At 61.5% G+C, this 56,954-nt stretch carries 56 protein-coding genes and 1 pseudogene (2 of these 57 only partly in view); 40 read left to right on the top strand and 17 right to left on the bottom strand.

Going from position 1 to position 56,954, the window contains the following annotated elements:
- On the bottom strand, window positions 1–1,855 hold the 5' portion of the coding sequence (locus G7068_RS00845) for an ATP-binding protein (protein ID WP_166287551.1). Its footprint begins 1,358 nt before the window's first position; the window shows 1,855 of its 3,213 coding nt (coding positions 1–1,855); the start codon lies at window positions 1,853–1,855; the stop codon falls past the left edge of the window.
- An 87-nt stretch (window positions 1,856–1,942) separates the two neighbouring features.
- Between G7068_RS00845 and uvrB the strand changes: the two genes are divergently transcribed.
- A complete protein-coding gene (uvrB, locus tag G7068_RS00840; RefSeq protein WP_166287548.1) occupies window positions 1,943–4,030 on the top strand; it encodes an excinuclease ABC subunit UvrB in 2,088 nt (695 codons plus the stop codon).
- Window positions 4,031–4,062: 32 nt separating this feature from the next.
- On the opposite strand, the gene G7068_RS00835 is transcribed toward uvrB, so the two are convergent.
- Complete coding sequence (locus G7068_RS00835; protein ID WP_166287545.1) at window positions 4,063–4,458, bottom strand: VOC family protein; 396 nt, start codon at window positions 4,456–4,458, stop codon at window positions 4,063–4,065.
- Between the two features lie 60 nt (window positions 4,459–4,518).
- Between G7068_RS00835 and uvrA the strand changes: the two genes are divergently transcribed.
- The 9 genes from uvrA to G7068_RS00790 all read left to right on the top strand — a co-directional run bounded on the left by uvrA (window position 4,519) and on the right by G7068_RS00790 (window position 14,951).
- On the top strand, window positions 4,519–7,503 hold the full coding sequence (gene uvrA, locus G7068_RS00830; protein WP_425280487.1) for an excinuclease ABC subunit UvrA: 2,985 nt from the start codon (window positions 4,519–4,521) through the stop codon (window positions 7,501–7,503).
- A complete protein-coding gene (uvrC, locus tag G7068_RS00825) occupies window positions 7,500–9,428 on the top strand; it encodes an excinuclease ABC subunit UvrC (protein ID WP_166287542.1) in 1,929 nt (642 codons plus the stop codon). The genes uvrA and uvrC overlap by 4 nt, the downstream gene beginning before the upstream one ends.
- Window positions 9,425–10,303, top strand: a complete 879-nt coding sequence (gene rapZ, locus G7068_RS00820; protein ID WP_166287539.1) for an RNase adapter RapZ — start codon at window positions 9,425–9,427, stop codon at window positions 10,301–10,303. Before uvrC ends, rapZ begins: the two co-directional genes overlap by 4 nt.
- Before the next feature lie 63 nt (window positions 10,304–10,366).
- A complete protein-coding gene (whiA, locus tag G7068_RS00815) occupies window positions 10,367–11,341 on the top strand; it encodes a DNA-binding protein WhiA (protein ID WP_166287536.1) in 975 nt (324 codons plus the stop codon).
- 110 nt (window positions 11,342–11,451) lie between these two features.
- A complete protein-coding gene (locus tag G7068_RS00810) occupies window positions 11,452–12,069 on the top strand; it encodes a superoxide dismutase (protein WP_166287533.1) in 618 nt (205 codons plus the stop codon).
- An 89-nt stretch (window positions 12,070–12,158) separates the two neighbouring features.
- On the top strand, window positions 12,159–13,361 hold the full coding sequence (locus G7068_RS00805) for a phosphoglycerate kinase (protein ID WP_166287530.1): 1,203 nt from the start codon (window positions 12,159–12,161) through the stop codon (window positions 13,359–13,361).
- 62 nt (window positions 13,362–13,423) lie between these two features.
- Window positions 13,424–14,227 (top strand): triose-phosphate isomerase, encoded by an 804-nt coding sequence (gene tpiA, locus G7068_RS00800; RefSeq protein ID WP_280116228.1) that lies wholly within the window; start codon window positions 13,424–13,426, stop codon window positions 14,225–14,227.
- Window positions 14,228–14,309: 82 nt separating this feature from the next.
- Complete coding sequence (gene secG, locus G7068_RS00795; protein WP_166287527.1) at window positions 14,310–14,558, top strand: preprotein translocase subunit SecG; 249 nt, start codon at window positions 14,310–14,312, stop codon at window positions 14,556–14,558.
- Between the two features lie 27 nt (window positions 14,559–14,585).
- Entirely contained in the window at window positions 14,586–14,951 is a 366-nt protein-coding gene (locus G7068_RS00790) for an RNA polymerase-binding protein RbpA (RefSeq protein ID WP_166287524.1), read from the top strand.
- A 308-nt stretch (window positions 14,952–15,259) separates the two neighbouring features.
- Here the strand turns inward: G7068_RS00790 and G7068_RS00785 are convergent, their stop codons facing one another.
- From G7068_RS00785 to tkt, 3 genes and pseudogenes are all read right to left on the bottom strand, one after another.
- Window positions 15,260–16,843: a glucose-6-phosphate isomerase gene (locus G7068_RS00785; RefSeq protein WP_166287521.1), complete on the bottom strand. Its 1,584-nt coding sequence runs from the start codon at window positions 16,841–16,843 to the stop codon at window positions 15,260–15,262.
- Between the two features lies 1 nt (window position 16,844).
- Complete coding sequence (gene tal / locus G7068_RS00780) at window positions 16,845–17,945, bottom strand: transaldolase (RefSeq protein WP_166287518.1); 1,101 nt, start codon at window positions 17,943–17,945, stop codon at window positions 16,845–16,847.
- Window positions 17,942–20,019, bottom strand: a pseudogene (gene tkt / locus G7068_RS00775) (transketolase). Before tkt ends, tal begins: the two are co-directional and overlap by 4 nt.
- 84 nt (window positions 20,020–20,103) lie before the next feature.
- Here tkt and G7068_RS00770 point away from each other — a divergent pair.
- Together G7068_RS00770 and G7068_RS00765 are read left to right on the top strand one after the other, a co-directional pair.
- The gene (locus tag G7068_RS00770; protein ID WP_166292916.1) at window positions 20,104–21,036 is read left to right on the top strand and encodes a heme o synthase; all 933 of its coding nucleotides are present in this window, start codon (window positions 20,104–20,106) and stop codon (window positions 21,034–21,036) included.
- 129 nt (window positions 21,037–21,165) lie between these two features.
- A complete protein-coding gene (locus G7068_RS00765) occupies window positions 21,166–21,966 on the top strand; it encodes a methyltransferase domain-containing protein (RefSeq protein WP_166287515.1) in 801 nt (266 codons plus the stop codon).
- 24 nt (window positions 21,967–21,990) lie between these two features.
- Here the strand turns inward: G7068_RS00765 and G7068_RS00760 are convergent, their stop codons facing one another.
- The gene (locus G7068_RS00760; protein ID WP_244304577.1) at window positions 21,991–22,932 is read right to left on the bottom strand and encodes a COX15/CtaA family protein; all 942 of its coding nucleotides are present in this window, start codon (window positions 22,930–22,932) and stop codon (window positions 21,991–21,993) included.
- A 244-nt stretch (window positions 22,933–23,176) separates the two neighbouring features.
- Here G7068_RS00760 and sufB point away from each other — a divergent pair, with 244 nt between their 5' ends.
- The 5 genes from sufB to G7068_RS00735 are packed head-to-tail and all read left to right on the top strand — an operon-like array spanning window position 23,177 to window position 27,237.
- Window positions 23,177–24,595 carry a Fe-S cluster assembly protein SufB gene (gene sufB, locus G7068_RS00755; protein WP_166287512.1) on the top strand — a complete coding sequence of 473 codons (1,419 nt, stop codon included), beginning with the start codon at window positions 23,177–23,179 and terminating at the stop codon, window positions 24,593–24,595.
- Window positions 24,595–25,782, top strand: a complete 1,188-nt coding sequence (gene sufD, locus G7068_RS00750; protein ID WP_166287509.1) for a Fe-S cluster assembly protein SufD — start codon at window positions 24,595–24,597, stop codon at window positions 25,780–25,782. The genes sufB and sufD overlap by 1 nt, the downstream gene beginning before the upstream one ends.
- Window positions 25,783–26,115, top strand: a complete 333-nt coding sequence (locus G7068_RS00745; protein WP_166287506.1) for a non-heme iron oxygenase ferredoxin subunit — start codon at window positions 25,783–25,785, stop codon at window positions 26,113–26,115.
- Window positions 26,112–26,870: a Fe-S cluster assembly ATPase SufC gene (gene sufC / locus G7068_RS00740; RefSeq protein ID WP_166287503.1), complete on the top strand. Its 759-nt coding sequence runs from the start codon at window positions 26,112–26,114 to the stop codon at window positions 26,868–26,870. Before G7068_RS00745 ends, sufC begins: the two co-directional genes overlap by 4 nt.
- A 16-nt stretch (window positions 26,871–26,886) precedes the next feature.
- Window positions 26,887–27,237, top strand: a complete 351-nt coding sequence (locus G7068_RS00735; protein ID WP_244304575.1) for a metal-sulfur cluster assembly factor — start codon at window positions 26,887–26,889, stop codon at window positions 27,235–27,237.
- A 53-nt stretch (window positions 27,238–27,290) separates the two neighbouring features.
- Here the strand turns inward: G7068_RS00735 and G7068_RS00730 are convergent, their stop codons facing one another.
- Window positions 27,291–27,482 (bottom strand): DUF5302 domain-containing protein, encoded by a 192-nt coding sequence (locus G7068_RS00730; RefSeq protein WP_166287500.1) that lies wholly within the window; start codon window positions 27,480–27,482, stop codon window positions 27,291–27,293.
- Window positions 27,483–27,630: 148 nt separating this feature from the next.
- Here G7068_RS00730 and G7068_RS00725 point away from each other — a divergent pair, with 148 nt between their 5' ends.
- On the top strand, window positions 27,631–29,229 hold the full coding sequence (locus tag G7068_RS00725; protein ID WP_166287497.1) for an ABC-F family ATP-binding cassette domain-containing protein: 1,599 nt from the start codon (window positions 27,631–27,633) through the stop codon (window positions 29,227–29,229).
- Here G7068_RS00725 and G7068_RS00720 read toward each other — a convergent pair.
- From G7068_RS00720 to G7068_RS00705, 4 genes are read right to left on the bottom strand one after another with little or no spacing between them, the layout of a single operon-like run.
- Window positions 29,213–30,070 carry a cutinase family protein gene (locus tag G7068_RS00720; RefSeq protein ID WP_166287494.1) on the bottom strand — a complete coding sequence of 286 codons (858 nt, stop codon included), beginning with the start codon at window positions 30,068–30,070 and terminating at the stop codon, window positions 29,213–29,215. The genes G7068_RS00725 and G7068_RS00720 overlap by 17 nt on opposite strands.
- Window positions 30,063–30,926: an SURF1 family cytochrome oxidase biogenesis protein gene (locus G7068_RS00715; protein WP_166287491.1), complete on the bottom strand. Its 864-nt coding sequence runs from the start codon at window positions 30,924–30,926 to the stop codon at window positions 30,063–30,065. The genes G7068_RS00720 and G7068_RS00715 overlap by 8 nt, the downstream gene beginning before the upstream one ends.
- The gene (locus G7068_RS00710) at window positions 30,919–31,164 is read right to left on the bottom strand and encodes a hypothetical protein (protein ID WP_166287488.1); all 246 of its coding nucleotides are present in this window, start codon (window positions 31,162–31,164) and stop codon (window positions 30,919–30,921) included. The genes G7068_RS00715 and G7068_RS00710 overlap by 8 nt, the downstream gene beginning before the upstream one ends.
- Complete coding sequence (locus tag G7068_RS00705; RefSeq protein ID WP_166287485.1) at window positions 31,161–31,577, bottom strand: DUF3099 domain-containing protein; 417 nt, start codon at window positions 31,575–31,577, stop codon at window positions 31,161–31,163. The genes G7068_RS00710 and G7068_RS00705 overlap by 4 nt, the downstream gene beginning before the upstream one ends.
- A gap of 136 nt (window positions 31,578–31,713) precedes the next feature.
- Between G7068_RS00705 and fabG the strand changes: the two genes are divergently transcribed.
- Complete coding sequence (gene fabG / locus G7068_RS00700; RefSeq protein ID WP_166287482.1) at window positions 31,714–32,424, top strand: 3-oxoacyl-ACP reductase FabG; 711 nt, start codon at window positions 31,714–31,716, stop codon at window positions 32,422–32,424.
- Window positions 32,425–32,471: 47 nt separating this feature from the next.
- Window positions 32,472–33,281: an isocitrate lyase/PEP mutase family protein gene (locus G7068_RS00695; protein ID WP_166287479.1), complete on the top strand. Its 810-nt coding sequence runs from the start codon at window positions 32,472–32,474 to the stop codon at window positions 33,279–33,281.
- Here the strand turns inward: G7068_RS00695 and serB are convergent.
- Window positions 33,278–33,916 (bottom strand): phosphoserine phosphatase SerB, encoded by a 639-nt coding sequence (gene serB / locus G7068_RS00690; protein WP_166287476.1) that lies wholly within the window; start codon window positions 33,914–33,916, stop codon window positions 33,278–33,280. The genes G7068_RS00695 and serB overlap by 4 nt on opposite strands.
- 68 nt (window positions 33,917–33,984) lie before the next feature.
- Between serB and G7068_RS00685 the strand changes: the two genes are divergently transcribed.
- Together G7068_RS00685 and G7068_RS00680 are read left to right on the top strand one after the other, a co-directional pair.
- Window positions 33,985–34,770: an ABC transporter ATP-binding protein gene (locus G7068_RS00685; RefSeq protein WP_166287473.1), complete on the top strand. Its 786-nt coding sequence runs from the start codon at window positions 33,985–33,987 to the stop codon at window positions 34,768–34,770.
- Between the two features lie 127 nt (window positions 34,771–34,897).
- Window positions 34,898–35,146 (top strand): type B 50S ribosomal protein L31, encoded by a 249-nt coding sequence (locus G7068_RS00680; RefSeq protein WP_166287470.1) that lies wholly within the window; start codon window positions 34,898–34,900, stop codon window positions 35,144–35,146.
- An 85-nt stretch (window positions 35,147–35,231) separates the two neighbouring features.
- Here G7068_RS00680 and G7068_RS00675 read toward each other — a convergent pair whose 3' ends face one another.
- Window positions 35,232–35,930, bottom strand: a complete 699-nt coding sequence (locus tag G7068_RS00675; RefSeq protein WP_166287468.1) for an exonuclease domain-containing protein — start codon at window positions 35,928–35,930, stop codon at window positions 35,232–35,234.
- Between the two features lie 281 nt (window positions 35,931–36,211).
- Between G7068_RS00675 and G7068_RS00670 the strand changes: the two genes are divergently transcribed.
- From G7068_RS00670 to G7068_RS00615, 12 genes are all read left to right on the top strand, one after another.
- A complete protein-coding gene (locus G7068_RS00670; RefSeq protein ID WP_244304573.1) occupies window positions 36,212–36,937 on the top strand; it encodes an alpha/beta fold hydrolase in 726 nt (241 codons plus the stop codon).
- The gene (locus G7068_RS00665) at window positions 36,934–37,749 is read left to right on the top strand and encodes a TrmH family RNA methyltransferase (protein ID WP_166287465.1); all 816 of its coding nucleotides are present in this window, start codon (window positions 36,934–36,936) and stop codon (window positions 37,747–37,749) included. Before G7068_RS00670 ends, G7068_RS00665 begins: the two co-directional genes overlap by 4 nt.
- A 92-nt stretch (window positions 37,750–37,841) precedes the next feature.
- Complete coding sequence (locus G7068_RS00660; protein ID WP_244304837.1) at window positions 37,842–39,221, top strand: F390 synthetase-related protein; 1,380 nt, start codon at window positions 37,842–37,844, stop codon at window positions 39,219–39,221.
- Window positions 39,218–40,165 carry an NAD-dependent epimerase/dehydratase family protein gene (locus G7068_RS00655; protein ID WP_166287459.1) on the top strand — a complete coding sequence of 316 codons (948 nt, stop codon included), beginning with the start codon at window positions 39,218–39,220 and terminating at the stop codon, window positions 40,163–40,165. Before G7068_RS00660 ends, G7068_RS00655 begins: the two co-directional genes overlap by 4 nt.
- Before the next feature lies 1 nt (window position 40,166).
- A complete protein-coding gene (locus G7068_RS00650) occupies window positions 40,167–41,345 on the top strand; it encodes a glycosyltransferase (protein ID WP_166287456.1) in 1,179 nt (392 codons plus the stop codon).
- Window positions 41,342–41,956, top strand: coding sequence for a hypothetical protein (locus G7068_RS00645; RefSeq protein WP_166287453.1), 615 nt, complete (start codon window positions 41,342–41,344; stop codon window positions 41,954–41,956). The genes G7068_RS00650 and G7068_RS00645 overlap by 4 nt, the downstream gene beginning before the upstream one ends.
- Complete coding sequence (locus G7068_RS00640; RefSeq protein ID WP_166287450.1) at window positions 41,953–43,254, top strand: glycosyltransferase; 1,302 nt, start codon at window positions 41,953–41,955, stop codon at window positions 43,252–43,254. Before G7068_RS00645 ends, G7068_RS00640 begins: the two co-directional genes overlap by 4 nt.
- A gap of 88 nt (window positions 43,255–43,342) precedes the next feature.
- A complete protein-coding gene (locus tag G7068_RS00635) occupies window positions 43,343–44,359 on the top strand; it encodes a 3-oxoacyl-ACP synthase III family protein (RefSeq protein WP_166287447.1) in 1,017 nt (338 codons plus the stop codon).
- Window positions 44,360–44,370: 11 nt separating this feature from the next.
- Window positions 44,371–45,528, top strand: a complete 1,158-nt coding sequence (locus G7068_RS00630) for a cytochrome P450 (protein ID WP_166287444.1) — start codon at window positions 44,371–44,373, stop codon at window positions 45,526–45,528.
- A gap of 165 nt (window positions 45,529–45,693) precedes the next feature.
- Window positions 45,694–46,479 (top strand): phosphatase PAP2 family protein, encoded by a 786-nt coding sequence (locus tag G7068_RS00625; RefSeq protein ID WP_166287442.1) that lies wholly within the window; start codon window positions 45,694–45,696, stop codon window positions 46,477–46,479.
- 112 nt (window positions 46,480–46,591) lie between these two features.
- Window positions 46,592–47,923: a peptidoglycan DD-metalloendopeptidase family protein gene (locus G7068_RS00620; RefSeq protein WP_166287439.1), complete on the top strand. Its 1,332-nt coding sequence runs from the start codon at window positions 46,592–46,594 to the stop codon at window positions 47,921–47,923.
- Between the two features lie 423 nt (window positions 47,924–48,346).
- On the top strand, window positions 48,347–49,123 hold the full coding sequence (locus tag G7068_RS00615; protein WP_166287436.1) for a CPBP family intramembrane glutamic endopeptidase: 777 nt from the start codon (window positions 48,347–48,349) through the stop codon (window positions 49,121–49,123).
- 3 nt (window positions 49,124–49,126) lie between these two features.
- Here the strand turns inward: G7068_RS00615 and G7068_RS00610 are convergent, their stop codons facing one another.
- Genes G7068_RS00610 through G7068_RS00600 form a run of 3 tightly spaced genes read right to left on the bottom strand, consistent with a single transcriptional unit; the run spans window position 49,127 to window position 51,061 of the window.
- Complete coding sequence (locus tag G7068_RS00610) at window positions 49,127–49,855, bottom strand: potassium channel family protein (protein WP_166287433.1); 729 nt, start codon at window positions 49,853–49,855, stop codon at window positions 49,127–49,129.
- 47 nt (window positions 49,856–49,902) lie between these two features.
- A complete protein-coding gene (locus tag G7068_RS00605) occupies window positions 49,903–50,544 on the bottom strand; it encodes a class I SAM-dependent methyltransferase (protein ID WP_244304572.1) in 642 nt (213 codons plus the stop codon).
- Between the two features lie 4 nt (window positions 50,545–50,548).
- Window positions 50,549–51,061 carry an MFS transporter permease gene (locus tag G7068_RS00600; RefSeq protein ID WP_166287427.1) on the bottom strand — a complete coding sequence of 171 codons (513 nt, stop codon included), beginning with the start codon at window positions 51,059–51,061 and terminating at the stop codon, window positions 50,549–50,551.
- Between the two features lie 114 nt (window positions 51,062–51,175).
- On the opposite strand from G7068_RS00600, the gene G7068_RS00595 reads away from it, so the two are divergent.
- Both G7068_RS00595 and G7068_RS00590 read left to right on the top strand, forming a co-directional pair.
- Entirely contained in the window at window positions 51,176–51,790 is a 615-nt protein-coding gene (locus G7068_RS00595; protein WP_166287424.1) for a phosphoribosylanthranilate isomerase, read from the top strand.
- Between the two features lie 407 nt (window positions 51,791–52,197).
- Entirely contained in the window at window positions 52,198–52,824 is a 627-nt protein-coding gene (locus tag G7068_RS00590) for a M23 family metallopeptidase (protein WP_244304570.1), read from the top strand.
- Between the two features lie 253 nt (window positions 52,825–53,077).
- On the opposite strand, the gene trpD is transcribed toward G7068_RS00590, so the two are convergent.
- A complete protein-coding gene (gene trpD / locus G7068_RS00585) occupies window positions 53,078–54,145 on the bottom strand; it encodes an anthranilate phosphoribosyltransferase (protein WP_166287418.1) in 1,068 nt (355 codons plus the stop codon).
- A gap of 160 nt (window positions 54,146–54,305) precedes the next feature.
- Here trpD and ctaE point away from each other — a divergent pair, with 160 nt between their 5' ends.
- The 4 genes in view from ctaE to qcrB are tightly spaced (at most 45 nt apart) and all read left to right on the top strand, a layout consistent with a single transcriptional unit that may run on beyond the window.
- Complete coding sequence (gene ctaE, locus G7068_RS00580; protein ID WP_166292913.1) at window positions 54,306–54,920, top strand: aa3-type cytochrome oxidase subunit III; 615 nt, start codon at window positions 54,306–54,308, stop codon at window positions 54,918–54,920.
- Between the two features lie 21 nt (window positions 54,921–54,941).
- Window positions 54,942–55,742 (top strand): cytochrome bc1 complex diheme cytochrome c subunit, encoded by an 801-nt coding sequence (gene qcrC / locus G7068_RS00575; protein ID WP_166287415.1) that lies wholly within the window; start codon window positions 54,942–54,944, stop codon window positions 55,740–55,742.
- Window positions 55,743–55,787: 45 nt separating this feature from the next.
- On the top strand, window positions 55,788–56,903 hold the full coding sequence (qcrA, locus tag G7068_RS00570; protein WP_166287412.1) for a cytochrome bc1 complex Rieske iron-sulfur subunit: 1,116 nt from the start codon (window positions 55,788–55,790) through the stop codon (window positions 56,901–56,903).
- Window positions 56,900–56,954 carry the beginning of a cytochrome bc1 complex cytochrome b subunit gene (qcrB, locus tag G7068_RS00565; RefSeq protein WP_166287409.1) on the top strand. It continues 1,556 nt past the right edge of the window, so only the first 55 of its 1,611 coding nucleotides appear in the window; the start codon lies at window positions 56,900–56,902; its stop codon lies off the right edge, out of view. The genes qcrA and qcrB overlap by 4 nt, the downstream gene beginning before the upstream one ends.

Below are 56,954 nucleotides of genomic sequence, written 5' to 3'. Positions count from 1 at the left end.
CAAATGCACGCGCCCATCTATTGACGGCCTCCCAGGCTTCGGGATCGTCGCCCCCTCCCGCCAGTTGCGCGAGTCCGAACTCGCGCACGGTTTCGAGCATGCGGAAGCGCACCCCTCCCGTGCGGGGGTCATCAGAGACCACCAGTAGGGATTGCGCGACCAGGCTATCGAGGAGATCATCGGCGTCGATCTCGGTAGTGTCGAGCACTCCCGCAGCGGTATCCGATGAGAACCCACCGGGCAACAGGGAGAGTGTGGCGAGGGCGTTACGGGCTGTGTTGTCCAGCAGCTCCCAACTCCAGTCGATGACGGCCTGAAGAGTACGGTGCCGTTCCGGAGCGCTGCGATCCCCACTCTTGAGCAGTGCGAAACGATCCTGAAGCTTGTCTTCGATCTGCTCCGGTGACATTGTTCGAATGCGCGCCGCTGCGAGCTCGATTGCGAGCGGCAGACCATCGAGGTGTTCGCAGAGCCTTGCCACGACCACCGGATCGAGCACGGCCGATGGACGCACTGCCTGCGCGCGTTCAACAAAGAGCCTCACTGCCGATCCTTCTCGGCCAGCCTCGTGTTCAGTTGTGAGCGGCGCGAGCGGAAACACCTGTTCCCCGAGAAGCCCCAGGGGGGTGCGACTTGTCGCGAGAACACGAAAGCTCGGCACGGAGGCGAGCATGTCGGCCGCCCAGGTGGCCACGCCCTCGATCACCTGTTCACAGTTGTCGAGCACCAGAAGAACCGGTCGCTCACCGAGCAGGCCGATCACTCGCTTGCGAAGGTCGGGGCGGGCAGCGGGGTCGGTGAGTTTGTTACTGGCCGTTGCCTCGCTGATTCCCAGTGTCGCTGCAATTGCAAGGGGCACGTCGGTGTTGTCCCGCACACTCGCGAGCGGAACAAAAATGACGGTGGGGGCATGATCCTCAGCCGCAGCCGCCTGAGACAACCTCGTTTTGCCGAGACCACCGGGGCCGAGGATGGTGACGAGACGTTCCTTCTGCAGGAGACCCGAAACCGCGGCGAGGTCGTCACTGCGGCCAATGAGTCGGCCCAGGCTCGCTGGAAGCCCAATGCGTTGCTGGGATTCGGCGACGACAGGCACTGCGGTCTCAGATACAGCCTCGGCCTCACGCTGTTGGAGCAACTTGGCATTGATGCTGCCGATTGCGCTTCCTGGGGAGGTGCCAAGTTCATCCCGAAGCCTCTCGCGCAGAGCGGCGTAGACGTTCAGCGCCTCGGGGATCCGATCCTGCGCGGCAAGCTGCTGCATCAGGGTCGCGTGCAGCGCTTCGTCAAAGGGTCGCGTCACCGCGAGTTGGCGCAGGGCGATGATGGCTTCGCTCACCTGTTGCGTGGTGATCAGGGTCTGGATATTGAGTTGCTCGAGTTCCGCACGCAGAACCACCGAAGCTTCCGACAGATCTTGCGCGATCGGGGAGTCACCAATATCCATGCCGGGATCGCCGCGCCAGAACGACAGTGCCTCGTCAAGCAGGGGCCTACGTTTGAGGTCGTCGGGGCTGAGCGCCTCGGCCTCCCGGGCTAAGTGCCGTGCCAGCCCAAGATCACTCGGCACTCCAAGTGCGTACCCGGCCGGCCCGCTCACAATAAGTTCGCGTCCACCGACCGCACGCAGCCTCGACACCAGGCTCTGCAGTGAGGCACGCGGGTTCTGCGGGGGAGTGTCTCCCCACAGATCGCCGGCAATGGCTTCAGCGGATCGCGGTTTCTTCGCGGTTTCCTTGCCTGTGTCTTCGTGCGCCAGTGCAACAAGCAGTGCTCGCATCAGGGTGCCACCGGGATCACGCCCGTCTACCGTTACCGGTCCGAGCACGGCAACACGGACGGGGGTAAATGGCATAGGGATGATTTTACTGGGTTCAGCAGTTCCGGTATTCAAACCGCGCTCACGGCGTGAATGTCAGTGGTCCCGAGTAGGCTCGAAACCATGGAACCAACGCGCAGCGTACGCCCATTCGAGGTGATTAGCGAGTACGAGCCCAGCGGCGATCAACCGCAGGCAATCGAACAGCTCGCAAACCGCATTAACGCGGGCGAAACCGACATCGTTCTGATGGGTGCAACCGGCACCGGCAAATCGGCGACCACCGCCTGGTTGGTCGAGGCCGTGCAGCGTCCGACGCTGATCCTCGCCCACAATAAGACCCTTGCCGCGCAGCTAGCGAGCGAGTTTCGTGAACTCATGCCCAACAACTCGGTTGAGTACTTTGTGTCGTATTACGACTATTACCAGCCCGAAGCCTATGTGCCGCAGACCGACACGTTTATTGAGAAAGACTCGTCGGTGAACGCTGAGGTCGAGCGACTCCGGCACTCAACCACCAACGCACTGCTTAGCCGCCGAGACGTCGTCGTTGTTTCGACCGTGTCGTGCATCTACGGCCTCGGCAAGCCCGAGGAGTACTACGAGGCAATGGTGCCGCTGCAGGTTGGCGACATCCTGGATCGCGACGTGCTGCTGCGCCGCTTCGTCGATATGCAGTACCAGCGCAACGACATCGAGTTTGTGCGCGGCAATTTTCGCGTGCGCGGCGACACGGTCGAGATCATCCCGATGTACGAGGAGCTCGCGATTCGTGTCGAGTTCTTTGGCGACGAGATCGAGGCCCTGTACTACCTTCACCCCGTGACGGGCGACGTCATCAAACAGGTGGAAACCGTGTCCATCTTCCCCGGGTCACACTACGTTGCGAGCCGCAGCGTCATGAATCGCGCGATGGGGCAGATCGCCGACGAGCTCGATGGGCGCTCGAAAGAGTTGAAGCAGCAGAACAAGCTTGTCGAAGAGCAGCGACTGCGCATGCGCACCACCTTCGATCTCGAGATGATGGAGCAGATTGGCTTCTGCTCGGGCATTGAGAACTACTCCCGCCACATTGATGGGCGCCAACCGGGTGAGGCCCCACACTGCCTTCTCGACTATTTTCCCGACGACTTCCTCGTGGTCATCGACGAGTCTCACGTCACCGTGCCGCAGATTGGCGCGATGTACGAGGGGGACTCCTCGCGTAAACGCACGCTTGTCGACCACGGCTTCCGTTTGCCCAGCGCCCTCGACAACAGACCCCTGAAGTTCAAGGAGTTCAAAGAGCGGGTGGGGCAGACCGTCTACCTCTCTGCGACACCGGGCAAGTACGAGATGGAGCTCGCCGACGGTGTGGTCCAGCAGATCATCCGCCCGACCGGCCTTATCGATCCCGAGATCATCGTGAAGCCGAGTGAGGGACAGATCGACGACCTACTCGAAGAGGTAAGGATCAGGGCCGAGCGAGACGAGCGGGTGCTCGTCACCACACTCACCAAGAAGATGGCCGAGCAGCTCACCACCTTCATGGAAGAGGCGGGCGTGCGCGTGCGCTACCTGCACTCCGACGTCGACACCCTGCGCCGTGTTGAGCTGCTGAGCGAACTGCGCGCCGGCGTATATGACGTACTCGTGGGCATCAACCTGCTGCGTGAGGGCCTCGACCTCCCAGAGGTTTCCCTCGTTTCGATTCTCGACGCAGACAAAGAGGGCTTCCTGCGGTCCAGCACCTCTCTCATCCAGACCATCGGCCGTGCCGCCCGTAACGTATCGGGTGAGGTGCACATGTACGCCGACAAGATCACCCGATCGATGCGTGAGGCCATCGACGAGACCAACCGCCGCCGCGAGATCCAGGTCGAATACAACACCAAACACGGCATCGACCCGCAGCCGCTGCGCAAGAAGATCAACGACATCACCGCGATGCTTGCCCGCGAGGCCGCCGACACCGAAGAGGTGCTGAACTCACGCGCTAGTGCACACTCCCAAAAGGGATCGCCGCAGCGCGCCAAGGGCAAGAGTGCGGCGCGTGCGGGCGCCATCGCCGGGGAGGGCGCGGCAAAACTCGAAGAGATCATCACAGATCTCAACGAACAGATGCTCGCCGCTGCCGAAGAGCTCAAGTTCGAGCTCGCAGCTCGCCTGCGCGACGAGGTGGCCGAACTCAAGCGAGAGCTGCGAAGCATGGACGCGGCCGGGCACCTCTAGAGCAGCCCTGCCGCGCGCCGCGGCAATGGCGACTAAGAAGCGAGCGGCGCGTAGATGTCGATCGCGTTGCCGTCAGGATCGAGCACCGTTGAGTAGCGTTGGCCCCAGGGAGCATCCCAGGGGTCAACGCGGCTCGCATGACCCGCAGCCACGAGTCGAGCGTGCACTTCGTTGACCTCGGCGGGGCTGGCTGCCTGGAACGCGAACGCCACGCGGTGATCGCCCGTCGGAAACTCGTACCCCGGGTCAAAGCTGTGGATGGTCTCGATCGGATCCCACCCGATCCTGACTCCGCTCGGCAGCGTCACCTCGACATGAGGCTCCTGCTCTTGCCCCTCACCAATGTCGAGTCCAAGGGCACGATAGAAATCCAGAGATGCAGCAAGATCGCGGGTCACAATTCCGATGAAGTCAAATGTCAGGCTCATGACCACAGCGTACGCCGCATCAATCAGAGATTCACACAAAACCCCACACCAATCGCACATATGTTCGAATTTTCAGTCAAGACCCCATACAATAAGACAGTGACTTCGCAGCTCTCAACACCGATCCGTTCCTCCGCCACACACGCACACATCAGCGTGCAGGGCGCCCGGGTTCACAACCTTCAGAACGTCGATCTTTCGATCCCGCGCGACTCGATGGTGGTGTTCACCGGCCTTTCCGGCAGCGGCAAGTCGAGCCTCGCGTTTGACACCATCTTTGCCGAGGGCCAGCGACGCTACGTCGAGAGCCTGAGCGCCTACGCTCGCCAGTTTCTCGGCCAGGTGGATCGCCCCGACGTTGACTTCATCGAGGGCTTGAGCCCGGCGGTCTCGATCGATCAGAAGTCGACCAACCGCAACCCGCGCTCAACGGTCGGCACGATCACTGAGATCTACGACTACATGCGTCTACTGTGGGCCCGCATCGGCATTCCACACTGTGCCATCTGTGGTGAGCGCATTGCCTCACAGACCGTGCAGCAGATCGCGGATCAGCTCATCACTCTTCCCGAGCGCACGCGCTTTCAGGTACTTGCCCCCGTCGTCAGCAAAAAGAAGGGGGAGTTCGTTGAGCTCTTCCAAGACCTTGCAGCGAGCGGCTATTCGCGCGCGGTTGTCGACGGCAAGCTGATCCAGCTTTCCGAACCGCCAACGCTCAAGAAGCAGATCAAGCACGATATTTCCGTCGTTGTGGATCGCCTCGTGGCGAGCCCGGAAGGCCTCGGCCGCCTCACCGACTCTCTAGAGACCGCACTCAAGCTTGCCGGTGGCATCGTGTGCATCGATTTCATCGATCGCGACGAAAAGGCCGAGGATCGCACTCAGCTCTTCTCCGAGCATCTCTCATGCCCGAACCAGCACCCGGTGCAGCTCACTGAGATCGAGCCGCGCACGTTCTCGTTCAACGCTCCGTTTGGCGCCTGCAGCACCTGTTCAGGGCTCGGCACCAGCATGTCGGTTGATGAAGATCTGGTGCTCGGTGATCCTCAACTCTCCATCACCGAGGGTGTCATTGTGCCCTGGACCAGCCAGGGCAAGAGCCTCTACCAGTACTACGAAAAGCTGCTGCGCGGTCTTTCGCAAGACCTCGACTTCTCGCTCGACGCCTCCTGGGATTCGCTCGGCGAAGAGGTGCAGCAGGCCGTGCTGTACGGCAACAACTTCAAGGTCAACGTTCGGTGGAAGAACCGCTTCGGCCGCGAGGTCAAGTATTCGTCAGGCTTCGAGGGCGTCATCCCGTTTATCGAGCGCCAGTACGCCGAGGCCGAGTCTGATGCCAAGCGTGACCGCTGGTCGGAGTTCTTGCGCGAGGTGCCCTGCCACGCCTGCAACGGTCAGCGCCTCAAGCCCGAGGTATTGGCGGTCACCGTCAATGCAGAGTCGATCGCAGCGGTCGGCGACTTCAGTCTGCTCGACGCGAAGCGCTTCTTCGACGAGGTATCACTCACCGAGCGCGAAGCAAAGATCGCCGCGCAGGTGCTGCGGGAGATCCGTCTGCGCTTCGACTTCCTCATCGAGGTTGGGCTCGGGTACCTCACCCTTGCCCGCGCCTCCGGCACACTGTCCGGCGGCGAGGCCCAGCGCATCCGTCTGGCAACCCAGATCGGCTCGGGTCTCACCGGTGTGCTCTACGTGCTCGACGAGCCCAGCATTGGTCTGCACCAGCGTGATAACCGCCGTCTCATCGAAACCCTCATTAAACTGCGGGATCTCGGCAACACCCTCATTGTTGTGGAGCACGACGAAGAGACAATCGAGTCCGCTGACTGGATCGTCGACATCGGCCCCGGCGCTGGCGTTGAGGGTGGCACCGTCGTGCACTCCGGTGAATACGCCGAACTGCTCGCAAACACCGAGTCCGTCACGGGAGATTACCTCGCGGGGCGTCGCTCCATCGAGACACCAAAGAAGCGTCGCAAGCGCGACCGCAAGCGCGAGCTAAAGGTGCAGGGCGCCCGCTCCAACAACCTGCAGAACGTCGACGTGACGTTCCCGCTCGGCGTGATGACCGCGGTTACCGGTGTAAGCGGCTCGGGCAAGTCCACCCTGGTCAACGACATCCTGTACCGGGTGCTCGCCAACCAGCTCAACGGTGCCCGCCTCGTGCCGGGCAAACACACCCGCGTCACGGGTCTCGAGCACCTCGACAAGGTTGTGCACGTCGACCAGGCACCCATTGGCCGCACCCCACGCTCGAACCCGGCGACCTATACCGGCGTATTCGACAAGATCCGCACACTCTTCGCGGAGACCCCCGAGGCCAAGATCCGCGGCTACCTGCCCGGTCGCTTCAGCTTCAACGTCAAGGGCGGCCGCTGTGAGGCCTGCTCGGGCGATGGCACCCTGAAGATCGAGATGAACTTCTTGCCCGACGTCTACGTTGCCTGCGAGGCCTGCGGCGGCAAGCGGTACAACCGCGAGACCCTGCAGGTGCGCTACAAGGGCAAAAACATCTCCGAGGTTCTCGAGATGCCCATCGCCGAGGCAGAGAAGTTCTTCGAGCCGATCAGCTCGATCCACCGCTACATGAAGACACTCGTCGACGTTGGACTCGGCTACGTGCGACTCGGGCAGAGCGCGACCACCCTCTCCGGCGGCGAGGCGCAGCGCGTCAAGCTTGCGACCGAGCTGCAGAAGCGCTCAAACGGCCGCAGCATCTACGTGCTCGACGAGCCCACCACGGGCCTCCACTTCGAAGACGTGCGCAAGCTCCTGCTTGTGCTGAACGGGCTCGTCGACAAGGGCAACACCGTCATCACGATCGAGCACAACCTTGACGTGATCCGCAGCGCGGACTGGGTCATCGACCTCGGCCCAGAGGGCGGCTCCGGTGGCGGCACCATTCTCGCCGAGGGCACCCCCGAGCAACTCGCAAAGGTCGAGGGAAGCTACACCGGGCTTTTCCTCGCTGAAGTGCTGGGCGGCTGGGCCGAAAAGACCGCGCGCGCCCTGACAGAGAAGCAGCCGGTGAAGGTGGGGGCTTGATCCAGGGAGTTGATAATCGCGGATCGTTTCGCCCCGCCCAGGGCGAGATTCCGACGAGCCCCGGCGTCTATCGCTTCAGCGACCGGCACGGGCGAGTGCTGTACATCGGCAAGGCAAAGGTTCTCCGTTCCCGCCTAGCCAACTACTTCCAACCGCTCCACTCACTCCAGCCGCGCACGCAGCGCATGCTGGCGCTGGCTGCGAAGGTCGACTGGACGGTTGTCGCGACCGACACTGAGTCCCTGGTGCTTGAGCACACCTGGATCACGGAGTTCAAGCCGCCCTTTAACGTCCAGTTCAAGGACGACAAAACCTACCCCTACCTCGCCGTCACGCTGCGCGAGGAGGCCCCCCGCCTCATCATCACTCGCAACGAAAAGATCCGCGGCGCACGCTACTTTGGCCCCTACCCAAAGGTGTGGGCGCTGCGCGAGACAACGACCCTGCTGCAGCAGGCGTTCCCGATCCGCACCTGCAACGACGCCGATTACAAGCGCGCTATGACCAGCGGCCGCCCGTGCCTCGCCGGTCAGATCGGCCGCTGCGGTGGCCCGTGCTCCATGCAGATCAGCATTGAGGATCACCGCGCGCGCGTCACAGAGCTCGTTTCGTTTTTGGCGGGAGGCGATCAGAGCCACCTCAAGCAGCTTCGTGTCGACATGCGCGCGGCCGCAGCAGACCAGCGCTACGAAGACGCGGCCCGACTGCGCGACCAGGTGCAGGCCGTCGAGCACGTCATGGAAAAGAACGCCGTGGTGCTCGGGCTCGACACCAACGTGGACGTCTTTGGGCTGCGCGCCGATGAGCTCGCCGCGTCCGCTCACCAGTTCATTATTCGCGATGGCAGGATCCGGGGCGAACGAAGCTGGATCGTTGACGTCGAGATTGACGATTCACCAGGCACACTTCTCGAGCAGGTGCTCCAGTCGGCCTACGAGGGTGAGCGCGAACCCCCACCCGAGATCCTCGTGCCGCAGTTGCCAGAGAACTCCCTCGAACTCGAAGAGGTGCTCAGCGCAAAGCGCCCGCGCCGCGGCAAAGTGCGCGTGCGCATTCCCGAGCGCGGTGACAAGGTGCAGCTTATGGATCGCGCGACGCTCAACGCCGGAGAGCACCTCATCAGGTACAAGCTCAAACGTGCGGCCGACCTCACCGCCCGCACCGACGCGCTGGCCGAGCTACAGCAGGCCCTCGACATGGACGAGGCTCCGCTGCGCATCGAGTGCATCGACGTCTCGCATCTGCAGGGCACCGGCGTCGTTGCCTCTCTCGTGGTGTTCGAAGATGGACTCCCCGCGAAGGGCGCCTACCGCAAGTACAGAATCGAAGAGACCCGCGACGACACCGACTCAATCCACCAGGTGGTGTCTCGCCGTGCGGCTCAGCTGAACCTCGCCCGCGAGAACAACGAACCGTCTTCTGGCATCTACCGTGATCGTCCGCAGCTCCTCATCGTTGACGGCGGCGAGCCCCAGGTCAAGGCTGCAGCTCGCGCGCTTGCAGAGGCGAACATCACCGACATCGCGCTCTGCGGCGTCGCGAAACGCCTCGAAGAAATCTGGCTTCCCGGTGATCCTTTCCCGGTTATTCTGCCGCGCACAAGCGAGGCTCTGTTTATGGTGCAGCGCATTCGCGACGAGGCCCACCGCTTTGCCATCACCTTCCAGCGCCAGCGCCGCAGCACCTCAATTGCGAGCCAGCTCTCCGAGGTGCCCGGACTCGGCCCCAAACGCGTTCAGGGCCTCCTGAAACACTTCGGATCGGTGGCCCGTTTGCGCAGTGCCTCGGTCGAAGAACTGGCCGCTGCGCCGGGACTCGGCACAAAACTGGCCGAACAGATCCTGAACCACCTGAATACTGAGGCAACGCCCGCTAAGCTTGATGGAGCAAACGAATCGGATCTAGATCGGGAGGGGACCGAATGAGCGAGGCAACATCCGGTCAGGAGATCCTGATTGTCACGGGAATGTCCGGTGCCGGGCGAAGCACCGTCGCGAACACCCTCGAAGATTTGGGCTGGTATGTCGTTGACAACCTGCCCCTCACGATGGTCAAGACGCTCGCCGACATGGCAGACAAGTCCGGGGGAGCACTCCCGCGAATCGTTGCGGTGGTCGATGTGCGCGGACGCGATCTGTACTCCGACATCGAGCACACCGTCAAAGATCTGCGGGAGACCGCAACCGTCCGTGTTGTTTTCCTTGACGCAACGGACGAGATTCTGGTGCGCCGCTACGAGTCCGTGCGCCGTCCACATCCGCTGCAGGGCGAGGCGGGCAGCCTGCTCGAGGGTATCCGCCTTGAGCGCGATCGCCTGCAAGAGCTCCGCGCCTCCAGCGACGTGGTCATTGATACCTCGCGCTACAACGTCCACGATCTCTCGACGGCCACACGCGAATTGTTCTCAGACGACAACACGCCCGGGCTGCAACTCTCCGTTCTGAGCTTTGGCTTTAAGTACGGCGCTCCAACCGACGTGGACCTGATGGCAGACATGCGATTCCTGCCCAACCCCTTCTGGGAGACGGAGCTTCGTGCCCTGACCGGCGTTGATCCCGAGGTCAAAGAGTACGTTCTCAGCCGCGATGGTGCCGCTGAATTTATCGATAACTACGTGGCCGCGCTGACCCCGGTATTTGCCGGCTTCCAGCGCGAGAACAAACGCCACGCTTCTCTTGCTATAGGCTGCACCGGTGGCAAACACCGCTCAGTTGCGATCGCGCGCGAACTAGCGGATCGCCTCGCGGGACTGCCGGGTGTCAATGTGACGCTGCGTCACCGTGACCTCGGTCGCGAATAGTTTCAATTCAATACTTCTTCTTTTTTCTTCACCCCAGTCTTCCCGCTCTTGAAAGGATTTTTTGTGCCGTCTACCTCCGAGGTTAAGAGCGAGCTTGTGCGATTTCCGATGCAGCGCACCGGAGAACGCACCGCTGAGGTGGCGACGATCCTTCGTCTGGCCGGTGGCCTGCACACCATTTCGGGCCGCATCGCTCTTGAGGCAGAACTTCACACCCCCCAGATTGTGCAGCGGGTTCGCAAGGATCTCGCTGAGCTCTACGGCGTGCGCTCCGAGGCGAAGCAGCTCCCACCGACGGCCACCCGTCCCGGCGCACCACAGTTTCTCGTTCGAGTGCTCGACGGCGAAACCCTCGCCCGTCAGCTCGGTCTGCTTGACCAGCGCCGCCGCCAGATCCGCGGTTTACCGAACCGCTTGACCACCGGCTCACCGACCGAGCTCGCCGCCCTCTGGCGCGGTGCGTTCCTTGCGCGCGGCGGCATCACCGCCCCGGGTCGCTCCGCGGGCCTTGAGATTCTCTGCCCGAGCAGCGAGGTTGCCATGGCCCTCGTTGGGGCAGCGGGCAGGATCGGGATCGAGTCCAAGAGCCGTGAGATTCGTGGCCAGAACAAGGTATTGATTCGCGACGCCGAGGTCATCGGCGAAATGCTTGAGGCGATGGGCGCACTCGATGCCCGCGCTCGCTGGGACGAACTGCGCAAGGCCCGCGAAACCCGCGCCACTGCGAACCGCCTGGTGAACTTCGACGATGCCAACCTGCGCCGCTCGGCGCAGGCCTCCGTCGCCGCCTGTGCGCGCGTGGAGCGTGCTCTCGAAATCCTGGGTGACGAGGTGCCAGAGCACCTGCGGTACGCCGGCGAGCTGCGGTTGCAGCACCGCGAGGCGAGCCTTGACGACCTCGGCGCTCGCGCCGAGCCAGTGCTCACCAAGGATGCGGTAGCGGGTCGAATCCGCCGCCTCCTTGCGATGGCTGACAAAGAAGCTGAGTCCCGCGGCATCCCGGGCACCGACGCAAACCTGCCCGACGAACTCGACTGAGTGTATTCCCGGTTGCCGTTCGCCAGGGGCGCAAGACGCTTTCCTGCCAGTGTCGGAGCCCGGGCATAGACTGAAACGACACACGTCCACATCAGAGATTGGAGCGCCCTATGGCTGCCTACTCACTTCCTGAGCTTCCGTACGACTACGCCGCACTCGAGCCACACATCAGTGGCAAGATCATGCAGCTGCACCACGACAAGCACCACCAGGCCTATGTGACCGGTGCGAACACTGCTCTTGAGCAGCTGACCGAGGCCCGCGATTCCGGCAACCTTGCCGCGGTCAACAAGCTGGAGAAGGACCTCGCGTTTAACGTCGGTGGCCACGTCAACCACACGATTTTCTGGAACAACCTCTCACCCGAGGGCGGCGAGCGCCCCGAGGGCGAGCTGGCCGCTGCGATCGACGAGTACTTCGGCGACTTCGAGAAGTTCCAGGCTCACTTCACCGCGACCGCGATGGGCGTGCAGGGCTCCGGTTGGGCCGTGCTTGCCTGGGACGCACTTGGCCAGCGCGCCAACGTTGTGCAGCTTTTCGATCAGCAGGGCAACCTGCCGGCTGGCACTGTTCCGCTGCTGATGCTCGATGTCTGGGAGCACGCGTACTACCTTGATTACCTCAACGTACGCGCCGACTACGTGAAGGCATTCTGGAACATCGCAAACTGGCAAGATGTCGCAAAGCGCTTCGAGGCAGCTCGCAAGCAGACCCCGGGTCTGATCTAGCATCCTCGTTTGTGGGTCGGTCTCTGGTTTCAGGATCGGCCCACAGCCGCGTTCCCCGTCACTTTCACCTTCAAGGAGTACCGCACCGCATGCGCACCATCGAGTCCCTGGGTTCGCTCACGTCACGCACCGTCATTGTTCGCTGTGACCTGAATGTTCCTCTGTCGGATGGCGTCATCACAGATGACGGCAGGATCCGCGCCTCACTCACCACGATTCGCGAGTTGCGCGAGGCTGGTGCGAAGGTTGTACTCATTAGCCACCTCGGCCGCCCGAAGGGGGAGCCGGAGGAGCGCTATTCGCTTCGCCCCGTTGCATCACGCATGGCCGAGCTGCTCGGTGCACCGGTGCAGTTCGTCGCAGAGACCGTGGGCGATGAGGCAGCAGCGGCCGTTGCGGCGCTGAACGACGGCGACGTCGTGCTGCTCGAGAATCTCCGCTTCAACCCGGGTGAGACGAGTAAAGACGAGGCCGAGCGACGAGCGTTCGCAACCCAGCTTGCCGCCTACGGTGACGCGTTTGTTTCAGATGGTTTTGGTGTGGTGCACCGCTCGCAGGCGAGCGTCACCGATCTCGCAGAACTGCTACCGAGTGCTGCTGGGCGTCTCGTCGCCGGTGAGCTCGAGGTGCTTCGTAAACTGACCGACGATCCCGCCCGCCCCTACACCGTGGTACTCGGCGGCTCGAAGGTCTCCGACAAACTTGGTGTTATCGCGCACCTGCTCGAGCGGGTCGACACGCTCCTCATCGGCGGCGGCATGCTCTTCACGTTTCTTGCAGCGCAGGGTCACAGTGTTGCGGCAAGCCTGCTCGAGGCGGACCAGCTCGACACTGTGCGCGGCTACCTCGCTCAGGCTGAGCAGCGAGGCGTACGCATCGTGCTGCCGACCGACATCGTTGTTGCAGAGGCCTTTGCGGCTGACGCGGCCCACGAGACCGTCGCAGCTGATGCAATTGAGTCCAGCAGCTTCGGCGCCGCAGGAATCGGCCTCGACATCGGCCCTGAGACCGCGGCTGCCTTCGCAGCGATCATCGCCGACTCGGCAACGGTCTTCTGGAACGGCCCCATGGGTGTGTTCGAGATGGAGGCCTTTGCGGCGGGCACCCGCACCGTCGCGCGGGCACTCACCGAGACCAACGGGTTTACCGTTGTCGGTGGGGGTGACTCCGCGGCCGCCGTGCGCGCGCTCGGTTTTGCAGACGATCAATTTGGCCATATCTCCACGGGTGGCGGCGCCAGCCTGGAGTTCCTTGAGGGCAAAACACTGCCCGGTCTGGAGGTACTCGCGTGAGCGATCAGAACATTCCCGGTGCTCAGCCAGAGCAGGCCGCACAGCAGGAGCAGCCGCAGCTGATCCGCGAACCCCTGCCGTTTGTTGAGCGCACGCCGCTCATCGCGGGCAACTGGAAGATGAATCTCGATCATCTCCAGGCAATTGCGTTTGTGCAGAAACTGTCGTGGGCTTTGAAAGACGTCAAGCACGACTTCGGAGATGTTGAGGTCGCGGTGTTCCCGCCCTTCACCGATCTTCGCTCAGTGCAGACGCTGCTCGCCGCGGACAAGCTCGCGCTGACGCTCGGCGCGCAAGACGTCTCGCCGCAGCAGGCCGGAGCCTTTACGGGCGACGTTTCCGCTGCCATGCTCGCGAAGCTTGAGGTCAAGTACGTGCTCGTCGGCCACTCTGAGCGGCGCCACGGCCACGGTGAATCTAACGAAACCGTTGGCGAGAAAGCTCGCGCGGCTCAGGCCGCCGGCATGGTGCCCGTAATCTGCGTGGGGGAGACCTCGGAAGATCTCGAGGCACACGGTGCGGCCGCGATCCCACTCGCTCAGATGCAGGCAGCTATTACACAGCTTCCCGCGAATGCTGAGTTTGTGATCGCCTATGAGCCCGTGTGGGCAATTGGCAGCGGCCAGGCCGCCACCCCTGAGCAGGCTGAAGAGGTTGCTCGTGCACTCCGCGAGGCGCTCCGTGATCTTCGCGGCGACGACCGCGCCGCCGCCACTCGAATCCTGTACGGCGGATCCGTCGCGAGCCAGAACATCGCCGCGTTTATGCGCCAGCCGAATGTCGACGGTGCCCTTGTTGGCGGCGCCAGCCTCAAGGTTGACGAGTTCAGTCGCATCGTCCAATTCAAGAAACACGTGACGGCTTAGCGACTCGTGGCACCGCTTCGCTCGGAGTCGCGGTATACTCATAGGCGGCGCATCGCGCCCTCGACCCAGGAAAGGTGACCTCGTGCTCATCCTCAAGATCGCACTGATCGTCATTCTCGTGATCACGAGCTTGCTGCTCACGCTGTTTATTTTGCTCCACAAGGGCCGCGGTGGCGGTCTTTCCGACATGTTCGGCGGTGGCGTAACCTCGAGTCTCGGGTCATCGGGGGTAGCGGAACGTAACCTTAACCGCATCACCGTTGTGGTGTCATTGATTTGGGTTGTATCGATCATCGGACTCGGGCTGCTCGCTCGTTTCTCGGTGGTCTAGCGCTCGACTGTATAGAAGAGGTATTTCGTGGCAGGCAGTAACGCCATTCGTGGCGCTCGCGTCGGATCTGGCCCCATGGGGGAGAAGGATCACGGCGTTCGCGCAGACCGTGTTCAGATTTCATACTGGGATGCGCTCGGCAATGAGACGGTTCGCTACTTCGCGGCCGACATCATTGAAGAAGACATTCCCGAGCAGATCGATTGCCCTACAACTGGGCTTCCCGCGGGCAGGGACAAAGAGAACCCGCCCGTTCTGCTCAAGAACGAGCCATACAAGACGCACCTCGCTTATGTGAAGGAGCGCCGCACACCTGAGGAGGCTGAGGAGTTGCTTGAGGCAGCACTGCTGAAGCTCCGCCAGCGCCGCGGTACGGCCAAGATTACGGCGTAATACAGCCGCACAGTTCACAAGAAAGACCCTCGCTTCGGCGGGGGTCTTTTCGTTTCCGTGAACCCCAACATTCTGAGCCGGTGCAGTACGCCGTTCAGAGACTCTAGTTCTCAGTGCTGAACTTGCATCTCAGTGCTGAACTTGCATCCCAGTGCCGAACTTGCATCTCAGTGCCGAGTCCGCAGTTAGGAACCGCAGGCTCGGCGCTGGAACACAGGCTCGACGATGGGACGCAGGCTCGGCACTGGGATGCAAGCTCGGCGCTGGGACACAGGCTCGACGAAACGACTTACCGGCCCCGCAACGCGTTATAGCGCAGCTAGAAGATCGCGCAGCCCAGCTGCGGGGTCAGAGCTGGCGAGTGTCAGCACTGTCCGGCCGCGCTCTCTCAGCACATCACGATCCCCGCGCGCCTGGGCCGCGATAAGTGTGTCAAAACCGTTCTCGGAGCCCGGGATCTCAAGCGGCTCGAGATTCTGCTCGGTGATCTGCAAGAAAGCGCCCAGCGCGGGGCCTCCCTTGTGCAGCTGCCCGGTCGAGTGCAGGTAGCTCGGGCCCCAGCCGAGTGCAACCGGAACACCCATCGCCTTGGCGAGACGGTTACGCAGCTCATTCAGCAGCGGCGCGCACGGGCCCTGCGGATCAAGATACGCCTGGATCGCCACATAGCCATTCACAGGCACACTCTGACGGAGCGTTGCGAGCAGGGCGGCAGGATCCTGCGACTCACTGACACTCGCGCGGGATGGCACAGCGGAGGTGTCACCCTGCTGGGGGACAGCCTCCAGTTGAGCGCGAGCGGCGACCTTTGCCGATTCAACATCGGGCTGGTTGAAGGGGTCGATATCTAGCAGTCGACCGAGTACAGCTGTGGCGGTCTCCCAGAGCAGAAGTTGGGCTCCGAGCGGAGCGGCGACCAGCAGCTCGTTCGCCGCTCCCGATTCGGGGTTCTGCGATCCCGACCCCACCCGCACGATTCGCGTGTTCGCAGGGGTCTGCTGCAGCTCGGCGGCATCCTCGGGAAGCGCGATTGGCAGCACTCCCTTGCCGTCTTTACCGGTCGACTCAGCGACCAGTTGCTCGATCCACGACCCGAGGCCCCAACGAGCATCGGGTTCGGAGTCAATGCCGAGTACGTATTTCTCGGGCAGATCGCTCATGATCGAAGCTGCGAGAACGAATGCCGGGTTGTTGGGGGTATCAGCTTTGAGTAGCTCGCGCACAGCCTGGGCCTCAGCGACAAGCCCTCGTGCATCAGCGCCCGCGAGAACCGAGGGCACAAGTCCAAACGCTGTCAGCGCAGAGAATCGTCCGCCAACGTTGGGGTCTGCGAGGAACACACGTTGCCCGGCCGCACGAGCGTCGGCTTCGAGCGCAGATCCGGGATCCGTAACCACGGCCATGTGCTGCGCGGGATCAAGACCCGCCTCGCGAAATGCCGACATAAACGCCGCGCGGTGGCTGAGGGTCTCGATGGTTCCACCAGACTTGGAGCTCACCACCACAACCGTGCGGGCGAGGTCTCCCTGCAACGCTGCCTTCACGACAGCGGGGTGTGTCGAGTCGATGGTGTCGAGCGGCACCCCGGCCCAGCGGCAAATCACCGCGGGGGCAAGGCTTGATCCACCCATACCGCAGAGCACAACTCGGTCAACCCCGCGTGCACGCAGCTCGTCGCGAAACTGCTCCGCCTCAGAAACAACGGCTTCGGCTGACTGCACAAAGTCCGTCCAGCCGAGCCGAATCGCCGCTTCCGCTTCGGCAGCATCCCCCCACAGCGTCGCATCTTTCTCAAAGATACGACTGGCTACGCGATCCCGCACAAGCGCGGCAAGATTGCGGGAGAGCTTCTGTTCGTCAAGAACGCTGGGGATGCTGAGTTGAATAGTCATGTTAGCTCTGAAGCGCCTGCTTCACGGTCTCGCACAGCTCGTTCCACGAGGCCTCGAACTTCTTCAGCCCCTCTTCTTCAAGCTTTGCGGTTACCTCAACGTAATCGATGCCCTGCGCATCAATCGCGTTGAGCAACTGGTTCGACTCGAGGAACTCCGTGGTAATTGTGTCGCCACGCACCTCACCGTGGTCTGCCACAGCGCGGAGTGTTGCCTCGGGCATGGTGTTGACCACGTCGGCAGCGACAAGCTCTTCGACGTAGAGCGTGTCGCGCAGCGCGGGATCTTTCACTCCCGTTGATGCCCACAGCGGACGCTGCACGTGAGCGCCAAGCGATCGCAAGAACCGTGCTCGCTCGCTCCGAAAGCTCTGTTCGAACACCTCGTAGGCGAGACGCGCGTTGGCAATTCCGGCCTTACCCTTCAGCGCAAGCGCCTCAGGGGTGCCAACGGCCTCGAGGCGCGCGTCAATCTCGGTGTCCAAGCGGGACACGAAGAACGAGGCGACGGACCGGATGCTGGAAAGGTCGATCCCGGCAGCGCGCGCGCGCTCAAGTCCGGTGAGGTACGCATTAATGACCTGGCGATAGCGCTCGAGGCTGAAGATCAGGGTCACGTTCACGCTGATGCCGGCCGCGATGGTCTCGGTGATGGCTTCGAGCCCCTCGACCGTCGCGGGAATCTTGATCATGGCGTTGGGCCGGTCCACGCGCGCCCAAAGTTCACGCGCCTGCGCGACAGTTCCCGCGGCATCGCGCGCAAGGCCGGGGGCAACCTCAATCGAGACGCGCCCGTCAAGACCGCCGGTCGACGCATACACGTCAGCGAACACATCGCACGCATCGCTCACATCGGCGGTCGTCAGTTCAACGATCGTCTCGTCGACGCTGAGTCCACGGGAGGCACAACTCGCAAGGCGGTCGCCGTAGCCGACGCCGCCTCCGATTGCGCCCGCGAAGATTGTCGGATTGGTGGTCACGCCGACCACGCTGTGCGAGCCGATCAGCTCGCGCAGACTGCCACTCTCGATCCGGTCGCGCGACAGATCGTCCAACCAGATACTGACTCCAGCCTCGCTCAGCGCACCTGTCGGGTTCGTCATGACGCGGCCAGACTCTCGCGGGCGGCCGCCACAACGGCATCGGTGGTGATCCCGAACTCCCGGAACAGCGTCTCGAAGTCGGCCGATGCCCCGAAGTGCTCGATCGAAACCGAACGGCCGCGATCGCCAACGAAGCGCTCCCAGCCGAGGGACAGCCCGGCCTCAACACTCACGCGCGCGGTCACCTCTGCGGGCAGCACGCTCGCGCGATACTCCTCGCTCTGCTCGGCGAACCACTCCAGGCACGGCGCCGACACCACACGAGCGCCAACACCCTCAGCGGCGAGGCGATCCCGAGCCTCAACGGCAAGCTGCACCTCGGATCCGGTCGCGATCAGAATCACGTCGAGCGAATCGGTGGGGGAGTCCGCGAGCACGTAGGCACCCTTGCGAGCCTCCTCGGCAGCAGCGAAGTCACCGCCGCGGGGCAGCACGGGAACGTTCTGACGCGTCAGGGCGATGCCTGCAGGGCCAGCATGACGGCTCAGCATCTCGTGCCACACAACCGAAACCTCATTGGCGTCGGCGGGCCGCACCATGGCGAGATTCGGGATCGCGCGCAGCGTTGCCATCTGTTCGATCGGCTGGTGCGTCGGTCCGTCTTCGCCAAGGGCAATCGAGTCGTGGGTCCACACGAAGATGCTGGGCACGTTCATGAGAGCCGCGAGTCGCACCGCTGGGCGCATGTAGTCACTGAAAATGAGGAAGGTGCCGCCGTAGCTGCGGGTGTTGCCGTGCAGCTGGATGCCGTTGAGAATCGCGCCCATCGCATGCTCGCGAATACCGAAGTGCAGCACACGCCCGTAAGGGTCGCCCTGCCAGCTCGAGGTCGAGCGGCGCGCGGGTACAAAGGAGGGCACACCAGGGATCGTGGTGTTGTTCGAGCCGGCGAGGTCGGAGGACCCACCCCACAGCTCGGGCATCACGGGGCCGAGTGCTGCGAGCACATTGCCGCTCGCGGAGCGCGTCGCAACGCTGGTGCCGGGCTCAAACGTGGGCAGCACGTCTGCGGCCTCAGCAGGCAGCTCCTGCGCCTCAACACGATCGAACAGCGCCTTGCGCTCGGGGTTTGCTGCGGCCCAGGCGTCAAACGAAACCTGCCACTCAGCGCGCGCCTCAGCACCGCGAGCCACGGCCTTGCGGGTGTGCTCGATAACCTCGGGGGCAACCTCGAAGTGCTGCTCGGGATCGAACCCGAGCGCCTGCTTTAGACCAGCGAGCTCGTCGCCGCCCAGCTTGGAGCCGTGGATGCCGCCGGTGTTCTGCTTGCCGGGGAGGGCCAACCGATAATGGTCTTCAGCACGATCAGTGTCGGCTTCGCGGTCTCGGCCTTTGCGGCCTCGATCGCGGCGTTGAGCTCAGCGATGTCTTCGACGTAGTTGCCGGTCTTCTTCCAGTCAACCTCGAGCACCTGCCAGCCGTATGACTCGTAGCGCTTCGCAACATCTTCGGTGAAGGAGATGTCGGTGTCGTCCTCGATCGAGATCTGGTTGGAGTCGTAGATCGCGATCAGGTTGCCAAGCTCTTGGTGCCCAGCAAGCGAAGATGCCTCGCTGGTCACGCCCTCCTGCAGATCACCATCACCGGCGATGACGTAAATGAAGTGGTCAAAGGGGCTCGTGCCGGGAGCAGCCTCGGGGTCAAACAGTCCCCGCTCGTAGCGTGCGGCGTATGCGAAGCCAACAGCGGAAGCGAGGCCCTGGCCGAGCGGGCCGGTTGTGATCTCGACGCCGTCGGTGTGACCGTATTCGGGGTGCCCGGGAGTCTTTGAGCCCCAGGTGCGCAGCGACTTGATGTCATCAAGCTCGAGGCCGTAGCCGCCGAGGTACAACTGCACGTACTGCGTCAAAGAGGAGTGACCGACAGACAGGATGAAGCGATCCCGACCCACCCACTTCGCGTCGGCAGGATCGTGGCGCATCACCTTCTGGTGAAGCAGATACGACACTGGCGCGAGACTGATCGCAGTACCCGGATGGCCATTGCCGACCTTCTCTACCGCGTCAGCCGCAAGCACCCTCGCGGTATCGACGGCGCGGCCGTCAAGCTCATCCCACTGCAATTCTTTTCCCAATGCTTCACCTCTCGAAGGGACGTCTGCGCGCCGTTCCACGCACACCCCAACAATCCTACCGGCAGGCGGGGTATCATGGAGGAGATGTCCACCGAGATCTCAGCCCAGACCCAGTCGGCGGCACAACACCCTCGACGCAGCTTCTGGCGTACCGTAAATAATTACGTTGCGCTCACCAAGCCCCGCGTCATGGAGTTGCTGCTCGTCGTAACCGTACCCGCCATGATCCTTGCGCAGGGTGGGTTGCCGAACCTTTGGCTGGTGCTCGCGACGTTGCTCGGCGGTGCCATGAGTGCCGGATCCGCGGGTGCATTCAACTGCTACCTCGATCGCGACATGGATCGCAAGATGAAGCGGACCAAAAACCGCCCACTCGTCACCGGTGAGATCTCCGATCGCAACGCGCTCGTTTTTGCGTGGGTACTCGGCGCACTCTCGGTTGTGTGGCTGTACTTCACCACAACCTGGCTCGCAGCTGCGCTGTCTGTCGGCGCCATCTTCTTCTACGTCGTGATCTACACGATGCTGCTGAAGCGCCACAGCGAGCAGAACATCATCTGGGGCGGGATCGCCGGGTGTTTCCCCGTGCTCATCGGCTGGGCTGCCGTAACCAACAGTCTTGACTGGCCCGCCTGGGTGTTCTTCCTCATCATCTTCCTGTGGACCCCGCCGCACTACTGGCCACTCTCGATGCGCTACCGCGACGACTACGCTGCGGCCGGTGTGCCCATGCTCGGCGTCGTGCGCGGTCGCGCGACCGTAGGCCTGCAGATCATTCTGTACGCGTGGGCCACTGTTGCGTCGAGCCTGCTGCTGCTCCCCGCGCCGGGGATCAGCTGGCTGTACCTGGTTGTTGCGGTCGTCTCCGGCGGTTACTTCATCATCCAGGCGCACCGCCTCTACGGCAACGCGATCCGCGGCCAAGAGGGCAAACCGATGCTGGTCTTCCACGGCTCGATCACCTATCTTTCGGTGCTCTCGCTCGCGATCGCGATCGATCCGCTGCTGCCGTTCTAGTTTTTCCCTCGATCCTTCCGGGATTTGCGGGTCAGTTTCTGGCACTAAACAGTGGTTTAGTACCAGAAACTGACCCCAAAACTGCAGATGCGGGGACGAAGCCAGAAACAGAAACACTAAGCTTGTGTCATGGCAGACGCATACACCCACGGGCATCACGCGAGTGTGCTCAAGTCCCACACCTGGCGTACGGCTGAAAATTCGGCGGCATACCTGCTCCCGCTACTCGCACCCGGAACAAGTGTTCTCGACATCGGTTCGGGGCCGGGAACAATCACGGCAGACTTTGCTCGGATCGTTGCACCGGGCACCGTGCTCGGAATTGACGCCTCAGCTGAGGTGATTGCAAAGGCAGAGGCCGACACCGCACCACTCGGTCTCTCAAACCTGAGCTTTGAGACCGGTGATGCTTACCAGCTTGACCTTGCCGACGACACGTTCGACGTTGTGCACGCACACCAGGTACTGCAGCACGTGGGAGATCCCGTGGCGATGCTGCGCGAGATGCGTCGGGTCGCGGCCGTCGGCGGCACCGTCGCTGTGCGCGACGTCGATTACGAGGGCGTCATCTGGTCACCGCGCAGCCCCGAGATCGCAGAGTGGTTGGCGCTGTATCTCAAGGTGCATCGTGGAGTGAGTGGCGAACCTGCTGCCGGACGCTTCCTGAAGTCCTGGGCCAGGGAGGCTGGGTTCACCGAGGTAACTTGCACCGCGTCGACCTGGCTGTTCGAAAACGACGAGGATCGCGCCTGGTGGGGTGACATGTGGGCTGAGCGCGCGGTCGATTCCGCGTTCGCCGACAACGCGCAGCGCCTAGGCCTGGCGGATCGAGAGACTCTTGAGCGCATCTCAGAGGGCTGGAAGCGCTGGGCAGCGGATCCTGACGGCTGGTTGCTCATGCCGCACGCCGAGATCCTGGCTCGCGCTTAGTCTGGAGTCCCCAGGGGACCAGCGCTAGGCCGCGGGCGCCTTCACTCGTTGACGCGTCTCGACCAGGGCCAAGAAGACGCCGGCTGCGAGCAGGCAGGCGAGCACCATGTGAATGCCGACCAGAATGGGTGGCAGCGAGAGGCGAGCCTGGGCAACACCCACAACAATCTGCGCGATGATCACAACGATCGACCAGCCAGCCCAGCGGGCCACCGAGTAGGCACGCTCGCTGCGCGCCAAGTACGCGGTCATGATGGTGAACAGCAGTGTGCCGTAGGCGGCCACAGCGTGCACGGTCTGCACAATCTCAGAGTCGAGACCGTTACGCGCGGCACCGTGGTCACCCGCGTGCGGGCCAGAACCGGTGGTGAGGATCCCGAGCAGCACAACAATAAAACCAAAGATGGCGGCGAGCCAAGCCATCTGCAGCAGGGGAGCAGACACCGCGAGTTTGCGCGGCCCGGGACCTGTGTAGACGCGCAATACGAGCAAGGCGGCGAGCACCACAAGAACAAGGCTCACCAAGAAGTGCAGCCCAACAACGTAGGGGTTCAGCCCACTCCACACTGTGATGCCACCAAGAACGGCCTGTACAACAACACTGAGCACGGGGATCACCGTCAGCCAGAACAGGTCGCGACGTTGCTTGCGGAAGCGCCACACTGCGATGAGTGCGAGGATGGCAACGATCTCAAGCACAAAAGTGAGGGTGCGGTTGCCAAACTCGATGTATGAGTGAATGCCCATCTCGGGGTTATTCACGAATGAGTCCGCGGTGCACTTGGGCCAGGTGTCACACCCGAGACCCGAACTCGTGAGTCGCACCGCACCACCCGTGGCAATAATGACCACCTGTGTTACGAACACCCACCACGCAAGGACACGCACATGATGCGTCACACGATCAGGCATCCAGCGCTCTTTAAAGGATGGCTTCGTAGCAGCTGCGGCAGTGGCGGCGGACAAGGGTGCTCCTCTCGGCTGCGACCCACTTTACGCTGACTGCGTGACAGCCCTCCCGTTTTGAGCGGGAACCTTGTAGAATGGGAAGCTGTGGTTGCGAACGGCGAAGCCAGAAAACGGTGTACGTCACCGCTCAGCGCCGGCGCCGTCCACAAACCAGACTACTGCACCGCTGCAGGGCCAAGTGTGAGTGTCTAATCTCAATACGTGAGGCCCTGTCAGCGAGACAATGAATGAGGAAGGGATCATGCCTGAGGTATTGATCGACCGGCCAGAGCTTGAGGGCTTGGGCCAGTACGAATTCGGCTGGCACGACAGCGATGAGGCGGGCGCGATTGCAAAGCGTGGCCTCAGCGAACAGGTTGTGCGCGAGATCTCCGCTCTGAAAAACGAGCCCGAGTGGATGCTGCAGCGACGCCTGAAAGCCCTGCAGATCTTCGGCCGTAAACCGATGCCGACGTGGGGTGCTGATCTCTCTGACATCGATTTCGACAACATCAAGTACTTCGTGCGCTCGACTGAGAAGCAGGCGACCACGTGGGAAGAGCTGCCAGAAGAGATCAAAGAGACCTACGAGCGCCTTGGCATCCCCGAGGCAGAGCGCCAGCGCCTGGTTGCCGGCGTTGCTGCTCAGTACGAGTCCGAGGTTGTCTACCACCAGATTCGCGAGGATCTCGAAGAGCAGGGTGTCATCTTCCTCGACACCGACACTGCTCTCCGCGAGCACCCCGAGATCTTCGAAGAGTACTTCGGCACCGTTATTCCCTCGGGCGATAACAAGTTCGCGGCGCTCAACACGGCCGTCTGGTCGGGTGGCTCCTTCGTCTACGTGCCGAAGGGTGTGCACGTCGAGATCCCGCTGCAGGCTTACTTCCGTATCAACACGGAAAACATGGGCCAGTTTGAGCGCACGCTGATCATTGCTGATGAAGACAGTTATGTTCACTACATCGAGGGCTGCACCGCTCCGATCTACAAGTCTGACTCGCTGCACTCCGCCGTCGTTGAGATCATCGTGAAGAAGAACGCTCGCGTTCGCTACACGACGATCCAGAACTGGTCGACCAACGTCTACAACCTCGTCACCAAGCGTGCCGTGGCTGAAGAGGGCGCGACCATGGAGTGGGTCGATGGCAACATCGGATCCAAGGTCACCATGAAGTACCCGTCGATCTACCTGACGGGCGAGCGCGCCAAGGGTGAGACCCTGTCGGTTGCGTTCGCTGGCCCCGGCCAGCACCAAGACACGGGCGCGAAAATGATTCACCTCGCACCGAACACGCAGTCGTCGATCCTCGCGAAGTCCATCGCTCGCGGTGGCGGCCGCACCGGTTACCGCGGTGAGGTGCGGATCGAGGCGTCCGCGCACCACTCCGCCAACTCGGTTGTGTGTGATGCCTTGCTCGTTGACCGCATCTCGCGCAGCGACACGTACCCCGCAATCGACATTCGCACCGATGACGCGCAGCTGGGCCACGAGGCCACGGTCTCGCGCGTCAGCGAGGAGCAGCTGTTCTACCTGATGAGCCGTGGCATGGCCGAAGAAGAGGGCATGGCGATGATCGTGCGCGGCTTCATCGAGCCGATCGCTCGTGAGCTGCCCATGGAGTATGCCCTCGAACTGAACAAGCTCATTGAAATGGGCATGGAAGGATCCGTCGGATAATGACCACAGCTGAAGCTACTCAAGAAACCGCTCAGCACGGCCTGAAAGCACACTCCGACGGAGACTGGGAAAACCGTATTCCGGTACAGACCCGCTCAGAGCGCCCGAAGTCAACAGATGTTGAGGCGTTCGAGAAGGTCACCGGTCGTGAGGCTGTGTGGAAGTTCGCGCCGGTCGCGAAGCTCGATGCGCTGCTGAACGGCGAACTCGACGGGTCTCGCGTCAAGGTCGCAGTGCCATCAATCCCGGGGATCACGGAAGAGTGGATCTCCCGCGACGACGAGCGTATTGGTCGCGCCGGAACACCCGAGGAGCGCGGTGCTGCCGCAGCTTGGAGCGCATTCCAGGAGGCGCACCTCGTCACCGTATCGGGCGATGAGCACGTCACCGCGACCATCACGCGTGACTCCCTCGATGCCGCGCCGCGCGCCGCACACACGATCATCGAGGCCAAGGCGAACAGCCGCGGCCTCGTCATCGTTGAGAACACCGGGGCGGCACAGCTCTCGGAGAACGTGGAGATCGTTGTCGGTGACGGCGCGAACCTCACTCTCGTTTCCGTGCAACAGTGGGGGAGCGAGGCGATCCACCTCGCCAGCCACTACGCAACCGTTGGCCGCGACGCGTCATTCACGCACATCGTGGTTTCGCTCGGCGGCAGCATTGTGCGGTTGAACCCCTCGATCCACCTGGATCACGAGGGCGCAAACGGCGAGGCCTTCGGCGCGTACTTCGCCGATGCTGGCCAGCACCTCGAGCACCAGGTCTACATGGATCACGACGCCCCCCACACCCGCAGCCGCGTCACCTACAAGGGTGCACTGCAGGGCGAAGGCGCACACACCGTGTGGATCGGCGACGTGCTCATTCGCCGCAATGCGACAGGCACTGACAGCTACGAGCAGAACCGCAACCTGGTTCTTTCTGAGGGCACCCGCGCCGACTCGATCCCGAACCTCGAGATCGAAACCGGCGACATCGAGGGTGCCGGCCACGCGTCAGCGACCGGCCGCTTCGACGAGGAGCATCTGTTCTACCTCATGAGCCGCGGTATCTCAGAAGAAGAGGCGCGCAAGCTTGTTGTTCGCGGGTTCTTGCTCGAGGTGGTTGGCAAGATCGGTCACGAAGCGACTGAGACCCGACTGCAGGAAGCAATCGAGGCTGAGCTCGCTGAGAGTTCCATCTAGATGGGGCTACAGAAGGCGCTCGCGCTTAGCGATCTGGTTCAGGATCAGGCCACTCGTGTGGTCATCGATGATGTTCCGATTGCGGTAGTGCTCGATTCACAGGGCGAGGTGCACGCCATTGGTGACACCTGCAGCCACGGCCAGATCAGCCTCTCAGAGGGATTTGTAGAGGGCGACACACTTGAGTGCTGGGCTCACGGCTCCGCATTTTCGCTGTGCACAGGCCAACCCCAAAACCTGCCGGCCTACGAACCGGTTCCCGTTTATGTCGTCGAGATCAACGACGGCGACGTGTACATAGACCCCAACGTTACGAAAGAGATTCAGTCATGAGTTCAGTTCTTGAGATCAAGGACCTGCACGTCAGTGTCGAGACCGAGCAGGGTGCAAAGCAGATCCTGCGCGGTGTTGACCTCACCATCAAGCAGGGCGAGACCCACGCCATCATGGGCCCGAACGGCTCGGGCAAGTCCACCCTCGCTTACGCGATCGCCGGACACCCGCGCTACGAGGTGACGAGCGGCTCGATCCTGCTCGACGGTGAAGAGGTGCTCGAGATGAGCGTCGACGAGCGTGCACAGGCCGGGGTCTTCCTCGCGATGCAGTACCCCGTTGAGATCCCGGGCGTCACCAACGCTAACTTCCTGCGCACCGCTAAGACTGCCATCGACGGCGAAGCCCCCGCCATCCGCACCTGGATGAAGGAGGTCAAGTCTGCAATGGAGAACCTGCGCATGGACGAGTCCTTCGCTTCGCGCAACGTCAACGAGGGCTTCTCGGGTGGCGAGAAGAAGCGCAACGAGATTCTGCAGCTCGAACTACTGAAGCCGAAGTTTGCAGTGCTCGACGAGACCGACTCGGGTCTCGACGTTGACGCGCTCAAGATTGTGTCCGAGGGCGTCAACCGCGCGAAGGACAACACCGGCCTCGGTCTGCTCCTCATCACGCACTACACGCGGATCCTGCGCTACATCAAGCCCGACTTCGTGCACGTGTTCGTGAACGGTCGCGTCGCAGAAGAGGGTGGCCCCGAGCTTGCGGATCGCCTTGAAGAAGAGGGCTACGACCGTTTCCTCGTTGAGGCTTAAGGCGTAGGCTGTCATCATGAGCGAGAACACCACTACCGTTCCGCAGTCGATAGACCCGGAATTCCGCGAGCAGGCGGTTGAGGCACTCAAGAACGTGTCTGACCCCGAACTCGGCGTGAATATCGTCGACCTCGGTCTGATCTACGATCTCGCCTTCGACGAGGAGCACGACGCGCTGGTTATCAGCATGACGCTGACCAGCGCTGGCTGCCCCCTCACCGACGTGATCGAGAACGACATCGCCGAGTCACTCGACGGCCTCGTCACGGCATTCCGCATCAACTGGGTGTGGATGCCGCCGTGGACGCCGGAGCGCATCACCGACGATGGTCGGGACATGATGAGGGCTTTGGGCTTCTCGATCTAACACCGAAACGAAAAGAGCTCCTCACCTGCTTGGTGAGGAGCTCTTTTTGCTACCTATCCGCTCTTGCGGCGGAATTCACGCTGGTGGCTGGCTGAGCCGTGAGTGTTGCCCTGCTGACCACCATCTTCGTGGTGAGCCATGCCGTGTGGGCGGCCCTGCTGCTGCTTTTTCCGGTCAAGAGCTTCACGAAACTTTCGCTTAGTTTCTTCGGCTGCCTCGCGTTGTTTGTCTTCTTCAGAACTCATCTTGAGACTCCTTCTTGTGTGTAGCCTGCCCCCAAGCCTACTAATCTTGAGCGCTCAGCGTGAGTACAAAGTTAAAGTGACGTAGACTAGCAAGGTTGTCTAGCGGGAGATGCGCTCCCAAACACAAACCCAGGAGTTGCACGCACACATGATTACGGTCGAGGATCTAGCGATCGATGTCGGTGCACGTCGCCTGATGTCAGGGGTCACATTTCGGGTAAATCCCGGAGACAAAATCGGTCTTGTCGGGCGCAACGGCGCCGGTAAAACCACGCTGACACGTACACTCTCGGGCGAGCTACCCCCGGCCGAGGGCAATATTACGGTCTCGGGCGAGCTCGGCTTTTTGCCGCAGGATCCTCGCACGGGTGATCCCGACCAGCTCGCGCGCCACCGCATTCTTGACGCTCGTGGGCTCGGCACCCTGACCAAAAACATGGCCAAGGCGACCGAAGAGATGGCGTCCGACGATCCTGCCGTTGCCGAAAAGGCGATGAAGCGCTTCGGCAACCTCACCGACCGCTTCCACGCGCTCGGCGGCTACGCGGCCGAGTCAGAGGCTGCCTCGATCTCCCACAACCTGGGTTTGCCGGACCGCATCCTCGATCAGCCCCTCGGCACACTCTCCGGTGGTCAGCGCCGCCGCATCGAGCTCGCGCGCATCCTGTTCTCGGACGCCGACACGATGATCCTCGACGAGCCCACAAACCACCTCGACGCCGACTCCATCGTGTGGCTGCGCGAGTTCTTGAAGACCTATAAGGGCGGCGTCATCGTGATCAGTCACGATATCGACCTCGTGGGGGAGACCGTCAACCGCGTCTTCTACCTCGATGCCAACCGCCAGGTCATCGACACCTACAACATGGGCTGGAAGCTCTACCTGCGCCAGCGCGCCGCCGACGAGGAGCGCCGCCGCAAGGAGCGCTCGAACGTCGAGAAGAAGGCGTCGGTGCTGAAGGATCAGGCCGCTCGCTTCGGCGCAAAGGCATCGAAGGCCGCCGCCGCCCACCAGATGGTCGCGCGCGCCGAAAAGATGCTGTCGAGCCTTGATGAGGTGCGCCAGGTCGAGCGGGTCGCGAAACTACGCTTCCCGGATCCCGCACCCTGCGGCAAGACCCCGCTCATGGCGGAGGGCCTCTCGAAGTCTTACGGTTCGCTCGAGATCTTTGCGGGTGTCGATCTCGCGATCGATCGCGGCGCGAAGGTTGTGATCCTGGGCCTCAACGGCGCGGGTAAGACCACGCTGCTTCGTTTGCTCGCGCAGGTCGACGAACCAGACACGGGCGAGATTATCGCCGGGCACGGTCTCAAAGTCGGTTACTACGCGCAGGAGCACGAAACACTCGATGTGAAGGCGAGTGTGCTGCAGAACATGATCTCGGTGTCGCGGCACCTCACCGAGACCGAGGCCCGCAAGGTGCTCGGCTCGTTCCTGTTCACGGGTGACGATGTGCACAAGCCCGCAGGTGTGCTTTCCGGCGGTGAAAAGACCCGTCTCGCGCTTGCGATGCTCGTGGTTTCAAGCGCCAACGTGCTGCTGCTCGATGAGCCCACGAACAACCTTGACCCCGCGAGCCGCGAAGAGATCCTCGACGCCCTCGCACACTTCAAGGGTGCTGTGGTGCTCGTGTCACACGATCAGGGAGCCGTCGAGGCGCTCAACCCCGAGCGCGTGCTGATCATGCCTGACGCGACCGAGGATCACTGGTCGAAGGACTACCTCGAGCTCATCGAGTTGGCGTAGTCTTTTTCGCTTTGGGGCCGAGCTTGTCGATGACAAACTCGGCTCCTTCTTTTTGCATGCCGTTGGTGTAATAAGCGACGTGCTGCTCCTGGGCAGAATCGACTGCGTCGCGGGATTCGCCCGCGGCGAGGCTTGCCTGGCACACGAGGTCACCCTCGACGCAAAAATCGCTGATGCGATCGGCGTAGGGGTCGAGGGAGCCCAGTTGCCGCGGCATGATGCCGCCCAGCTCGGGATCAAAACTGCCCACGTTGAAAGATTCTTTGCCCTCAAAACGAGGATCACCGTACATCACAACCGCAAGCACGTGCGCCGCGGCATCCGCGTTCAGGGCACCGGTCGTTTCGCCGATCATGCGGGTGTCAGCCGCGGCAAGCGTGTCTCCGATCACCATCGCACCCTGCGAGTACCCGAGCAGCACAAACTCCTGGTCGGGGCACGCCTCGGCCTGAACGTTGAGCGTGTCGATCAACACGCGCACCCCGCGCGTTCCGCCCTCTTTCACGTTGGTGTCGGCGGGGTAATCGAGGTCTTCCGTCGTCACCTCACCCGGACGGGCCTTTGAAATGTCTTTCGCAACGGGGGAGAGCAGCTGACCCTTCGAGGGTTCACCCGTTCCCCTCGCGGTTATGACGAGGTAGTGCGAGCACTCCTGCGGCTCCACAACGGGCTCGGGGTGCAGTTTAGCGTCGTACTCACTGGCCGTTGCGGGCGGCTCAGGATCTTCGGTCACCTCGGTGAGGGAGTCACGTGCCTCAACCGGGTCAAGCTCTGCCGCGCAACCAGAAAGAAGGAACGCACCCGCGAGACCAAGTACAGCGAGAGCAGAAAGTTTACGCATCGAGCAGTGCATCCTCTTCATCAGCATCGGTGGGGCCCTTGCGGGTCTTACGTTCGGCGCGGCGGCGATCCTGTTCCTTGACGGCTCCGCTGCCAGCGTTGAGTCCGCGGTACTCCTGCCTCGCGGCAAACCCGACCCCGATCAGGGCAATCAAGATGAATACGTACCACTGCAGCGCATACGAGAGGTGAGGCCCCTCGTCTCGCTCTGGTTTGGGGGGGAGCAAGCCGTGCTCACCCGCGGGAGACTCAGAAATCAACATTCCGTAGGCGCCGGTGTAGCTTTCACCCTCGGTGCCTGACAGCTTCGCCAGCTCATGCAGATCAATGCTCGCGACCGTGCGGCCTGAAGAGGTACGACCGGGAATCTTTGGTTCGCCCGCGCGCAGACGCACCTCGACGGTGACCTCGCCTCCGGCGGGCTGAGGCAGATCCTCGACCTTTACGCTGGTGGCCTCACTGCCGTCGACGGCCACCCAGCCGCGATCCACAAAAAACACCTCACCGGAGTTCGTGCGGATCGGCTGAATCAGATCAGACCCAACACCGTTGGGGCTTGGCCTGTTGCGGGCAAGAAAAGGATCGCCAACATACTCGCCGACCACGGACACCGTCTCCCACTTCTGCTTTGACTCGTCAAACGCCTCGAGTGTTGGGAGTTCGTCGGCGAGATCAACGGCCGGGGCACCGTAGTTGTTGTCGATCCGATCGATCTCAGCGCGCGCTTCTGCGCGGCGTTCAAACTGCCAGTTGCCAAGCATCACACACGCGACAGAAAACACAATCAGCATCGCAAAGTACCCGATCCAGCGGCGCGACCGCAGAAACGTCCACCCGACCTGCGTGGGTTCAGACATCAAGTTCTCCTACGGTCACAACTTCAATCGGGAACGAACGATCAGACAGAAACTCTCGCAGCACCGGCAGGTGATCCTCACAGGCAAGCCAGGTCTTCCGTCGTTCTTCGGCGTGAATCTTCGGATTGCGCCACAGGATCGCCCAGTCAGCTGCCTCACGACACCCGGCCCGCGAACACTCAAAGCGCTGGCCAGCGTCGCCCCCGAGACTCAACCCGGGGAACACCGCGGCGCTCACTGGGTCATTCCCTGGGCGGACGGCCGTGGCTCATCTGAGTCGGGGGATTCCGGCGGTTCAGGATCGGCGACGCCGCCCGAGCCTCGGCGTTCAGGGTCCACGTCAACGACAAGCAGTGTGTCTGCGGGGGAGTCCACCTGTTCCTCAGGCTCTCCTCCCTCAATTTGCAGAGGATCAGGTGCGTCAACCGGCTGCTCCACACTGTGGGCCACCGCGTTACCAACCATCACCGCGAACCAGGGAAGGAAAACGGCACCGGCCGCGGCCAGCAGCACCCACCAATCACGCAGCCAGAAAAGCGAGGTCACACACACAACACGCAACGCCATCGCAATGAAGTACATGCGCATACGGTGTGTGCGATCCTCGGCGGGGTTCACTCCCGCCGATGTGACACTGTAGCTCTCGGCCATGCGCTCCTTCTTCGTACCTCGAATAGCCTACGCCGTTCTGCTGGGCCTTGGCCCCAAGAAACACCGCACCATAACCCCGATCGTGTGGTCGAACGATAGGGTGAGAGTCGCACTTTTCCTACAGAAAGGGTCTCCCATGAGCACCTCCCGTGTTGTTCTTGTGACCGGCGGCAATCGCGGTATCGGTTTCGCCATCGCTGAGCGAATGATTGCGGATGGCCACAAGGTCGCCGTCACTGCTCGATCGGGCGAGGGTCCGGCGGGATCACTCACGGTGCGCGCAGAGATGACCGATTCGGCATCGATTGACGCCGCGTTCACCCAGATCGAAGCAGAACTGGGCGCCGTTGAGGTTGTTGTGGCGAACGCCGGGATCACCCGCGACACGCTGCTGCTGCGCATGTCGGAGGAAGAGTTCACGAGTGTTATCGATACGAACCTCACCGGCACATTCCGTGTCGTGAAGCGCTCTGCCAAGGGGCTGTTGAAGGGGCGCTTTGGCCGAGTCATTCTGATCTCCAGTGTTGTGGCGCTCTATGGCTCACCCGGCCAGATCAACTACTCGTCATCGAAGGCCGCTCTCGTGGGTTTCGCACGCTCACTCACTCGCGAGCTCGGCGCGCGCAACATCACTGCCAACGTGATCGCACCCGGATTCATCGAGACCGACATGACTGCCGAGCTGAGCGACGACCAGCAGAAGCAGTACCTCTCGCAGATCCCGGCCGCTCGTTTCGGCCAGGTCGCAGAGATCGCGGGTGCCGCGTCCTTCCTCGCTGGAGATGATGCCGCCTACATTTCGGGCGCGGTCATTCCTGTCGACGGCGGTCTAGGAATGGGCCACTAACGCACAACCCCCTTCCGCTTTGTGGCGGTTCTTCGTAGGGTGAGGGCATGACTCACATTCCTGCCCCACGTACCCGTTCAACCGTCGCAGAAGATGCCACCACGCTCCGCTCCCTGTACGAGGCCCCCGAAGTTCTTCGGGTCGTCAACGTCTGGGATGCCGTGAGCGCGCGTGTGGTCGCTGAGCTTCCCGGTACTCGCGCCATCGCAACCGCGGGGCACGGGATCGCTGCGAGCCACGGCTATGCAGACGGTGAACAGATTCCGCTCCACCTCATGCTGGAGGCCGTAGGTCGTATCGTCTCGGCGACCGATCTGCCGGTCTCGGCAGATCTCGACGGCGGTTTTGGCGACGCCGGCGAGACCGTTCGTCGTGCTATCGGCGTCGGGGTTTCAGGCGCGAACATCGAGGACCAGCTTCGCCCGCTAGCGGAGTCTGCAAAGCTCGTGGCCGACGTTGTGAAAGCGGGGGAGCGTGAGGGTGTTTCGTTCGCGCTGAACGCCCGCACCGATGCGTTTGTGCGCGGCGGAGACCGCCCGCTTGACGACATCATCGCAGACGCGATCGAGAGGGGGCGCGCGTACCTTGACGCGGGTGCCACCTGCGTCTTCGTACCGGGAATTCTCGACGCGGATGTCACTCGCCGGCTCGTGGAGGGCATCGGGGTGCGCAAGATCAGCGTGATTGGCCTGCCCGGTGCGCTCAGCGCCGCGGAGTACGAGTCCCTGGGTGTTGCCCGGGTCTCCTACGGACCGATGCCTCAAAACGTCGCGCTGACCGCGCTGAAGAAGCTCGGCACATCACTGCTCGCGGACGGCGTGATCCCGAGCGATACAGAGATGCTGAATAACTTCTAACCGAGGCGGTCGAGCAGCGGGATCACGCGCGCGAGATCGTCTTCGATCGATACGTCTGCTTGATCCCGCACAACCGGCTTGCCGTTGTACGACACGCCGAGGGCCGCAACCTTCATCATCTCGAGATCGTTCGCCCCGTCACCGATCGCCACCGAGGCGGAAAGCGGGATCCCAGATTCCGCGGACCACTCGGCGAGCGCTTCGGCCTTGGCGACAGCGTCAATGATCGGGCCAACGGTGCGGCCGGTCAACACACCGTCTGCAACTTCGAGCCGATTGGCGCGCCAAAAGTCGAGGCCCAGATCCTGAGCGATCGGATCCAGCACCTCGTGGAAACCACCCGACACAACGCCCACTTTGCCGCCGCGATCCCGCACCTCGGCGATGAGCTCGCGGATGCCGGGGGAGAGCCGCACACGACTGTAGGCGTCAGCAAATACGGACTCTGGGGTTCCAGCGAGCGTCGCCACTCGCTCGCGCAGGCTCTCCGAAAAATCCAACTCACCGCGCATTGCCCGCTCGGTAACCTCGGCGACCTGCTCGCGGGTGCCCGCAACGTCAGCAATCAGCTCGATCACCTCGTCTTGAATGGTCGTGGAGTCGCAGTCGAGAACGATTAGGGGGGAGAGGCTCATGCGATCCAGTCTAGAGATGACGGGGTGGCTTGCGCACGGAGGCCGCGCCGCTCGTTAGGCTACTGCCTATGGTCAATGTGTTGCGCTTCAACGATGTCACGTACCTTCGCAATCGTCGCCCGATCTTGAACGGTATTAACTGGACCGTTGAAGACTCGCAGCGGTGGGTGATTCTCGGGCCGAATGGCGCGGGAAAAACGACGCTGTTGAAGCTTGCAACCGCCAACGACTACCCGACAACCGGCACTGTTGATGTGCTGGAGAAGCGTCTCGGACGCGTCGACATTTTTGAGTTGCGAAACCGCCTCGGATTTGTCTCGTCAGCAACGGCGCGCCGGATCCCCGCAAACGAGATCGTGCGCGACCTCGTACTGACGGCGGCGTACTCGGTTGAGGGTCGCTGGAACGAACACTACGACGACATCGACGTGCGACAGGCCGAGCGAATCCTCGCCGAGTGGGATCTTGGCAACCTCGCAGACAACACCTTCGGCACGCTGAGCGACGGAGAGCGCAAGCGCGCGCTCATCGCCCGCGCGGTCATGACCGACCCCGAGGTGCTGTTGCTCGACGAGCCCAGCGCGAGCCTTGACCTTGGCGCGCGCGAGCGGATGCTGCAGATGCTCTCTGGCTTTGCGCAGTCGCCTTCCTCTCCGGCGATGATCATGGTGACCCACCACGTCGAAGAGGTGCCGCCCGGGTTCACCCACGTGCTGATGCTGCGCGACGGGCAGATCCAGGCCGCAGGGCCGATCGCCGACACACTCACCGCGGAGAATCTCGAGGCGACATTCGGCATGCCGTTCGGTTTGACGGTGCAAGATGGTCGCTACGCTGCGATCGCTAGGCCCTAAGCTAGAACTAATACGTTATAAGGAAGCATGTTTGCGGCGAGTTCTGCTAAAGTAGAACCTTGGCGCGGACAAGCCGCAAGACTTCGGTGCGCGAATCGCAGCATCTCTCACGAATATAAGGACACTCATGAAGACCGACATCCACCCCGAGTACAACGCAATCGTCTTCCGCGACCTCGCTTCGGGAGAGACGTTCCTCACCCGTTCGACGCTCGGCAGCGACAAGACCATCGAGCTCGATGGCGCTACCTACCCGGTCATCGACGTTGAGATCTCCAGCGCTTCGCACCCGTTCTACACGGGCAAGCAGCGCATCATGGACTCCGCCGGCCGCGTGGAGAAGTTCAACCAGCGCTTCAAGGGTTTCGGCGCCTAGTCAAAGCTTTTACACAAAAGGTGGTGGCGATCTTCGGATCGCCACCACCTTTTTGTTTTGGTTCGTTGCCTGCTAGCCCACCCGCTTAGCGCAGCGGCCAGCCGCCCTCCGCGACGAAGTGGGGATCGCGGGCCTTTCGCATGTATTCCTGGAAGCTCGCGGCCTGCGCTGCGGCCCAGGTGATCTGCGCGGCGTGCAGCTCGTCCAGCTCACTCGGGATCACGTCCGCATACTTGCGCGCGATGCACTGCAGCACACGGCCCGCCGCAATCGCGTCGTCTCCAGCGTCGTGCGCGGTGCCGATTTCCACGCCGTGGTGGGCAGCGACGGCCTCGAGCGTGCGCTTGCCCTTTCGGTAGCGGTCGAATTGCTTGTCGAGGATCAGCGGATCGATCACGGGAGCGAAGCTCTCAGGCCAAGCCAGGCCGTACCTTGCGGCTTCCGCGCGCAACAGCGTGAGGTCGTAGGGGGCGTTGTAGGCAACCACCGGGAACCCGCGCTCGATCATCTCTGCGAGCTGCTCGATAATCTGCTGAACACCCACCGCAGCGTCGATGCCACTCGCCCGCGCAATCTCGGTGCTGATGCCGTGCACCCTCTGAGCGGCCGCTGGAATTTCGACACCCGGGTTCAACAGCCAGTCGTAGCGTTCGAGCACCTCACCCTCGGCGCCCAGGAGCGCAACCGTCGCGCTGACGATGCGTGCGTGGGCGGTGTCGACGCCCGTTGTTTCGGTGTCGAACACCGCAAGATTGGCTGCCCAGAGCGGGGTAGAGGAGGTCACAGGGGTCCTTTCGTTCCTTTGATGTTATCGACTGCGGGCGGCTCGTGTTGGGTCGACGTGGCGCAGCCGCCTGCCAGCCCCCATCGGTAGGATCGTTTCGTGACTAACGCACCTCTTCTTGTTCCCACGCTCGGCATTGAAACTCGTGCCTGGCAGTACGGTGCTGACGGTGCCGCAGAAGGCGGCGCTGATACCGCGACGCTGATCCTGGTGCACGGGTTTCGGGGGATCACCACGGCCTCGACGCGATTGCACGGGGAGTTGCGAAGGCTCTGCCCGGCGTGCGCACGGTCGTGCCTGATCTACCCGGCTTTGGTGAAACTCCCGCGATCCCGAACCGCGAGCACAACATTGAGCTGTATGGCGAGTGGCTGCGTGCCTTTGCCCGTGAGGTCGCCCCCGAGGGGTTTGCGATCCTCGGACACTCATTCGGGTCGCTGGTCGTGGCGGCTGCGGTCTCTGGGGGGCTCGATGCGAGCCGGATCATACTGATCAACCCCATCTCGGCGCCGGCGCTAGAGGGGCCCCAGGCCGCGCTCACACAGTTGGCGATTGGCTACTACCGCGCCGCAGAATTGCTTCCGGAACGCGCCGCTAGGCAGTTGCTCGGCAACCCCGTGATTGTGCGGGGCATGAGCGAGGTCATGGCAAAAACGGGCGACGCTGACCTGCGCGCCTGGATCCACGGGCAGCACGCCAGGTACTTCAGCACGTTCTCAGACCCTTCAACTCTCCTGCAGGCATTCCGGGCGTCGGTGTCAAACACTGTCATTGAGCACGCCGCAGACTTTGACCGACCGACACTGCTCATCGCGGGGGAGCGAGACGACATAACCCAGCTGCCGAAACAGCTGGAGCTGCACCATCGCATTGCCGGGTCGCGACTGAGGATTATTCCCGGCACCGGTCACCTCGTACACTACGAGGCGGTGGAAGACGCCGTCGCCTTCATCTCGGAGTTTTTACTTGAGCACTCACGCTCCTCGAAGAGCGAGGTTACCGCGTGAGGGTGACGCGGATCAGCGATCTCAACGCTCCCGAATTGGCCGATTACACGCAGCTCACCGATGTTGCGTTGCGGCGCGTGCGCGAGCCGGAGGAGGGGCTGTACCTCGCTGAATCGCCGAAGGTTATTGAACGTGCGCTCCGGTCTGGGCATCAACCGCGCTCACTGTTGCTGCTCGAAGAGTGGCTCCCCACGGTTGAACCGATGCTTGCGGACTACCCGGATGTGCCCGTGTTTGTGGGGGAGTCCGCGCAGCTCGAGCAGCTGACAGGCTTCCACATGCACAGGGGCGCGCTTGCGTCGATGCAGCGGCCCGTCGATCGCGATCCGATAGAGCTGCTGCGCGCCTCGCGACAGCCACGCTCCAGAATTGCTGTGCTTGAGAACCTGAGTGACCACGCAAACGTCGGCAGCGCGTTCAGAAATGCCGCCGCCATGGGGGTCGATGCCGTTCTGGTGACACCGAGTTGCGCTGACCCGCTGTATCGCCGTAGCGTGCGCGTCAGCATGGGCACGGTGTTTCAGGTGCCGTGGACAAGGATCGATCCCTGGCCGCGCGGCGGCATGCAACTGCTCAAAGATGAGGGCTTTATCGTGGCGGGCATGTCTCTCGGGGCAAACTCGATCACCCTCGACGATCTCGTCGCGGAGGACCACGCTTCGCTCGCCCTGGTCTTCGGCTCCGAAGGGCACGGCCTGACACGAGCAACCGATAGCCAGCTCGACCGGCGCGTGACAATTCCGATGATGAACAGTGTCGACTCGCTCAACGTCGCCGCCTCGAGCGCGGTTGCGTTTTACGCGACGAGATAGGCGAGTAGGGGAGTAGCTTGCGTCAGACACACAACACCGTCGTTTCCCCCCAGAAGGCGCCCAGTGCCGGCCGCTCTTGGAGCGATTCAGCGATGCTGGTCATCACGTTCGTTCGCTCGCGCTGGGGGTACCGATTCCGCACTCGCCAACAGCTGAAACGATTTCAGGATCGGCGGTGGCGAAGATTTGCCCGCACTTCGATGCCGCGTGCAAACTACTACGTCGAGCTGACTCACCATCACGGTAGCCTTCCGATCATCAGCAAACCCGACGTTCGCAGGAACTTCGCCGGCATGAACACGCGCAGCGTGACGCTGGAGCATGCTCTTGAGGTTGCGAGGACCGCAGAACGCAACCGAGATTTTAGTCCCACCATCGGAAACGATCTCACGGTGGGCCTCTCAAGCGGCACCTCTGGCACGCAAGGAGCATTTCTCGTCAGTTCACGCGAGCAGGCACTCTGGGCGGGAACGATCCTGGCCCGAGTGCTCTCTTCTGACAGCTTGCGCCGCCTACTCACGCCATGGGCAGAACCCGTGCGCATCAGTTTTTTCTTGAGAGCAAACAGCAACCTGTACGAGTCCGTCGCGTCGCGTCGCGTCAGTTTCGAGTTTTGTGATCTTCTGGAGCCCATCGACGCCCATATCGAGGCGCTGAACAGATCCCGGCCCAACATCATTGTGGCTCCAGCGAGTGTGCTGAAGAGGCTCGCCGATGCGCAGGGCGAGGGCAGGCTGCGAGTCCGGCCGAACCAGGTCGTGTCAGTCGCCGAGGTGCTAGAACCGGCAGACGCTGAGCTCATGTTTGGGGTTTGGGGCGCTCCCGTGTCACAGGTGTACCAGGCCACCGAGGGGCTGCTTGCCGTGACCTGTTCACAGGGAACACTCCACATGTGCGAGGAGCGCGTCATTGTGGAGCCCGAGTGGTTAGATCCCGAACGCACGCGGTTTCACCCCGTGATTACCGATCTGCAACGCACGACTCAGTTGATCGTCAGATACCGGCTAGACGACGTCCTGCGTGTTCGTGAGGGAGAACCGTGCCCCTGCGGAAGTGTGGCACTCGCACTGGCCGGAGTAGAGGGGCGAGCCGACGAAGTCGTGCAGTGGCCGTCGACGTCTGGGGGCAGCGCGGTTACGGTGTTTCCTGACGTGCTGCGCCGCACTATGTCTCTCGCCGGAAGGCACTTCGACGACTGGCGTTACGAGCAGGAAACTGCAGAACAAACACCTTCTCAAGAGGTTCAATCTGCCAGCACGGTGATTCGTCTACTCAATGCAGATCGCGCCGCTGAGGACGCGGTGCAGGCAGAGCTCACAAACCTCGCGAACACGTTACTTGCGCAGCCACCGCGGCTGATATTTGCGCCGTGGGTTGAGCCGCAGCCAGGGGCAAAACTCCGTCGGATCACCCGTTTGCAACCGGTGTCAGGGGAAGCCGGTGCAAGTCCGGTGGGGGAGCACACGGCATGAGGGTTTTGGTAACGGGGGCGTCGGGGTTCGTGGGCGGCTCCCTGATGCGTCGCCTGCAGCAGGATGGCCATCACACGGTTCTCGGTGTCGGTAGGCGTCAAATCGATATGGGGGACTACCGGCAGTGCGACCTGGCACAACCGATTACGCTGGACTGGAATCCAGATGTAGTCGTGCACGCTGCAGCGAGGGCAACCCCCTGGGGCACGGCCCGCGAGTATCACGAGCAAAACGTCACGGCCACGGCAAACATCATCGATTTTTGTGAGCGCCAGGGTCGGCCTCGCCTGGTCCATGTCTCAACCACAAGCATCTTCTACCGGGCCGCGCATCAGACTCAGCTGACTGAGGAATCACCTGCCGGCCCAGAGTTTCTGAACCTGTATTCACAGACCAAGTGGGAGGCCGAGCAGCTCATTCACGCCTACACGGGTGATTGGGTGATTACTCGGCCCCGGGCGGTTTTTGGCCCGGGAGACACAACACTGCTCCCGCGGATCCTGAGTGCAGCTCAGGCTCGACGCCTTCCTCGCCTGGGGGATCCAGCAACGCCCGTTCAGTGCGATCTGATCCATATCGACACACTCGTCGACTACCTGTTGACCGCCATGTCAGCCCCGCAGGCAGTCGGACGGAGTATCAACCTCACCAACGGAACTCCCGTCGACCTCTGGGAGGTGCTCACCGATTTGCTGACGCGTCTCGGCATTCCGCTTCCCACTCGACACATTTCGATCAGGCAGGCCATGGCCTTTGCGAGCGTGTGCGAAGCGGTCTGGCGCACCCTGCGTCTGCCCGGCGAACCACCAATCACTCGCTACGGCGTTTCGCTTTTTGGGTATTCAAAGACGTTCGACATTTCGTTAGCGCGAGAGATTCTGGGAGATCCAAAAGTGACTACCCTGGATGGGCTCAACCAATTGGCGAACGAGATGAGGATCTGACGTGCGTGTATCGAGGTGGGCGGTCGGCGCAATGGTCGGCGGCTATGCGGTGACGTTCGTCGCGAAGTTTGCCCTCGCTTTGCGGGCGAAGCGCCGCTTTCCTGCTCCCCAATTGGAGCGGTCAGATGAGGCGAAGCACTGCTCAGACGTAACTGTCGTTCAGCCCATATTGAGCGGTGATCCCGGGCTGGAACGCACACTCGGGCACAATCTCTCGATAGTGCCCGATGCCCGGTTCGTTTGGCTCGTTGACGAGGCCGACAGAGAAGGGCGCCGGGTCACCGAGCGTCTTCAGAAGGACAATCCGAACTCTCAAATAAACATCGTGTTGTGCCCACCCGCTCCAACTGGGGTGAGCCCAAAATCGTTCAAACTGGGCCTGGCAACTCGGGATCGATCCGGCACTTTTCTGGTGTTGGACGATGACACGCAGCTGACCGCAGAAGGTGCAGCTGCACTTATTGAGGCTCTTGAGCGATGCGATCTATCAACCGGATTGCCGCAGTACGATCACGCCGCCGGGTTTCCAGGAAAGGTGCTGAGTCAGTTCGTCAACAATTCGTCGGCACTCACCTACGTCGCGCTGTCGGCGCTAGGTGAGCCACGCAGCATTAACGGTATGGCCTACGCGCTGCGTAGTGAGACGCTCGAGCGAATTGGTGGCTTCGCTGCCATTGAGCGCGAGCTCACAGACGACCTTGCACTCGCGCGACTTCTGCACGACCACGGCGGCTGCATCATTCAGACGCCCTATCCTCAGCATGTCTCAACGGACGTTCGCGGAGCGCAGCACTACACGGAGCTGATGCACAGATGGATGCGCTTCGCGCTTGTGCTCGTTGCTCGTGAGTCACCCGGTGCACGAACCTTCATAGCTGCGATGTACGGTTTGCCGCCCCTCGCACTTGCCGGGAGCCTTTTGCTCGGGGTTGCAAAACTGTTCCGCGGTGAATTACGTCCACTCGGTGTGGTGCTTGGGCTACTGATGATGCGCGCCGCGGGTATTGCGACTCTGCAACGCCGCATTTCAGGCGGCGTTCAGTGGCGGCCCATTGCCTCGATAACGGCTGAACTACTGACACCACTGCATCTGATGCACGCAATGGTGAAGCCAACAATTATTTGGCGTGGCCAACGCTGGCGCCTTCGCCTAGACGGCACATTTTCGGTGGCCGAATGAGCGACTCACTTCAGCTTGCCTTTCTGACGGGGCAAAGTGACCCTCGGCAATCGGTGCTGAGCCCCGCGCAGCGCCAGTTCGCACTGTCTCTGCCCATCGCGCCGACCGCGATTGTGCCCCACAACTTCCCGTATCCGATGCACGGAGACAAGGCGCCGCCTGAAACTGACTGGCGGCCGACACCATTACTCACGGCCAGCTTTCGCAACACCCGCCAATACCTCGTCTCACGCCAAAAGGGCTTTGCTGCCCAGTGGCGTCGCCCGGTGCTGGACATGTTAGCCAGGGCCGACCGAACGCTCGTTCTTGCGGGCAGCTGTGGGCTTGAGCTGCTCAGCAATCTTCGATTGTCGGCCGATGAACTGCGTGGAGTGAGGGTTGTCGCATACGGGCCCGTCGCACGCAGCGTCCCGGAGGCTCCCTGTGTTTCCGTTGTGGGAGACCGAGACTGGCTGTCACGGCGATTTTTCCCGACCCCCGATGCCGTTGTCCGGGCGAACCACCTCAATTATCTGGAAAGTTCTGAGTTTCATCGGGTAGTCGTTGCTGAGCTTGCCGACCTGCAACGTTCAGAACCAGGCGCGATTCCAGAGTCAGGAACCCCTCGGTGAACGAACGACCGATTGACGTCGTTGCTCCTCCCATGGCGGGGCACCTTCATCCCATCCTTGGAATCGGGGTGGCCATCGCGGAGCGCTCGCGGCGTCCTGTGCGGGTCATAAGCACGGAGGCCGCACGCGCATCGATTGAGGCCGCGGGACTCACCGCTGTGACGGTGCTGCATGGGCAGGACGCGGCCGTCGAACGAATCGCAAATCCTTCTCAGCGGGTGCGCGGAAATCCTCGCCGCCTCTTGGCTCAGCTCAGAGAAAATCTCGCCCTCATGGCGGGCTTTTCAACCGACATTAAGGCACTGTACGCGCAGGAGCCGCCTGAGCTTGCCCTGGTGGATTTCACGGTTCCCGTCGCAGGATTTGCCGCCCGCGAAGTGGGGGCCCGCTGGTGGACCAGTTTGCCGTCACCCTGCGTGCTCGAAACCAGAGTGGGGCCACCGTCATATTTGGGTGGCTTAACGCCGGCGACAAATCACTTCACGTCAGTTGGGCAGGCGACGCTTCGAGCAAGCGTCCGCACGTTTAAGCGAGCCGCCGTGCGGTTGAACAGAAAAACGCTTGCTCCGCTTGGCATCACGCGCCCCTTCAGACCTGATGGCTCCGAGGTCATTTACTCCGACGAGCGTATCTGGGCGCTGGGACTAGAAGAACTTGAGTTTGAGCGCAGCTGGCCGGACAGCCTGCGATGGGCGGGGCCCGTGCTCTATACGCCGCCTCAGGCCACGCCGCCGCCGAGCACGCCGCTTCCCGGCCCCACGACCGAGCCGCTCACGAGTCTGAGCGGCCACGAACAGCGTGTTCTTATAACCTTCGGAACCCAGTTGCCCGACTATAAGCGGCAAGTTCTCGCTGCGGTTATCGAGCTGGCAAAGCTGGAACCACACACTGGGTTCGTATTTAGCGAGGGAAGTAACGGAACTGTTCTCTCACCCGTCAAGCCGCTTCCTCCCAACCTCGTGGTTGTGCCGACGGTCTCATATCGTGATTTGAGCCGGTACGACCTGGTCGTTCACCACGGGGGAGCAGGCGTGATGTATTCGGCGCTCGAGGCAGCTGTTCCGACGATCGTTCATCCGGTTGACTACGACCAGTTCGACAGCGCCGCCCGCCTGTCATTTCACGGGCTTGCTGAGCGGGTAGACAAGCTGTCCCATCTCCCCGCAGCCGTGCAGCGTGCGCTGAACTCTCAAGCGATGCAGCGGGGACACGCACAACGGCGCAGATTTGCCGAGCTCGTAACAGCCACCTCGGGCGCGGCTACCGTCGCGGAGGCCGTGGTCGCAGAGACCGGCTAATGCGAATGACCCGCCGAGGTGCAGCTGCCTCAAATGGCTTTCACCCGAACTCACCGATTCGGCATACGGTGTCGTCTAGTCTAAAGCAGTGAATTCTCCCGCATCGCGCATTGCAGACATTGGTGTGTACCTTCCTCCGACCACCCGCAGCACAGAGGAGTCTGAGCTGCGATTGCGCACAACAAACCCCCACGTCAACATTGCTTCGGGTCTTATCAGGCGTCTAACGGGTGTGAACCAGGTGCACGTGCGACCGGAGGGATGGCAGACCTCTGACCTGGCGGTGGCGGCCGCACGAGAAGTGCTGACACCGGGATCGCCTGATCCTGATCTCTTGATTTTTGCATCGGCGAGCCAAGACCTGATCGAACCGGCCACGAGTCATATTGTGGCCCACAAGCTTGGCCTCAACTGCCCGGTGATGGACGTCAAAAATGCCTGCAACAGCATGCTGAACGGGATGCAGGTCGCTGATTCGCTGATTCGCGCCCAGCAGTACAAACGGGTGCTCGTGGTGACGGGGGAGCAGCCGTCTCACGCCGTGCGCTGGCAGATCGAGGATCAGGCCCAGTTCGTGCGCTCGATCCCGGGATACACGATGAGCGATTCGGGGGCCGCCATCCTTATGGAGGCCATCTCAACCGAGCACCCAGCTGGCGTGGGCATTCTCGAGACGCACTTCCAGGCCCACTCCCAATTCTGGCCGGTGGGTACACTCGGCACGGGCGGTTCGATGAACCCCCACGCAGAGGGTGGTAGCTACTTTGATATGAACGGCAATGAGCTACAGAAAGCGTTCGACTCCGTTGGCCTCGATCTCGTGCACGACGCGCTGAAGGCGGTGGACCTTAGCCTCGACGATGTGGATCTCTTCGCCGCTCACCAGGTTTCGGTTGCGTCGCAACGAGCCGTACTGAAACGGCTTGGAATTCCTGCGAACCGTTCAATCGAGACCGTGAGCGGGCACGGAAACCTGGCCTCGGCAACGCTGCCGCTGCACTTGCACCGTGCTCGCGAGTCCGGTCAGATCGGGTCGGGCAGCAACGTTGTGTTGTTGGGACTGGCCGGCGGCATCAGTCTCGGCGTGATGGTGATTCGACTGTGAGCGGATCGAACATGTCGGTCACAGACAAGTGGGAAGACCGTGTCATGCGGGCTGCTCATCCGCTCGCGTTTCCTGCCTTGTCCGCGCTCAAGAAACCCGTCACTCGGGTGCCAGGCTTGGGGGTCGTTGTGCTCGATGCCGGCCTGATTCGAAGCACACTTCTCGATACCAACAGTTTTTCTAAGATTGGCAAGGGCGCACCGTCTGACATCTGGACTCCTCTGCTTGGCCCCAGCGTGTTACTCAACATGGAGGGGAAGGATCACCAACAGCTACGCCGCCGCCTGGCACCTCTCTTCACACCAAGCTACGTGAATGACCTGGTGAACAACAGTCTTGGTGAGGTGACCCGAAGACTCACTGAGCGCCTGGTTCGCGGCGAGACGGTCGATGTGGTGGCTGAGGCGAGACACTACGCCAGCATCGCCATTAGCAACCTTGTTGGGCTGCCCGAGAGCGCAACGGACGATGAGTTTTTTCGCAGTGTCACGTCAGTCACATCCTTTGTAACGCTGACACGTCCGAGAATGTCGTCCGCGCAACTCCGCAGGGCGCGAGAAGTTCTTGCGGGCATCAGCGCGCACGCAGACAGAGCCTACGACGCAGGCGACGAGAAAACCGTGCCGGGCAGGATGCGCGCGCTCGGGTTTAGCCGTGATGAGTCTCGCGGAATCGTCGGCGCCTTTGTGGTTGCAGGAACAGAGACGCTTGTGGCTTTTATCCCAAGAATGGTGTGCCTGCTTTCCGACAGCGGCTGGCTTGCGCGTCTTGCTGCTCAGCCCGAGCTGAGCGAGATGGTCATCGCTGAGGCGCTGCGGGTTGTTACCCCCTCTCCGGTTATGCTCCGCTGCGCGATAGCCGACTCGCACATCGGTGGGCAGCGGGTAAAAACCGGCGATCGTGTTATCCTCGGAACCTACTGGGGCAACCGGGGGCTTGAGGGGTTTGATCCACAATCTTCAAAAGCCGCCTCACTCAAACAGTTGTGGTTTGGGGCAGGACCGCACTTTTGCATTGGAGCACCCCTGGCGATGACACAGATCCGCTTGGTGTTGGGCGCCATAGCTGCGGCGGAACATCGTGCCCCGCTGACAGTCACACACCGCGAGCCGTCTCGGCGGGTCCTCATTCCCGGTTATCAATCCGTGCGTTTGGGAAAACTCAGTTAGCCCTAGTTCACGATGATTCACTCAGACGCCACAAGTAGTATGAATTTTTGTGCCCGTCGCCAGCGACTGCACGACTCCACCGCCCCGTTGCTGACGAAAGGTCTTCGTGATTACTTCACCCCATGCGGCACAGCTTTGGGAGAAGGACGGCGTGGGGGAGAGGCGATGAGCGGAGCCCTTACAAGCAGGCGCCTGAGGGCCCTCTGGTCAACACTCTTTTGGGCGGCACTCGGTGTCGGCTCTTATGTGTTTGGCGTGCAGAGCGCACTCGGGCAGGAGGCTGAGGCCAGTGTGCTCGAGGCCGCCAGGTTCACGACTGATCCGCCTGCACCTCTCAACCTGGTGTCGACCCCCTCCGTGGGTGTCGCACTGTTGGCCATTGGAATTCTTGCCTGGATCGTGCACGGCATTGTTCGTGCAGTGGGCATTGTCGTCATTTCTGCGCTCGCGATCCTCGCTTCGCAGCTGCTGAAGCTACAGCTATTGGATCGACCCGGGCTCTTTGAGCTGGACGCGGCAAACACCTTTCCCAGTGGCCACATGACGGTGTTTACCGTGCTCGTGGCGGCGATCATTTGGGCAGTGCCAACGAAGATCCGTGCCATCGTGGCGCTCGTTGGGGCGGCGATTCTCTCGGCTGTTGGTTGGCAGCTACTCGCGTATGGCTGGCACCGCCCGAGCGACGTGCTGGGCGCGATCGCCCTCGGGATCGTGGCGTTTGCGATTGCCACACTGATTCGGCCGTCAACCTCGCGGGGAACACCGCTACTGACACGCACGGTGTCGATCGGGATGGCAATGCTGAGTTGGACTCTCATCGCGGCTGCGATTGTTCTCGCGGTTGTGTCAGTGGCCGCTTCAAACCAGGGCCTTCTGCTGAATGCGGGACAGTTCGGAGTCATCGGAACCAGCATTCTTGGCTCGAGATCACTGTTCCGCCTCAGCACCTAAAACTTCGAATCTGACAAATTCTCAGGAAAACGCGAATCTGACTCACGGTTTTTTCGGCAAACCCTCGATAGATTCGTTCCGGACATTTAATTGAGTTACCGTTTGGGATCATATGGCTAAGCACACCACCGCACGCAAGAAGTTTTGGGTGCGCGGAATTCTTGCAGCCGCTCTGGCAATCACGCTGGCCGCACCCGCACACTTCACGCCCGTTCCCGCGCAGGCGACTGACCTGCCGACCTGGGACGACGTACAAAACGCCAAAAAGAACGAGGCAGCTGCAGCCGCCAAAGCGAAGGAGATTGAAGGTCTCATCGCTTCGGGGGAGAAGGAGCTGACACGGCTCCGTAACTCCCACGCGGCAGCCGCCGAGGCGATGCGCGAAGCCCAGCAGAAGTTTAACGACGCGGCGTGGAAAGCAGACTCGCTCGTTACGCAGGCCGCTGACAGCAAAAAGAAGGCTGATGATGCGGCCGATCGCGCGGGAGTTATCGTCGCGCAGATGTATCGCTCTGGGGGAGTGGACCGCAGTCTTGAACTGATGCTTGAGGCTGACCCGAAGACAAGCGATGCCCTGCTCGATCGTCTCGCTTCAATGTCGAAGGCGACCGAACGCAACAGCGAAATTTCGGGGGAAGCGGAGCAGGCTGCGAACACTGCCGCTTCGCTCGGCAAGCAGGCCGAGGCTGCAAAGAAAGAGCGTGAGGCTCTGCTTGTTGATCTGCAGGCTAAGGAGGCCGCAGCGGCAAAGGCCGTTGAAGCGCAGCGCTCGAGTGTTGTCGCACAGGAAGCGAAGCAGAATGAGCTCACCGCTCAGCTCGCTGCGCTGAAGGACACCACCACAAGCACGGTTGCTGGCTACGAAAAGCGCGTGCGCGAAGAAGAAGCTGAGCGCAAACGTCTTGAAGAAGAGGCCAGAAAGAACGCCGAGAACGCTGCCAACAACAATAATTCAGGTGGCGGCGGCGGAGGCGGCGGAGGTAACTCTGGTGGCGGCGGAGGGGGCGGCGGAAACGCCGGCTCAGGCGGCGGTGGCGGTCACGCCTCCAACGGATGGATCATCCCCACCTCGAACTACTACATTTCTGAAGGTTTCCGACCGCCCGAGCGACCAGATCACACCGGTCTTGATCTCGCAGCCCCGTGCGGCACACCCATTGTTGCGCCGGTCGGCGGCACAGTCAGCATCGCTGGTTGGATCGACAACTTCGGCGGCAACATGGTGTACCTCCACCAGGATGACGGCTACCAGACCCGTTTTGCGCACATGATCGGCTGGCCGCCGGTCAGTGCCGGACAGTACGTACAGGCAGGCCAGGTTATCGGCTGGGTCGGCACGACGGGAGCCAGCACTGGCTGCCACCTGCACTTTGAGGTCATTCCAGGATTCGACGATAACTACTTCGTCCCATACCTGGATCCATACCCGTTCTTGTTTGGTTGATTCCAACCCAGAACTGACATAATCTTTTGCCGCGGCTGCGTGGCAGAGGCACTACAGCATTCGCTTAAACAGGGAACCCCGGCGATGTCGCTTCGCGCCACGCCAACCCTGATGCGCTCATCGCTGCAGTGCCTCTGCCACGCAGCCTCACATTTTCTACAGCGCAACCTCGCGTTACCCCTGCGCAGCCTCACGTTGCCGCTGCGACGGCGCCTCTAAGCTGACGCAGGATTATCGTGCGCCCAAAAATGCACCCAACTAACCGGTCTCTGATTGCGTCATAGATTATCGTGCAATCCGCTTCGCGATTGCACGATAATCTATATTATGTCAGCTTTAACCGAAAACCCCACCCTCCTAGCCTGACCACCAATACCGGCGCTACCCCCAACACCACGGGAATCTAACTGCAATAATCCAGACATGGATCCAGAGCTCACAGCACCCAATCGATTCGGTCGACTCATTGAGCGTCGCGACGACCGAGACTTTCCGTATTACAACGGTGAGCCAATGACGGTGGCAACGTGGAAATGGTTGCTCATTATTGTGGCGTGTGTGCTCGGGTTTCTGGTGCTCATCTTGGTGCCAAGTTCCGACGAGATCACCGGGCTGATCCCGCGCATTCTGTTCCCGGCAATCCCCCTCACACTCTTCATCGTGTTTACCGGCAAGCACTGGTCGGCCATTTTCCGTCGCCTCACGGGCCGCGACTGGCTGACGATGGTTGTGTTCTGGTTACTCAACCTCGCCGTGACGTCTCTGGTGGGCATTCTCGTGGCGGCGCTCTTCGGCGCCAATGCAAACACCGCCGCTGATGGGCTCGCCGACGCTGGCGGGGCCGAGATCCTCGCGTTTTTCGTTGGAACAGGCATTCAGCTTTTCGGGGAAGAGATTTTCACCCTTCTCCCCTTCCTCGCGGTGATGTACTTGTTCTACTCGAAGGCAAAGTTGAGCCGCAAGACTTCAATCATTCTCGCGTGGCTCATTACGGCCGTCTGGTTCGGGGCCGCGCACCTGCCGACCTACGGCTGGAATGTTGCTCAGGCACTGCTTGTCATTGGCACCGCGCGCCTCGTGCTCACACTTGCGTTCATACGCACAAAGAACATCGCGGTGTCGACCGGGGCCCACATTCTGAACGACTGGAGCACCTTCGGTTTTGTGATCCTCACCTCTGCGGCGATGACGGCGGCATAGTCTTTAGTCGGCCTCAGCGTGTTGCTCAGCGCCAGCGTGTTCCTCTGCCTCGCGCTGCGCCTTTACCCGCTGTGCTGCCCTGTGGATCCGCTCGTTGAGCTCCGAGATGAGCGTTGCAGTAACGACGCCGATCGCGAAGAAGCCACCAACCATCAGTGTGACAGCGAGCACCCGGCCAGGCACGGTTACCGGCACAAAATCTCCGTAGCCCACGGTTGCGATTGTGGCGAAGCCCCACCACAGCGCATCACCAAAGTTCACAATGTTTGCGCCCGGAGCATCTCGCTCGACGAGCCACACGCAATACGAAGCGGTGTACACCAGCATGAACGTGAACAGCGAGGTGGTGAGTATGTAGCGGATGCGCTGAGCGCGTCCTGAGCCGTGCCGAAACACCGGGAGCCGCCAGATATAGACAAGAATGAGAAACGGTCGAAGGAACGGCAGCACCAGGCTCGCCAGGTCGAGCGATCGAGTGGCGAGAAAATGCCTGCGGTCCGCGCCGGCCATACCCAGACGAATGAAATAGTCGACTGCAAACCAGACCCAGAGCAGCGGGAGCGTGGCAAGTGCAAGCGAAAAGAGATCCGCCCGTGTCCCCTCGTTAAAAAAGGTCCAGGTCAAGATCGTGACAAAAACAACGGAACCCAAAAACAGCGGCCATGCCGTTCGCATTTCCCACTTCTCGACGCGCTCGATACCGTCTTTGGTCGGGCCTGTTTGCCGCTTCATCGTCGCCCTCCAAAACTCGATCGCACCAAGTGGGTGCGGGCACGAGTTTATCGCGCGGTGAGGCGCGCAGAAATCGCGCCGTGCGGGCGAGATCCCGGATCGGCCCGAGACTCGACCTCGACGATTTCGAAGCCTGCGTCTTCCAGCAGTCCCACGAGTTCACCCACTGGCCAAAAATAAGCTGTCACGACCGCATGGTCAAACGGCTCGACGCTGGCCCCCTCAAAGAACCCGAGCGCGAGCTCTGCTCCCGGACGCAAGAACGAGGCAAGATCACGAAGCATCTCCCCCATCTGCGCTGGCGGCACGTGAATCAGTGAGTACCAAGCCAGAATTCCTCCTAGCGAGTTAACAGCAACCCCAAGGTTCGGCATTTCCGCTCGGCGATACACACTATCGGGATACCGAAGTGCCGCTTCAGCTAAAAACTCGGGTACCGGATCGATGCCGACCACGTCGTTCCCTGCCACCCTCAGAAATTCCGTCCAGTGCCCTGGTCCGCATCCCGCGTCAATCATCGGCCCACCGCAACGCCTCGCCCAACGAAGCACGAACTCACGATCCGCTACGTGGGTGGCCTCCATGTTTCCAAGCACATCTGCGTACTCTGAAGCCCTGTTCGCATACGCGTGTCGCACGACAGCGGCGACGTCATCGACGTCATCGACGCCATCGGCGCGAGGTTCCACCTTTTCAGCTTTTCGGTGTGGGGCGAGGATCCTCGTCGCTCGGAGGAGCATCAGTAATGATGAGCACCTCCCCCGGTTTCGCGAAACCGGTTCCACTCGTAGATGTTTCCTCGTAGATGACTCCCCCGGAGCCCATTTCCACTCGCGCAACAATTTCAGCCCGGAGTTGCCTGAATGCCAGCCAGAATAACCCGATCGCAGCCACAATCGCCGCGGTCAGCAGCACGGGGAACCACTCCTCAATGAAGCAGCCGACGAGGATCACAAGAACGTGCCACACAGTGAATCCGGCAACGTCAAGCCATGACACAGCTTTGTTCGCACGAACCGATGGGCGCGCACGAACCAAAAACCCCAGAACCAACTGGCCGATCAGCACAGACGGGATCGCAACGAACAGCACCCAGAGGAAAACCCACCCTCCAGCCTGAAACACGCCCCACCCGACAAGAAGCCAGAGCGGCAGCACAATCGCAGCCGGAAAGAGCCACCAGTAAAACGCCCGTCGCAACCACATGCTTTGAGCTTAGACCCGCTGCGTTGTATACGCCCCGGTAATTCGACGTGGGCGAACACACAGCCCTCTCCCCCAATACTCTGGTTAACTATTCGGGTGCTTGAGGAGTCCAACGTGTATGTAAAGATCTGTGGGCTACGCGATGCCGATGTGGCACAACATGCAGTGAATTTCGGTGCCGATGCGATCGGTGTGGTGATGGGATCACTTCGCCCACGTGACGCTAGCCCCGAAACTGCGGCGAAGATCGTGTCGACGGTTAAGGCCGCGAGCACGCGGGTAGATACCGTATTGGTAGTCAACCGGATCCCTGCGTCTGAGGCGGCCAAAATGGCTCGGGATCTGGGCTTTGACGTGCTCCAGCTCCACGGCGATGCCTACGAGCTTGAAGACTTTACAGAAGCGCGGGCGATCCTGCCTCGTGTGTGGCGTGCGACCTCACTCGCGACACACCCGGAGCTGCAATCGGGCGAGTATTCCGAAGAGCATCTACTTGTCGACGGAGCGCAACCCGGGTCTGGAGAGACGTGGGACCTTGCACGGGTTAAGCCGGGTGCTCTGGGCGCGGAGTGGATCCTCGCAGGAGGCCTTACTCCCGAGAACGTTTCGGCGGCGATTTCGGCCACCTCGCCGTGGGGTGTTGACGTTTCTAGCGGCGTGGAATCCGCGCCCGGAGTGAAAGATCTCGCCCGCGTTGAGCGATTCATTCGCGCCGCCAAACAGTCTTGAGCTGAACAACCGATTAACACAATCCCAACAATGAGATGGCGCTCAGCGCGGCTTCGTTGTAATCTGTCCGTTATGTTCAAGCGAGGCTGTTACTTGCGAAGCTCCGCCAACACGGGGGTCGCATGGTAGACGCTCCTCCCCCGACACCGGTTCAGTATCCTTCCCGCAGGTCTCTCCGCGAGCAGCGCGAGCGGCAGCATTCCCCGGCACCGGTTCCTCAGGAACCATCGGAAGTAACCAGCCCGGCTCTGCTCAGCACACCCACCCGACGCTCCGAACACGTGGCCACACACACCGCCTCCGTTCGGGTCCCCGCTCTCACACATGTGCCACTCGTGGCGATAGAGACAGAAACCTCCGAGCCCAAGCGCCGGCACCCCTTCATTAAGGTGGCCGCAGGAGGCAGCGTGTGCGCACTGTTGCTCGCACTCTCAATCCCTCTGACTGAAAACGCAAACTACAACGAACCCGCCGCTGCGGCGCAGCAGCGACTATTCAGCACTGCGGAAGCCCCCGAGGCCATGGCAGATTCTTTTAGCGACATCGTTGCCGTTGAAACGCTCGACTCTTCGCCCACCTCTTTCACGTTCCGCCCTGACGCTCTCGTGAATTATCCGTTTGTTCAAACGGTGATGCTCACGGACCCGTTCGGATACCGCACTGCTCCCGTTGAGCAGTTTCACGACGCTCAAGATTTTGCTGCGGCGGCAGGAACGCAGGTTCAGGCGATCGCAGATGGCGAAGTGCTTGAGGCTGGCTTCGCAAATGACGGCTGTGGGTTCGGCCTCAAACTCGAGCACAATATCGACGATAAGAACGTTACGAGCCGCTACTGTCACATGCAAATGGGGTCTCACACACTCAAAGTTGGCGATGACGTCAAGATGGGCGATCCGGTCGGCCGAGTGGGCAACACTGGGATGTCGTTCGGGCCACACCTGCACCTCGCGCTTGTGCTTGATAAGAAGCCGATCGATCCAATGCCGTTCCTGGCGAAGTACAGCCGTATGGATCGCACTCGCACCAACCACTAGATCCAGTCACAACTACGCAGTTGCGCTTCGCGCCGTCTTCCTTGGGCACTAACCGTCAGCCACGTACCCGCGCCTCGAACATGCTCGTGAGCGGATCAGCGATGCTGTTCGTGACAAGACTGGTCCTCTGCAGCGCTTCAGTGGCTCTTCGCAAGCGTCGCAAAAGACATCGGCCAGTTGCTGTATGCCTGAACACAAAAGAGCAGCGGCTAGCCCATTAGGCCTAACCGCTGCTCATGTGTCGCCGGCAGCGCTATTCAGCGCTGGAATACGCAGATGTCGCGCTGACCCAGTCATCAAGCTTCGCTGAAGCGCGACCCGAGTCGATGGTGTCTGCGGCGATCGAGATCTTTTCAGCCAAGCGCTCAAGCAGGGGCTGCTCGACTGACTCCGGGCGACTTGCTAGGTCATACGCGACCAGGCCGGCCGCAGCGTTCAGCAGCACAATATCGCGAACCGGGCCCTTGTCTCCCGCAAACAAGCGGCGCACAACGTCGGCGTTCTCATCAGGAGTTCCACCGACGAGATCGCGGATCTCGGCACGCGGGATGCCGAGGTCACGAGGATCTATGTCGTGTTCCGCGAGTCCACCGCGACTTACCTCCCACACGCGCGAGTGGCCGGTGGTCGTGAGCTCGTCAAGACCATCGTCGCCTCGGAACACGAGGGCCGACGCGCCGCGAAGCCGAAAAACGCCCACAAAAAGTGGAACACGATCAATATCAGCAACACCGACCGCAGAAGCTTCAGGTCGCACCGGGTTACACAGTGGTCCGAGAAAATTAAACACCGTCGGAATCCCCAGTTCTGAACGAACCGGAGCAACGTGACGGAAGCCGGGAAGAAACCGAGCTGCGTGCACAAAGGCAATACCCGCTTTGGCGAATGACTCGGAGAGCTGATCCGCGTCGAGGGCCAGATTCACGCCGAGTGCGCTCAGAACATCGGAAGAGCCCGAGAGGCTGCTCGCAGCCCGATTTCCGTGCTTCACAACTGGTACACCCGCAGCTGCCGCGGTCACAGAAGCCATCGTTGACACGTTGACCGTTCCGAACCGGTCTCCCCCGGTACCGACAATGTCTAGCGACATTGCGGGCAGGGAGATAGGCAACGCTTCCGCAAGAATCGCGTCACGAAACCCAATTACCTCATCGATCGTGACGCCTTTTGAACGAAGCGCAACAAGAAAGGCACCCATTTGTGCACCGGTTGCAGCTCCGGTCATGACACGAGACATCGCCCATTCTGCCTGCGAAACACTGAGATCTTCACTATCCAAGAGGGTAGTCAGCACGGAGGGCCAATTGCGTTCATCGATCATGAAGCAATCCTATCGAGTGGCCTCAGCGCGTCGCGTGCACACAAAGGCCTCTCGGACGCGGTAAGCTTACTCAGGAAGTTCGCAGAAAGTTCGGCGCGCCGCGCCCAGGCAAAACGCACACCAAACTTTCAGCCATAATGGAGGGGTGACTACGACCACTATGAATACGAAGTCAGCCGTGCCCGCGGTGAAGCGACCAAATATCGTCGCCGTCGGTACGATCGTGTGGCTCGGCAGCGAGGTTATGTTCTTCGCTGGCCTCTTCGCGATCTATTTCACGCTGCGTGCCATGAATCCAGACCTATGGGCAGAACAAGTGGAGAAGCATAACTTCACATTTGCTCTGATCAACACGCTGGTTCTTGTTGCATCATCATTTACAGCTCAGGCGGGCGTCTTCGCCGCTGAGCGGATGCAGCCCAGAGCCACCGGACGGGGCCTACGCAAGTGGGGCACGGTTGAGTGGTTCTACCTCACCTTCTTTATGGGTGCCATCTTCGTGGCCGGCCAGGCTTACGAGTACGCAACGTTTGTTTCAGAAGGAATTCTGTTCAACGGTGATCCTTACGGCTCTGCGTTCTACTTGACCACTGGCTTCCACGGAATCCACGTGACTCTCGGCCTCGTTGCCTTCTTGCTCGTGATTGGCCGTATCTACGCGGTCAAGAACTTCGGGCACAAAGAAGAGACCAGCGCCGTTGTTGTGTCCTACTACTGGCACTTCGTGGATATCGTCTGGATCATCCTGTTCATCGTCATTTACGTCCTCCGATAGAGATCAGGAGAAATCGACATTATGGCTCGCGCCACTAAGAACGTCCGTAAGTCGGGCCGTCGGCATCCATTTGCAACCGTTGCTCTCGTAGCAGTGGGACTCTTGGTTACCGGCGCTGCCTACGCAGGATTCAGCCAGACCTCTGCGACTGCAGAGATCGACCTCAACTCGGCAAGCACCATTTCACAGGGCGAGAAGCTCTTTGGTGCGAACTGCGCAACCTGCCACGGTGCTGGTGCACAGGGCACAAAAGACGGCCCCTCGCTCGTGGGCGCTGGAGCCGCATCCGTAAACTTCCAGGTCGGCACCGGGCGTATGCCCCTCGCTTTCCAGGGACCACAGGGCATGGTGAAGCCCAAGCAGTTCTCCGAAGAGCAGACACTGCAGATGGCTGCTTACGTAGCATCCCTCGGCCCTGGACCGGGACTTCCCGAGACTCGTTACCTTAAGGGTGACGGCGATGTCGCAGCGGGCGGCGAGCTGTTCCGCATCAACTGCGCAATGTGCCACAACGTTGCAGCCGCAGGTGGAGCCCTGACTCAGGGCAAGATGGCCCCGAAGCTCACTGGAGTTCCAGCCACACACATTTACGAAGCAATGGTGACTGGCCCGCAGAACATGCCGGTCTTTAGCGACACCAACATCTCCCCTCAGGAGAAGGCCGACATCATCTCGTACCTCAAGTACATCGAAGAGAAGCCATCAGTTGGCGGCCTGACTCTCGGGTCACTCGGTCCAGTAGCTGAAGGTCTGTTCGTTTGGATCATCGGTCTTGGAGCGGTTGTCGCCCTCACCGTTTGGGTCACTGCAAAGTCGAACTAGTCGACAGCGCAAACAGAATTCATGAGTCAGGAACCAAGGAGCAACATGGCAGAGGAAGCGAAGAACAGCGGCGTGAATGACGCCGTTGTCGCAGCCCAGAGCCACAGCGCAGACGGGGCAGCAGTGGGAACCGCTGTGCTCTCTTCTGATGCAGTGCAAAATCCGGGCCTTCCCCCGCATCGGGAACGTGTAACGGATCTCGATCCCAAGAAGGCAAAGCGTGCAGAGCGCACCGTTTACACCCTCTTCTACATCTCAATTGTGGGCAGCCTCGGCGCAGTGCTTGCCTACATGTTCTTCCCGATCGAAACGGGAGAGCTGCTGGCAGTTCGACTCCACACAATGTTTGTGGGAATCGCCATGGCACTCGCCCTCCTCGCCGTTGGTATCGGTGCTGTCCACTGGGGCAAGGCACTCATGGCCGACCACGAGTCGATCGATGAGCGTCATCCTGTGCCCAGCAACCAGGAAACTCGCGAAGATGCAGCGGAGGTCTTCACCCTCGCTGACAAGGAGTCGGGCTTCTCGCGTCGTTCACTCGTTCGCAACAGCCTGATCGGTGCACTCATCGCTTTCCCGCTTCCGGGTATCACCCTGATGCGTAGCCTGGCACCCCAGGATCGCGATCCCGTACAGCTGCTGAAGCACACCATGTGGGACAAGGGCATTCGTCTTGCCCGCGACCCTTCGGGCGTTGCGATCAAGGCTTCTGATGTCACCATCGGCTCGGCCTTCCACGTTATTCCTGAGACCCTCACCCACGAAGAGTTCTCGAAGCTCTCACTGGAAGAGCGTGGCGGCAGTGAGAACTTCCTCGATGCCAAGGCCAAGGCCATCGTTCTGCTGATGCGTCTTGATCAGTCTCAGCTGAAGGAGCTTCCGGACCGCAAGGACTGGTCGTACGACGGCATCGTCGCTTACTCCAAGGTTTGCACCCACGTTGGTTGCCCCGTTGCCCTTTACGAGCAGCACACTCACCATTTGCTCTGCCCCTGCCACCAGTCGCAGTTCGACGTGTCAGAGCACGCAAAGGTTGTTTTTGGACCTGCGAAGCGCCCGCTTCCGCAGCTGCCAATCACTGTCGATAAGGACGGCTACCTTATCGCGCAGAGTGATTTCCATGAACCTGTCGGCCCGAGCTTCTGGGAGCGTCTCAAGTGAGCAGCACCGTAACTGAATCCCCCGCACAAAACGGAACCCGTTTTACGTCTG

Source organism: Leucobacter viscericola (assembly GCF_011299575.1).
Classification (GTDB): Bacteria; Actinomycetota; Actinomycetes; order Actinomycetales; family Microbacteriaceae; genus Leucobacter; species Leucobacter viscericola.
The sequence above is the reverse complement of the archived record's forward strand: the minus strand, read 5'-3'. Positions and strand labels throughout refer to the sequence as shown.

Excerpts from the sequence above, each read along its gene's own strand:
- uvrA (WP_425280487.1), top strand. The coding sequence starts at position 4,519 with ATGTTCGAATTTTCAGTCAAGACCCCATACAATAAGACAGTGACTTCG.
- qcrC (WP_166287415.1), top strand. The coding sequence starts at position 54,942 with ATGGCTCGCGCCACTAAGAACGTCCGTAAGTCGGGCCGTCGGCATCCA.
- G7068_RS00625 (WP_166287442.1), top strand. The coding sequence starts at position 45,694 with ATGAGCGGAGCCCTTACAAGCAGGCGCCTGAGGGCCCTCTGGTCAACA.
- G7068_RS00645 (WP_166287453.1), top strand. The coding sequence starts at position 41,342 with ATGAGCGACTCACTTCAGCTTGCCTTTCTGACGGGGCAAAGTGACCCT.
- G7068_RS00785 (WP_166287521.1), bottom strand. The coding sequence starts at position 16,843 with ATGACTATTCAACTCAGCATCCCCAGCGTTCTTGACGAACAGAAGCTC.
- fabG (WP_166287482.1), top strand. The coding sequence starts at position 31,714 with ATGAGCACCTCCCGTGTTGTTCTTGTGACCGGCGGCAATCGCGGTATC.
- trpD (WP_166287418.1), bottom strand. The coding sequence starts at position 54,145 with ATGATCGATGAACGCAATTGGCCCTCCGTGCTGACTACCCTCTTGGAT.
- G7068_RS00695 (WP_166287479.1), top strand. The coding sequence starts at position 32,472 with ATGACTCACATTCCTGCCCCACGTACCCGTTCAACCGTCGCAGAAGAT.
- G7068_RS00630 (WP_166287444.1), top strand. The coding sequence starts at position 44,371 with ATGTCGGTCACAGACAAGTGGGAAGACCGTGTCATGCGGGCTGCTCAT.
- G7068_RS00725 (WP_166287497.1), top strand. The coding sequence starts at position 27,631 with ATGATTACGGTCGAGGATCTAGCGATCGATGTCGGTGCACGTCGCCTG.
- G7068_RS00730 (WP_166287500.1), bottom strand. The coding sequence starts at position 27,482 with ATGAGTTCTGAAGAAGACAAACAACGCGAGGCAGCCGAAGAAACTAAG.
- sufB (WP_166287512.1), top strand. The coding sequence starts at position 23,177 with ATGCCTGAGGTATTGATCGACCGGCCAGAGCTTGAGGGCTTGGGCCAG.
- uvrB (WP_166287548.1), top strand. The coding sequence starts at position 1,943 with ATGGAACCAACGCGCAGCGTACGCCCATTCGAGGTGATTAGCGAGTAC.
- G7068_RS00810 (WP_166287533.1), top strand. The coding sequence starts at position 11,452 with ATGGCTGCCTACTCACTTCCTGAGCTTCCGTACGACTACGCCGCACTC.
- G7068_RS00720 (WP_166287494.1), bottom strand. The coding sequence starts at position 30,070 with ATGCGTAAACTTTCTGCTCTCGCTGTACTTGGTCTCGCGGGTGCGTTC.
- rapZ (WP_166287539.1), top strand. The coding sequence starts at position 9,425 with ATGAGCGAGGCAACATCCGGTCAGGAGATCCTGATTGTCACGGGAATG.
- G7068_RS00835 (WP_166287545.1), bottom strand. The coding sequence starts at position 4,458 with ATGAGCCTGACATTTGACTTCATCGGAATTGTGACCCGCGATCTTGCT.
- ctaE (WP_166292913.1), top strand. The coding sequence starts at position 54,306 with ATGAATACGAAGTCAGCCGTGCCCGCGGTGAAGCGACCAAATATCGTC.
- G7068_RS00615 (WP_166287436.1), top strand. The coding sequence starts at position 48,347 with ATGGATCCAGAGCTCACAGCACCCAATCGATTCGGTCGACTCATTGAG.
- sufD (WP_166287509.1), top strand. The coding sequence starts at position 24,595 with ATGACCACAGCTGAAGCTACTCAAGAAACCGCTCAGCACGGCCTGAAA.
- sufC (WP_166287503.1), top strand. The coding sequence starts at position 26,112 with ATGAGTTCAGTTCTTGAGATCAAGGACCTGCACGTCAGTGTCGAGACC.
- G7068_RS00660 (WP_244304837.1), top strand. The coding sequence starts at position 37,842 with ATGCTGGTCATCACGTTCGTTCGCTCGCGCTGGGGGTACCGATTCCGC.
- G7068_RS00765 (WP_166287515.1), top strand. The coding sequence starts at position 21,166 with ATGGCAGACGCATACACCCACGGGCATCACGCGAGTGTGCTCAAGTCC.
- G7068_RS00620 (WP_166287439.1), top strand. The coding sequence starts at position 46,592 with ATGGCTAAGCACACCACCGCACGCAAGAAGTTTTGGGTGCGCGGAATT.
- G7068_RS00685 (WP_166287473.1), top strand. The coding sequence starts at position 33,985 with ATGGTCAATGTGTTGCGCTTCAACGATGTCACGTACCTTCGCAATCGT.
- G7068_RS00745 (WP_166287506.1), top strand. The coding sequence starts at position 25,783 with ATGGGGCTACAGAAGGCGCTCGCGCTTAGCGATCTGGTTCAGGATCAG.
- G7068_RS00610 (WP_166287433.1), bottom strand. The coding sequence starts at position 49,855 with ATGAAGCGGCAAACAGGCCCGACCAAAGACGGTATCGAGCGCGTCGAG.
- serB (WP_166287476.1), bottom strand. The coding sequence starts at position 33,916 with ATGAGCCTCTCCCCCCTAATCGTTCTCGACTGCGACTCCACGACCATT.
- G7068_RS00805 (WP_166287530.1), top strand. The coding sequence starts at position 12,159 with ATGCGCACCATCGAGTCCCTGGGTTCGCTCACGTCACGCACCGTCATT.
- G7068_RS00770 (WP_166292916.1), top strand. The coding sequence starts at position 20,104 with ATGTCCACCGAGATCTCAGCCCAGACCCAGTCGGCGGCACAACACCCT.
- qcrA (WP_166287412.1), top strand. The coding sequence starts at position 55,788 with ATGGCAGAGGAAGCGAAGAACAGCGGCGTGAATGACGCCGTTGTCGCA.
- tal (WP_166287518.1), bottom strand. The coding sequence starts at position 17,945 with ATGACGAACCCGACAGGTGCGCTGAGCGAGGCTGGAGTCAGTATCTGG.
- G7068_RS00735 (WP_244304575.1), top strand. The coding sequence starts at position 26,887 with ATGAGCGAGAACACCACTACCGTTCCGCAGTCGATAGACCCGGAATTC.
- G7068_RS00715 (WP_166287491.1), bottom strand. The coding sequence starts at position 30,926 with ATGTCTGAACCCACGCAGGTCGGGTGGACGTTTCTGCGGTCGCGCCGC.
- G7068_RS00705 (WP_166287485.1), bottom strand. The coding sequence starts at position 31,577 with ATGGCCGAGAGCTACAGTGTCACATCGGCGGGAGTGAACCCCGCCGAG.
- G7068_RS00655 (WP_166287459.1), top strand. The coding sequence starts at position 39,218 with ATGAGGGTTTTGGTAACGGGGGCGTCGGGGTTCGTGGGCGGCTCCCTG.
- G7068_RS00600 (WP_166287427.1), bottom strand. The coding sequence starts at position 51,061 with ATGTGGTTGCGACGGGCGTTTTACTGGTGGCTCTTTCCGGCTGCGATT.
- G7068_RS00680 (WP_166287470.1), top strand. The coding sequence starts at position 34,898 with ATGAAGACCGACATCCACCCCGAGTACAACGCAATCGTCTTCCGCGAC.